53 protein-coding genes and 2 pseudogenes (1 of these 55 running past the window's edge) are annotated in these 57,671 nt (G+C 46.3%); 35 read left to right on the top strand and 20 right to left on the bottom strand.

The window, feature by feature from the left end:
- The 3 genes in view from X919_RS0110440 to X919_RS0110430 are tightly spaced (at most 60 nt apart) and all read right to left on the bottom strand, a layout consistent with a single transcriptional unit that may run on beyond the window.
- On the bottom strand, nucleotides 1–119 hold the 5' end (the start) of the coding sequence (locus X919_RS0110440; RefSeq protein WP_028900060.1) for a hypothetical protein. It extends 955 nt beyond the left edge of the window; 119 of the gene's 1,074 nt are visible here — the first part of the coding sequence; it begins with the start codon at nucleotides 117–119; its stop codon lies off the left edge, out of view.
- 53 nt (nucleotides 120–172) lie between these two features.
- Nucleotides 173–2,533: an ATP-binding protein gene (locus X919_RS0110435; RefSeq protein WP_013264875.1), complete on the bottom strand. Its 2,361-nt coding sequence runs from the start codon at nucleotides 2,531–2,533 to the stop codon at nucleotides 173–175.
- Nucleotides 2,534–2,593: 60 nt separating this feature from the next.
- Nucleotides 2,594–3,658, bottom strand: a complete 1,065-nt coding sequence (locus X919_RS0110430; protein ID WP_253270129.1) for a helix-turn-helix transcriptional regulator — start codon at nucleotides 3,656–3,658, stop codon at nucleotides 2,594–2,596.
- 241 nt (nucleotides 3,659–3,899) lie between these two features.
- Here X919_RS0110430 and X919_RS0110425 point away from each other — a divergent pair, with 241 nt between their 5' ends.
- Nucleotides 3,900–5,201, top strand: a complete 1,302-nt coding sequence (locus X919_RS0110425) for an IS1380 family transposase (protein ID WP_028900059.1) — start codon at nucleotides 3,900–3,902, stop codon at nucleotides 5,199–5,201.
- 249 nt (nucleotides 5,202–5,450) lie between these two features.
- Here X919_RS0110425 and nhaA read toward each other — a convergent pair whose 3' ends face one another.
- The 3 genes and pseudogenes from nhaA to X919_RS0110415 form a co-directional block, all read right to left on the bottom strand.
- Nucleotides 5,451–6,776: a Na+/H+ antiporter NhaA gene (gene nhaA / locus X919_RS0110420; RefSeq protein WP_013264769.1), complete on the bottom strand. Its 1,326-nt coding sequence runs from the start codon at nucleotides 6,774–6,776 to the stop codon at nucleotides 5,451–5,453.
- A gap of 16 nt (nucleotides 6,777–6,792) precedes the next feature.
- Nucleotides 6,793–6,948, bottom strand: a complete 156-nt coding sequence (locus X919_RS17295; RefSeq protein WP_226893193.1) for a hypothetical protein — start codon at nucleotides 6,946–6,948, stop codon at nucleotides 6,793–6,795.
- 51 nt (nucleotides 6,949–6,999) lie between these two features.
- Nucleotides 7,000–7,469, bottom strand: a pseudogene (locus X919_RS0110415) (DUF389 domain-containing protein); the annotation flags it as partial.
- Between the two features lie 285 nt (nucleotides 7,470–7,754).
- On the opposite strand from X919_RS0110415, the pseudogene X919_RS17420 reads away from it, so the two are divergent.
- Nucleotides 7,755–8,185: pseudogene (locus X919_RS17420) on the top strand (IS1380 family transposase); the annotation flags it as partial.
- Nucleotides 8,186–8,452: 267 nt separating this feature from the next.
- On the opposite strand, the gene X919_RS0110405 reads toward X919_RS17420, so the two are convergent.
- Nucleotides 8,453–9,019: a hypothetical protein gene (locus tag X919_RS0110405; RefSeq protein ID WP_028900057.1), complete on the bottom strand. Its 567-nt coding sequence runs from the start codon at nucleotides 9,017–9,019 to the stop codon at nucleotides 8,453–8,455.
- A gap of 453 nt (nucleotides 9,020–9,472) precedes the next feature.
- Here X919_RS0110405 and X919_RS0110400 point away from each other — a divergent pair, with 453 nt between their 5' ends.
- The 17 genes from X919_RS0110400 (at nucleotide 9,473) to X919_RS0110320 (ending at nucleotide 25,162) form a co-directional block, all read left to right on the top strand.
- A complete protein-coding gene (locus tag X919_RS0110400; RefSeq protein WP_013264177.1) occupies nucleotides 9,473–10,162 on the top strand; it encodes a ParA family protein in 690 nt (229 codons plus the stop codon).
- The gene (locus tag X919_RS0110395) at nucleotides 10,159–10,566 is read left to right on the top strand and encodes a hypothetical protein (RefSeq protein WP_013264255.1); all 408 of its coding nucleotides are present in this window, start codon (nucleotides 10,159–10,161) and stop codon (nucleotides 10,564–10,566) included. The genes X919_RS0110400 and X919_RS0110395 overlap by 4 nt, the downstream gene beginning before the upstream one ends.
- The gene (locus tag X919_RS17415) at nucleotides 10,559–11,161 is read left to right on the top strand and encodes a helix-turn-helix domain-containing protein (RefSeq protein WP_028900056.1); all 603 of its coding nucleotides are present in this window, start codon (nucleotides 10,559–10,561) and stop codon (nucleotides 11,159–11,161) included. Before X919_RS0110395 ends, X919_RS17415 begins: the two co-directional genes overlap by 8 nt.
- A 12-nt stretch (nucleotides 11,162–11,173) precedes the next feature.
- Nucleotides 11,174–11,539, top strand: a complete 366-nt coding sequence (locus X919_RS0110385; RefSeq protein ID WP_028900055.1) for a hypothetical protein — start codon at nucleotides 11,174–11,176, stop codon at nucleotides 11,537–11,539.
- 119 nt (nucleotides 11,540–11,658) lie between these two features.
- Nucleotides 11,659–12,021, top strand: a complete 363-nt coding sequence (locus tag X919_RS0110380; protein WP_028900054.1) for a DUF4134 domain-containing protein — start codon at nucleotides 11,659–11,661, stop codon at nucleotides 12,019–12,021.
- A gap of 62 nt (nucleotides 12,022–12,083) precedes the next feature.
- Nucleotides 12,084–12,362, top strand: coding sequence for a DUF4133 domain-containing protein (locus X919_RS0110375; RefSeq protein WP_025791084.1), 279 nt, complete (start codon nucleotides 12,084–12,086; stop codon nucleotides 12,360–12,362).
- A gap of 5 nt (nucleotides 12,363–12,367) precedes the next feature.
- Nucleotides 12,368–15,253 carry a TraG family conjugative transposon ATPase gene (locus tag X919_RS0110370; protein ID WP_013265026.1) on the top strand — a complete coding sequence of 962 codons (2,886 nt, stop codon included), beginning with the start codon at nucleotides 12,368–12,370 and terminating at the stop codon, nucleotides 15,251–15,253.
- Nucleotides 15,235–15,963, top strand: coding sequence for a hypothetical protein (locus X919_RS0110365; protein ID WP_013264430.1), 729 nt, complete (start codon nucleotides 15,235–15,237; stop codon nucleotides 15,961–15,963). Before X919_RS0110370 ends, X919_RS0110365 begins: the two co-directional genes overlap by 19 nt.
- Nucleotides 15,964–15,977: 14 nt before the next feature.
- Nucleotides 15,978–16,673 carry a hypothetical protein gene (locus X919_RS0110360; RefSeq protein ID WP_028900053.1) on the top strand — a complete coding sequence of 232 codons (696 nt, stop codon included), beginning with the start codon at nucleotides 15,978–15,980 and terminating at the stop codon, nucleotides 16,671–16,673.
- Nucleotides 16,670–17,350, top strand: a complete 681-nt coding sequence (locus tag X919_RS0110355; RefSeq protein WP_028900052.1) for a DUF5045 domain-containing protein — start codon at nucleotides 16,670–16,672, stop codon at nucleotides 17,348–17,350. The genes X919_RS0110360 and X919_RS0110355 overlap by 4 nt, the downstream gene beginning before the upstream one ends.
- A 16-nt stretch (nucleotides 17,351–17,366) precedes the next feature.
- Nucleotides 17,367–18,725, top strand: coding sequence for a membrane protein (locus X919_RS0110350; RefSeq protein WP_028900051.1), 1,359 nt, complete (start codon nucleotides 17,367–17,369; stop codon nucleotides 18,723–18,725).
- Between the two features lie 16 nt (nucleotides 18,726–18,741).
- On the top strand, nucleotides 18,742–19,338 hold the full coding sequence (gene traK / locus X919_RS0110345; RefSeq protein ID WP_013264774.1) for a conjugative transposon protein TraK: 597 nt from the start codon (nucleotides 18,742–18,744) through the stop codon (nucleotides 19,336–19,338).
- Between the two features lie 4 nt (nucleotides 19,339–19,342).
- Complete coding sequence (locus X919_RS0110340) at nucleotides 19,343–19,822, top strand: hypothetical protein (RefSeq protein ID WP_013264290.1); 480 nt, start codon at nucleotides 19,343–19,345, stop codon at nucleotides 19,820–19,822.
- Nucleotide 19,823: 1 nt separating this feature from the next.
- Nucleotides 19,824–21,212 carry a conjugative transposon protein TraM gene (locus tag X919_RS0110335; RefSeq protein ID WP_028900050.1) on the top strand — a complete coding sequence of 463 codons (1,389 nt, stop codon included), beginning with the start codon at nucleotides 19,824–19,826 and terminating at the stop codon, nucleotides 21,210–21,212.
- A gap of 31 nt (nucleotides 21,213–21,243) precedes the next feature.
- A complete protein-coding gene (traN, locus tag X919_RS0110330) occupies nucleotides 21,244–22,167 on the top strand; it encodes a conjugative transposon protein TraN (protein ID WP_028900049.1) in 924 nt (307 codons plus the stop codon).
- 18 nt (nucleotides 22,168–22,185) lie between these two features.
- Nucleotides 22,186–24,519 (top strand): type IV secretory system conjugative DNA transfer family protein, encoded by a 2,334-nt coding sequence (locus X919_RS0110325; RefSeq protein WP_028900048.1) that lies wholly within the window; start codon nucleotides 22,186–22,188, stop codon nucleotides 24,517–24,519.
- A 1-nt stretch (nucleotide 24,520) separates the two neighbouring features.
- Nucleotides 24,521–25,162 (top strand): TraX family protein, encoded by a 642-nt coding sequence (locus X919_RS0110320; RefSeq protein ID WP_013264988.1) that lies wholly within the window; start codon nucleotides 24,521–24,523, stop codon nucleotides 25,160–25,162.
- Between the two features lie 7 nt (nucleotides 25,163–25,169).
- Here X919_RS0110320 and X919_RS0110315 read toward each other — a convergent pair whose 3' ends face one another.
- From X919_RS0110315 to X919_RS15235, 10 genes are all read right to left on the bottom strand, one after another.
- The gene (locus tag X919_RS0110315; protein WP_028900047.1) at nucleotides 25,170–26,576 is read right to left on the bottom strand and encodes a KAP family P-loop NTPase fold protein; all 1,407 of its coding nucleotides are present in this window, start codon (nucleotides 26,574–26,576) and stop codon (nucleotides 25,170–25,172) included.
- A complete protein-coding gene (locus X919_RS0110310) occupies nucleotides 26,566–27,594 on the bottom strand; it encodes a hypothetical protein (protein ID WP_028900046.1) in 1,029 nt (342 codons plus the stop codon). Before X919_RS0110310 ends, X919_RS0110315 begins: the two co-directional genes overlap by 11 nt.
- Before the next feature lie 51 nt (nucleotides 27,595–27,645).
- On the bottom strand, nucleotides 27,646–29,067 hold the full coding sequence (locus X919_RS0110305; protein WP_028900045.1) for a DUF2130 domain-containing protein: 1,422 nt from the start codon (nucleotides 29,065–29,067) through the stop codon (nucleotides 27,646–27,648).
- A gap of 73 nt (nucleotides 29,068–29,140) precedes the next feature.
- Complete coding sequence (locus X919_RS0110300; protein ID WP_028900044.1) at nucleotides 29,141–30,178, bottom strand: helix-turn-helix transcriptional regulator; 1,038 nt, start codon at nucleotides 30,176–30,178, stop codon at nucleotides 29,141–29,143.
- 70 nt (nucleotides 30,179–30,248) lie between these two features.
- Complete coding sequence (locus tag X919_RS0110295; protein WP_013264154.1) at nucleotides 30,249–30,713, bottom strand: hypothetical protein; 465 nt, start codon at nucleotides 30,711–30,713, stop codon at nucleotides 30,249–30,251.
- A gap of 31 nt (nucleotides 30,714–30,744) precedes the next feature.
- The gene (locus X919_RS15240) at nucleotides 30,745–34,377 is read right to left on the bottom strand and encodes a type I restriction endonuclease subunit R (RefSeq protein ID WP_051502506.1); all 3,633 of its coding nucleotides are present in this window, start codon (nucleotides 34,375–34,377) and stop codon (nucleotides 30,745–30,747) included.
- A 320-nt stretch (nucleotides 34,378–34,697) separates the two neighbouring features.
- The gene (locus X919_RS0110285) at nucleotides 34,698–35,984 is read right to left on the bottom strand and encodes a restriction endonuclease subunit S (protein WP_028900043.1); all 1,287 of its coding nucleotides are present in this window, start codon (nucleotides 35,982–35,984) and stop codon (nucleotides 34,698–34,700) included.
- 2 nt (nucleotides 35,985–35,986) lie between these two features.
- Nucleotides 35,987–37,018: a virulence protein RhuM/Fic/DOC family protein gene (gene rhuM, locus X919_RS0110280; RefSeq protein WP_013264723.1), complete on the bottom strand. Its 1,032-nt coding sequence runs from the start codon at nucleotides 37,016–37,018 to the stop codon at nucleotides 35,987–35,989.
- Between the two features lie 17 nt (nucleotides 37,019–37,035).
- On the bottom strand, nucleotides 37,036–39,093 hold the full coding sequence (locus X919_RS0110275) for a class I SAM-dependent DNA methyltransferase (RefSeq protein ID WP_028900042.1): 2,058 nt from the start codon (nucleotides 39,091–39,093) through the stop codon (nucleotides 37,036–37,038).
- 88 nt (nucleotides 39,094–39,181) lie between these two features.
- Nucleotides 39,182–39,379 carry a helix-turn-helix transcriptional regulator gene (locus tag X919_RS15235; RefSeq protein WP_013265011.1) on the bottom strand — a complete coding sequence of 66 codons (198 nt, stop codon included), beginning with the start codon at nucleotides 39,377–39,379 and terminating at the stop codon, nucleotides 39,182–39,184.
- A gap of 235 nt (nucleotides 39,380–39,614) precedes the next feature.
- Between X919_RS15235 and X919_RS0110265 the strand changes: the two genes are divergently transcribed.
- Nucleotides 39,615–40,301: a DUF4468 domain-containing protein gene (locus X919_RS0110265; protein WP_036917858.1), complete on the top strand. Its 687-nt coding sequence runs from the start codon at nucleotides 39,615–39,617 to the stop codon at nucleotides 40,299–40,301.
- Nucleotides 40,302–40,364: 63 nt separating this feature from the next.
- Here the strand turns inward: X919_RS0110265 and X919_RS0110260 are convergent, their stop codons facing one another.
- Both X919_RS0110260 and X919_RS0110255 read right to left on the bottom strand, forming a co-directional pair.
- Nucleotides 40,365–43,964, bottom strand: coding sequence for an ATP-dependent DNA helicase (locus X919_RS0110260; RefSeq protein WP_028900041.1), 3,600 nt, complete (start codon nucleotides 43,962–43,964; stop codon nucleotides 40,365–40,367).
- Nucleotides 43,965–44,003: 39 nt separating this feature from the next.
- Nucleotides 44,004–44,213, bottom strand: coding sequence for a helix-turn-helix transcriptional regulator (locus tag X919_RS0110255; RefSeq protein WP_028900040.1), 210 nt, complete (start codon nucleotides 44,211–44,213; stop codon nucleotides 44,004–44,006).
- Between the two features lie 159 nt (nucleotides 44,214–44,372).
- On the opposite strand from X919_RS0110255, the gene X919_RS15690 reads away from it, so the two are divergent.
- Both X919_RS15690 and X919_RS15685 read left to right on the top strand, forming a co-directional pair.
- Complete coding sequence (locus tag X919_RS15690) at nucleotides 44,373–44,945, top strand: hypothetical protein (protein WP_028900039.1); 573 nt, start codon at nucleotides 44,373–44,375, stop codon at nucleotides 44,943–44,945.
- Nucleotides 44,942–45,391: a hypothetical protein gene (locus tag X919_RS15685; RefSeq protein WP_028900038.1), complete on the top strand. Its 450-nt coding sequence runs from the start codon at nucleotides 44,942–44,944 to the stop codon at nucleotides 45,389–45,391. Before X919_RS15690 ends, X919_RS15685 begins: the two co-directional genes overlap by 4 nt.
- 3 nt (nucleotides 45,392–45,394) lie before the next feature.
- Here X919_RS15685 and X919_RS0110240 read toward each other — a convergent pair whose 3' ends face one another.
- A complete protein-coding gene (locus X919_RS0110240) occupies nucleotides 45,395–46,447 on the bottom strand; it encodes a peptidoglycan DD-metalloendopeptidase family protein (RefSeq protein WP_028900037.1) in 1,053 nt (350 codons plus the stop codon).
- Nucleotides 46,448–46,536: 89 nt separating this feature from the next.
- Here X919_RS0110240 and X919_RS0110235 point away from each other — a divergent pair, with 89 nt between their 5' ends.
- The 13 genes from X919_RS0110235 to X919_RS15225 form a co-directional block, all read left to right on the top strand.
- Nucleotides 46,537–47,304 (top strand): DUF4099 domain-containing protein, encoded by a 768-nt coding sequence (locus X919_RS0110235; RefSeq protein WP_028900036.1) that lies wholly within the window; start codon nucleotides 46,537–46,539, stop codon nucleotides 47,302–47,304.
- Nucleotides 47,305–47,463: 159 nt separating this feature from the next.
- Nucleotides 47,464–49,251, top strand: a complete 1,788-nt coding sequence (locus tag X919_RS0110230) for a MutS N-terminal domain-containing protein (protein WP_028900035.1) — start codon at nucleotides 47,464–47,466, stop codon at nucleotides 49,249–49,251.
- Between the two features lie 53 nt (nucleotides 49,252–49,304).
- Nucleotides 49,305–49,532, top strand: coding sequence for a hypothetical protein (locus X919_RS0110225; protein WP_028900034.1), 228 nt, complete (start codon nucleotides 49,305–49,307; stop codon nucleotides 49,530–49,532).
- Nucleotides 49,513–50,832 carry an ArdC family protein gene (locus tag X919_RS0110220; RefSeq protein WP_028900033.1) on the top strand — a complete coding sequence of 440 codons (1,320 nt, stop codon included), beginning with the start codon at nucleotides 49,513–49,515 and terminating at the stop codon, nucleotides 50,830–50,832. The genes X919_RS0110225 and X919_RS0110220 overlap by 20 nt, the downstream gene beginning before the upstream one ends.
- 23 nt (nucleotides 50,833–50,855) lie before the next feature.
- On the top strand, nucleotides 50,856–52,055 hold the full coding sequence (locus tag X919_RS0110215; RefSeq protein WP_013264375.1) for a toprim domain-containing protein: 1,200 nt from the start codon (nucleotides 50,856–50,858) through the stop codon (nucleotides 52,053–52,055).
- A complete protein-coding gene (locus X919_RS0110210) occupies nucleotides 52,052–52,774 on the top strand; it encodes a hypothetical protein (RefSeq protein WP_028900032.1) in 723 nt (240 codons plus the stop codon). Before X919_RS0110215 ends, X919_RS0110210 begins: the two co-directional genes overlap by 4 nt.
- Before the next feature lie 124 nt (nucleotides 52,775–52,898).
- Nucleotides 52,899–53,696 carry a topoisomerase C-terminal repeat-containing protein gene (locus X919_RS0110205; RefSeq protein ID WP_013264795.1) on the top strand — a complete coding sequence of 266 codons (798 nt, stop codon included), beginning with the start codon at nucleotides 52,899–52,901 and terminating at the stop codon, nucleotides 53,694–53,696.
- Between the two features lie 13 nt (nucleotides 53,697–53,709).
- Complete coding sequence (locus X919_RS0110200; RefSeq protein ID WP_028900031.1) at nucleotides 53,710–54,213, top strand: hypothetical protein; 504 nt, start codon at nucleotides 53,710–53,712, stop codon at nucleotides 54,211–54,213.
- 371 nt (nucleotides 54,214–54,584) lie between these two features.
- On the top strand, nucleotides 54,585–55,064 hold the full coding sequence (locus X919_RS0110195; protein ID WP_028900030.1) for a BTB/POZ domain-containing protein: 480 nt from the start codon (nucleotides 54,585–54,587) through the stop codon (nucleotides 55,062–55,064).
- A 4-nt stretch (nucleotides 55,065–55,068) separates the two neighbouring features.
- Nucleotides 55,069–55,290, top strand: a complete 222-nt coding sequence (locus X919_RS0110190) for a hypothetical protein (protein WP_013264447.1) — start codon at nucleotides 55,069–55,071, stop codon at nucleotides 55,288–55,290.
- Between the two features lie 53 nt (nucleotides 55,291–55,343).
- The gene (locus X919_RS0110185) at nucleotides 55,344–55,559 is read left to right on the top strand and encodes a hypothetical protein (RefSeq protein WP_013264015.1); all 216 of its coding nucleotides are present in this window, start codon (nucleotides 55,344–55,346) and stop codon (nucleotides 55,557–55,559) included.
- 1,083 nt (nucleotides 55,560–56,642) lie between these two features.
- Nucleotides 56,643–57,011 carry a hypothetical protein gene (locus tag X919_RS0110180; protein WP_013264841.1) on the top strand — a complete coding sequence of 123 codons (369 nt, stop codon included), beginning with the start codon at nucleotides 56,643–56,645 and terminating at the stop codon, nucleotides 57,009–57,011.
- A 468-nt stretch (nucleotides 57,012–57,479) separates the two neighbouring features.
- On the top strand, nucleotides 57,480–57,671 hold a 192-nt coding region (locus tag X919_RS15225; RefSeq protein WP_036917849.1), incomplete at its 3' end, for a hypothetical protein.

Below are 57,671 nucleotides of genomic sequence, written 5' to 3'. Positions count from 1 at the left end.
TCTTCCCAACAACTGAAAGGAACCAGTTGGATTCCATACTGAGCTGCTTCCAATGGGTAAGTTTGGGTGATTTGAGGATCATCTTCAACCCATAACACCTGTATAAATTTTCCGTTCATATCGATTTATTTTTGGGAGTCAGATGGAAAACCATCTGACCCGTGTTAAACATTTAGTATAGACTCGCAAGAGGCATTGTCAGTACATAAGTGACAGTAAACTTCTTCTCGGGAGAAGAAATGATGCGAACATCACCTCCAAACTTATGCATGATTTCTGCTATCTCGCCTCCGCCGATACCACTATGGCCATTCTGATTCAAAGCCGTTGAGTACCCATACTCCAACAACAAATCAGAATCGATATCAACCGGAAGTGGGGAACCATTGTTGGAAACCTTAATAAGCATATTAAGGCCATCTGTATTCCAACTTGTTCGAATGACAAAGTCATCCCTTTCTTTGTCCTTGAACCCATGTTCTCGTGCGTTGGCAACAATATTGTCTAAGACCTGTTGCAAAGCCTTACGAGGGAACCAAGCGGTATTCATTGACTCGCCCTTATGGAAGAGTAGTTTGCCGGTCTTCTTGTCGTGTATATCCTTAGAGAAGATGTTGGTCTCAAATGGTTCCCATAGATGCACAAACTTAAACCCAGGCTGTTTGTGAGTGTTCTCGTATGCCTCAATAAAGCCTTGAGGTTCTATGGGCTCACAGTCGCCCCAATCATTGCTATCGGTTAAGTGTTCCACGCGATAACTGATTGTTTCCAGCTCAGAGTGAAGAATACCCATTGCTTCTCCAACTGTCATTGGACTTATTGGGGATATCTGGTAGCTTGCCTTGATGTGATCATTGTGATCCCTCATGCAATACTCTAATGAGCGAAACAGACTATCAAAGGCCGAAATATTCTGTATCAAAGCATGTTTGCGGAGTCTGATAGCATGCTTAAAGCCCTGTTCCTGCTTTTTAGCATTGAGTTCCTGCAAGGCGTAGTCTTCTAAGATTACACTTTGTACAAACTGCTGCTGCTCTTGCAATGGCTGGAACTCAATGCGGATATAATTTATCCATTTTTTTGCCAGTCTTGCATTGATTCCCTTTCCGCAGACGAGTGCTACAATCTGGCTTTTTACAGATTCACGTAGCATATTAGCTGCAAGGTAACGCACATGCACTCCGCTAGAAGGAGTCAGGACATACAAGTTCTTAGGAACCAGGAAGTCTGCATCTTCTTCAGTGTAACCAACAGCGATATCCTGCTCAGATACAGCCATTATAACAGCAGGACCATGCACCCGGTAGTATCGTCTTAACCGTTCTTGCTTTACCACAGGCAACTCTGCAACCTTGAATTCTCCTTTTGTGAATACCGCAGAAAGGTGATTTACTGTTACGACCTTTTCTTTAGGATTGCACTCATCTGAGAGCACAAACTCATCCACAATATTAGCCACGTCTTCTATTGAAGAACCTTCTTGAGGAAAATGCAGATAGAAGGATGGAAGCAACATGTTTTCATCTAACATGTCATATCCATGGCGCTGCACGATTGGACAATTTTCCCGTTCAGGCATACCTGCCATTCGCACTTCCTTTACAAAGGTATCTACATCGACCACTCCTGAGCCGTCTTTTTTATGCAAGCCTCTGGCATCACACATTACGAATGAGTCCTGAGAGTTCTTGACAATATGAAGCAAGATATTACCCGATGGTAACATAATCGCCTCCTGAAGGAGTCTCTCTTTCTTGAGAGTTGTACGCATAACAGCAGAGACATCGTCCAAAATTGCATTTTTGGATAAACAGAGAAGAATCTCGCCACCTTCTTTAACGATGCGAGTGCATGAGTTAAAGAATCTATCAAAGTCAGCGTTCTCCGCAAAACTCCTCAATTCTGTATGTATGTCGACTAAAGCGACGTCATACGTACCATCAGCAATGTCATCATCATGCCATGACTCGCCGTCAGCAACATGGTATTGGTATTTAAGAATGGTATGCCCATGTGCAAGAGCCCGTATGGCGGCATCTTCATAGTCACCGCAAACCGTGAGTTCACATTTCTCAAGACCAATAAATTCTCGTCCGCCATCAGAGTGGGCTATGAATACTTTCTCCGGCTTGTTATTCAGCAGGTAAGGAACTAAGCAACTCCACTCTCGGGGGGCGTCAAAACCATCCATACCGAAAGAGTATACAGTACTAGAGTTGTTAAACGCATAATCCACAAACTCTGCGAAGTTCTCGACGAGATATTGCTCTTCTGATTCTTCGAGAAGACCTTTGACATAGTATGAAGTCTCTACAGAATACTTCTTCACAACATCAGCATCTGCATTTTCACCAGCACGGAGCAGATAGATGTGACCAAGCAATTGCTCGATAAAGTCAAGTCGGGCAAAATCGTCAGGGATATAGAAATCCGTAAAGGAACTCTGAGTTTTCTTTGCAGCCTCTGTGCTAGAAGCAAGGTTCTTGTACTTGGCTACGATAGCCTCTACCTGAAAGTACTTTTCTGTACGCATGTTTCTTCGTTTTTTGTTTGACTTTAATTTTCTGCTGCAAAGTTAGAGGTCAACTATGACCTATATGTTCGTAGATTTTATTGAATTATAAATAGTCTTCATTTTATGGATTCTTTCCGCTACTTTCTCCCTAATATTATTAGGTAATAATACTATTAGGTTCTCGCCAAAAGAACATAACTCTCTGATGAGTTCATAATTCTCTTTACATTGAATTGAGAAAAAACAGCCACCAGCAAGTGATGGATATAGTTCACGATATTCGTTTTCAGCTTTACCTTTGTAGTGTCTCTGAGAATCATGTAAAGGCTTGCTGGCTACAAAATCCTTCGATATATCACTTACCCAAAACAAAATTGTTTCTACAGAAATCTCATCATAGTTTGTAACTCCTATTATGTCATCAAAAAACTCATTGATATCACCTTCGTACTCTATATAGTTGTGAGACAATAGAGGGATAACCTTGTCTATTCTATCCAAACTAAAATTTAACAACTTGCTACCTGTTTCTGTCTGGCCTATTACGTACCAACGTCGGTTGTACTCTTTCAGCAAATAAGGGCACAAGTTCACGGACAATAGTTCATTGGTGCTTTCAAACTTATGGTATTGTAGTTCTATTACTTGCTTTTGTGAAATACTCGTAAAAAGTTCACCTATAAGGTTCGATTTTTCCAAAGGATTTTTCGTAAACGAGATAATCTTCCGATCACTGTTTCTCACGCCTAATCCAAGTCGTAATCCTTCGAGGGCATCAAGGTTAGGTAGCCCGTCAAATTGTCCAAGCAAAGATAATGCCTCACGAAGAAGATATTCTTCGTCGTCAGATAGGTCTTTCTTGAAAATTGAGAAGCCGGGAGTCTTGTATCTCAGACATTGCTTTGTATAAGATTTCTGCTTTTCTCTGTTGTAACCAGGAGCTGAGTATCGTTCTATTTCCACAAGGAATGGTCCTTCATACTCCAAATATTTTATATCCTTCTCAATGGTTCTGCGCACGACTCCATTAGTATCAGGATACATGTCAGACAATCGCTTGCTAACTTCTTCTGTTAAGTCATCAAGTGAATAGTTATGATACCGGCTGCTTAATAGTTCATCCAATATCTTATATCGTGTCATTGCATTCTTATTTGCTGGCATGGATGTTGTCTTTAAGATTTACGATGCAAAGTTATAAACTAAAAACGAACTCTTTGTTCGTATTATTGTGTTTTATAGCATCTTTTATCCTTAATTCCGCAGCATAAATTCTTGTGAGACCTCCAAGTGCCTGGGAAACAAAGTTCTCAAAACACTTGGATATGTCAGAAATCTCACCTATCTTGGTGCTGCAAACATAACAAGTAAGCAAAAATCTGACATGGCAAATGTAGCAATTAAAAACGAGAATATCACTTCTTTCGGTGGAATTTATCATGTTATGGACGTTTTCTCAAAGTTGGGCTTTGAAAAACTTACCGAATCTGTATTGGGCAAACGCGGAAGCAGCGGCAAAGCATTCTGTTATGGAAGTATTTTTGGCTCTCTCTTCTTCAGCTACCTTTGTGGAGGGGATTTCCTTGAGGACATCAATGCGCTTACAGGGCAGTTCAGGCAGAGACCTGGTACGCTGGTACCCGGTGCCGACACCGTGGGGCGAGGACTGAAGGAGCTTGTCGAAGAGAACATTATCTACAAGAGCGAGACATCAGGCAAGTCTTATAGTTTCAACACTGCAGAGAAGCTGAACACCTTACTTTTACGGATGATACGGAGAATGGGGCTTATAAAGGTGGGCAGTCATGTTGACTTAGACTTTGACCATCAGTTTATTCCAGCCCACAAGTTCGATGCAAAGTATTCTTACAAGCAGGATTTTGGCTATTTCCCTGGTTGGGTTTCCATTGGGGGAATCATAGTCGGAGGTGAGAATCGTGACGGAAACACCAATGTGAGATTCCATCAAGAAGACACGCTCCGTCGCATTATGGACCGTGTAACCTCAGAACTTGGTGTGGTAATAGAGCGTTTCCGTGCTGACTGCGGGTCATTCTCAAAGGAAATCATCCAAACCGTAGAGTCGCGCTGCAACACGTTCTATATACGTGCAGCCAGCTGCGGCAGTCGATGCGAGGACTTCCTCCAGCTGAAAGAATGGAAGAGCGTTGAAGTTGGCTATGAGAAATGCGATGTCACATCCATCAGTATGGACAACTTCATCGAAGGAAAGTCATACAGGCTTGTCGTACAGCGTAGTCCTTTGAAAGACAAGGAGGGCCGGGAGCAGACGGATATGTTCGGAGTAATATACACATACCGCTGTATCCTCACCAACAACCGGACATCTACCGAGAAAGACATCATTACATTTTATAATGAGCGTGGAGCAAGCGAAAAGAACTTTGACATACAGAACAATGACTTCGGATGGTCACATCTGCCCTTTTCCTTTATGGCTGAGAACATGGTTTTCATGATGGTTACCGCTATGCTGAAGAACTTCTATCTCTATCTCGTCGGTCATATCAGCGAGAAGGTCAAGCCATTGAAAAAGACAAGCAGGCTGAAAGCCTTTATCCTGCATTTTGTCAGCGTACCAGCAAAATGGGTGCGCACTGGAAGGCTGAACGTTCTGAACCTATATACAAATAAAACCTACTACTCTGAGGTCTTCATTGAATAAACAGTATTTCTTTGTGGTCATCAAACTTCCCCATTGGTTTGGGTGGGAGATTTTATGCTTAGAAAAGACCCAAGAAACACCGAAGCACCTCATATCAACATATAGAGCTCCAAAAAGACATCTCAACATATAGAATTTTCTCACAAGAAAAAATACTGCGGAATTAAGGAAATACAGCATAGGCAAGAATGTATTCTTGCCACATTGTAAAATCGAATAGACCTTATAGCCGAAGATTGCAGCAAGGAATTATCGTTTACTTATTTTGAGCAAGTAATATCCTGCTAAACCACCAATAATGGAAGCTGCGAAGATTCCGACCTTAGCTTGAACATGGCTTACAGGTTCGTCGAAGGCGAGTGAGGTGACAAACATCGACATGGTAAAACCAATCGAAGCAAGGAATCCCAAGCCGAAGATGCGGTGCCATGTCATTTTTTTTGAACGTTTGCCAAGCCCCAACTTGCTGAGTAACCAAACTGCCAAGACGATGCCAAGGGGCTTGCCCAATAGCAGTCCGAACATCACACCAAGAGCAACATGATTGGAGAACAGGCTCTGCAGATCCATATCGATAAAGGCTACACCTGCATTGGCGAGTGCAAAGATGGGCATGATGACAAAAGAAACAAATGGATGCATGCCATGTTCGAGGCGCTGAAGAGGTGGTACGGCATTGAAGGCTTCAGCTTTCACCTGGGAAATAATCTCCACTTGTTCTTCTTCTAATGTCCTTACATCATTGCTTTCTGCATTTTCAAACCGATGAAGCTGTCGGCGCAGACGCGCAATAAATGTCGATTCTGGTATCTGTGAATCAGCGGGGATTACAAATGCGGCAAGAACAGCTGCTATTGTAGCATGAACGCCTGACATGAGGAAGGCTACCCATACACCGCACACGCCAAGGATACCATAGAAAAAGGCATATTTGATGCCCATCTTGTTGCCAATGAACATGATACCAAGAAAAGTCAGACCCACGAGGATACTGGGGATGGAGATATTAGATGTGTAGAACAGGGCGATAACAATAACCGATCCAAGGTCATCGACAATGGCAAGCGTGGTGAGAAACACTTTAGCTGATAGCGGCACCTTATCACCAAGTAAATAAACAATGGCGAGAGCAAAGGCAATGTCTGTTGCCATGGGTATTCCCCAACCATGAGCAACAGATGTTCCGATATTAAAACTAAGATAGATAGCAGCAGGGAAAAGCATTCCCAAGATAGCAGCTCCCACAGGGAGTACCACCTTCTTTATTTCGCGTAACTCTCCTCCTATGAACTCTCGTTTCAACTCCAATCCCACGACGAAGAAGAATAGAGACATCAGCCCATCGTTAATCCAATGTTCCAAAGAGAAGTTGAAATAAGGTCTTCCGTCGAAAACAAACCCCAAGTGATGTTCAAAGAATTCAAAGTATTGCTCGCGCCAAGGCGAGTTGGCAAGCAACAGGGCTATGATAACGGCAATACCAAGAACTATTCCGCTCGACTTTTCCTGCCGCATGAACATCAAGGCAGGCATAACCAACTTCTTATTAATTTTCTGCTTATATATTTCTTTCATCTTTTCTTTTTTTATGTTAGCGAGTAGTAATGAGTCGCAGACTATCCGACTCAGTACGCGACTTGAGCCATCTGCTCAACCATTCACGGTCAGCAGTTGAGAAATTTGTCTTGCTTCCTACGATAGCCACAACGTAACGTTTCGTGGCAGAGGTGTCTGTCGGTACCTCCATTACCTTTGACAGACTGATGGAGGTAACGTTAGGATACAGGCTCCTTAATTCTTTGCCCTTGGTAGAGAGCGCGATAATGCCGGCAGCACCACACAAATGGCTATCAGCACATCATAGAGAGTTGGTGAAGTACGCGACAATAATTCCGACTGCGCTTCCTTCAGTGGGGTGATAAGGAAATAGAGTGTGGCAGTGATAACAGCTATAACGACCATGATAAGGTAGTTTCTGAAAGAGCGCTTTAGAAACTGAAGGTCGTTAATACCAATAGAGAGACCCATGCCGGTAATAGGTCCCATGAGTGGAGAGATAAGCATGGCACCGATAATCACCGCAGTAGAATTGACGTTGAGCCCCAACGATGCTATCAAGATGGCAAAGATAAGTATCCAAAGGTTGGAGCCTTTGAATGATATGCCGTCGGTTATTTGGCTAATGGTATCGCGCTCCTCATTTTTATCTGGAAGGGAGTTAAAGTGTTGCCTGATAACTCCCCACAAACTGTTATTTTGCCCTTCCATATTTTTTTGTTTTTGCAGTGTAATGTGACATTATTCAGAGTATAATTCTAACCTCCATACTAAAACTTTCATTCCTTAATTCCGCAGCATAAATTCTTGTGAGAACTCCAAGTGTCTGAGAAACAAAGTTCTCAAAACACTTCGATACGTCAGAAATTCCACCTATCTTGGTGCTGCAAACAAAAAATAGACAAAATCTGACATGGCAAAGGTAGCAATTAAAAACGAGAATATCACTTCTTTCGGTGGAATTTATCACATTATGGACATTTTCAAAGTTGGGCTTTGAAAGACAAAGATGACAAGCAACAGACAGATATCTTCGGAGTAATATACACATATCGCTGTATCCTCACCAATAACTGGATGTCTACCGAGAAAGACACCATTACATTTTATAATGAGCGTGGAGCAAGCGAAAAGAACTTCGACATACAGAACAATGACTTCGGATGGTCAGATGATCGCATCTGCCCTTTACCTTTATGGCTGAGAACATGGTTCTCATGATGGTTACCGTCATGCTGAAGAACTTCTATCTCTATCTCGTCCGTCATATCAGCGAAAAGGTCAAGCCATTGAAAAAGACAAGCAGGCTGAAAGCCTTTATCCTGCATTTTGTCAGCGTGCCAGCAAAATGGGTGAGAACGGGAAGGCAGAACGTTCTGAACCTATATACAAATAAAACCTACTACGCTGAAGTCTTCATGGAATAAACAGTATTTCTTTGTGGTTTTTCATACTTCCCCATTGGTTTGGGTGGGGGATTTCATGATTATGCAAGAACCAAGAACCCCAGAAAATCCCCATATCAATGGATAAATCCCAAAAATGTCACTTCAATATATAAAAGTACCTCACAAGGAAAAATACTGCGGAATTGAGGTAATAATCCTTTTTTCATACTTCTTTAATATTTCAATGGGATTAACTATAATCGTAAAAGTTTCGATGTGTCTTCCTTTTTTGAACAGGACTCGTTCCTACCATTCCACTTTCAAATCCTTAAACATAACGGATTCTTTATTCTCTCCATTGAGGACATCAAAGCGCAGCAGTTTGATTTCCTTCACCTTATCTATATCCACATCATTGAAGATGATACGACCGTTGGTTGGGGCATCTTTGAAAACCCTGACCATCACATCATTGCCTACGGTAAGATTCTCTGTCTTTTGCCGTTCTCCATATAAATCTACATAAGATGCTTCATACCCAGCAATAACCATATCCACCATATCGCTTGTAGTGGACATTTGGAAAATGGCCGTGATAGACTTTTCAGCCTTATTCCCCTTTAGTGAGATAAGCTTATAGGTTACACCATTGTCGCCTTGTGCCGTAGTGATGCCCTTGCCAAAGTCCATCGCCTTACGCAGATCGATATTCAGCTGCTCTACCTCACTCACACGCCTGGAAAGTCCGTTCAACTGTTGCTGCTGTGCCTCTATTTTCTGTTTTAACTCTATGACTTGACTTTCAAGGGGTTGCTGCGCCATTGCAGAAGCCGACAGCATCATACTAAATACAGCAACTAATAGTTTCTTCATAGACGGTATAGTTATGATGATTGTTTTATTTTCAACAACAAAGATACTCAATTCTTCGTACATTCTCTTTTGGCGACTCAAAAAACTATCAGATTCATAATCTTTTCTGACAAATCGGTCCATCGACCGTTAATCTATCTTAAACCTTAATTTTTATCTGCTTTTTGTACAATCCCCACATATCATATTCTCTAATCATACGTCTTATTACATTTACACAAAGGCACATTAACCATCTATCAATGAGGCTCTTCACGGCAACAAAGCCACTTGCAAGTATAAAACAAAAACACTATCTTTGTCCATGATTTCACGATTTAGCATCTTCCTCTTTTACCTAACTCGCAAGATGCCTATTTCTCGAAATAACGCTACTGGGGCCCAACTCCATTTGATAACCGGCCTACCAAAAAGGAGTTTGTTATTATCTCACAACTAATAACAACCTCGACAATGAGAGACAACATCATGATCACCTTTGCCAATCAGAAGGGCGGTGTCGGAAAGACAACGCTCTGCACCATGTTCGCCGATTATTTGGCTGCAAAGGGAGAGAACGTACTCGTTGTGGATTTCGACCGTCAGCAGACCATCTTTTCCAAACGGCAGGAAGACATCGGGAAATACGAGGGTGTGCGACTGCCTTATACCGTACAGCCCTTCGACATCAAAAACACCAACAACGTCAGGGAGTTCCTGACGAATCTACGCAACGGCTATAAAGGCTTCGTGCTGATGGACACTCCCGGCAACCTGTCGCAGCAGGGACTGGTACCCATCTTCGCCCTCAGCCATTACATCGTCTGCCCTTATCAGTTCGAGGCTACCTCCATCAGTTCCACCGCCACTTTCATCGGCTTCATCGCTAAACTCCAGCACATGCTGCCCGTCATGAAGAGCCGATTCATCTTCGTCGTGAACAAATGGGACAAGCGATATGGCCGCAAGGCGGAACTGGAACTGTGGGATAAGACGGAGGAGCGGCTGCGCCACTTCGGACTGGTTGCGCCGCGCATAGAGGTCAAGGCGGATATGCAACGGTACAATACCATTGAACTGATGGGGCCGCAAAACGACATCGTGTCACCCACCTTCGACTTTATGTATCAACAGATCTCAGAACCTAAAGAGCAGACAAAATGAAAACGAATACTTCTCATTCGCAGGTTGCACCTACCAATGACTTGCTCAACCTGCCCGACATAGATGGTGTGTTTAATGAGGTGAAAGGGCCATCTGTCCCTCCACTTTCACAAGCTATCCCTAAGGCAACTCATACTGACATTCACCAGACTGATAACAGTTGGAAACTCTTCCGGCAGTGTGCCCAGCAATACGGCTACCGTGTCAAGAAGAACGACCGCAAGAACTACGAGATAGACAACGAGGTGGTGGAGTTGCTGAAGCTCTGCAACATCAACAACATGTCCGTTACCGACATCATCAATGCCGCTCTCCGTGCCTTCATCGGCACCAACAGCGGCTACCTCAAAGAGTTTCTACGCAGTAACGATTATATTGTCAATAACCTTCAAGATCATGTATAGGCAAAGTATCATCTGGACCGCACCAATGGTGGATTTCCTTACTGACCACTACAAGGCGATGAGCAATGCCTCGTTAGCCAAGCGTCTGGGCATTTCTCTGAGCTGCTTACGCCGAAAGCTGCATGAGTTGGGCTTGCGTAAACACCCTGTCACCAAGGCGATGACGGTAGTAGAGACCGTCTGTCGGCTATACAGCAGCCATTCCCATAGTGAGATTGCCCGGCTTACCGGCATATCCACCCGGACGGTTTCACGAATCGTGAAGAAGTACCATCTTAGCAGGACTTTAGACGATGCCCGGCAGATACGGTCCCGCAGCAGAAGGAGCATCATCAAACGGGAGAAGGCTCGCGTGTTGTTCGGTCTGCCCCAGAAAACCAACATCAAAGTGGTAGGCAACAAGAAACGGGTGGTCCTGAAGAGCATCCTGAAGTCATATGGCTATCTTGTTATCCCAGGACGTAACACATTATATTATCATGAGAATCTGAAGCGCCGCCCGATTCGTGAGAGCAACAGCGAGAGGCTGGGCTTGCGGTTTCAGCCCATGAGTGCCTATCCTGCCGCATCAGTTCCATGCCCGTCATTCACTTAATGCCTATTGCGTATGAATTTTCAAGTATTCCTTGGTTTTATCGTGGCTTGCTACCTCTGCTATTACTTCTGCACGGTGGCCTACGACCTGCTGGAGAACAGCAAGCGGGCTGCCAGTGAGGACGACAAGGCGCAGGAGGAAGTCATCGACATCTCCGATGAGGTAAGGGAGTTTGCGCCCATCCTCATCACTCGCCCTATTGTCAAGAAGCAAAAGGCAGCTGCCATGAAACGGAAGCAGACGGCAGAGCTCCTGATGACTGGCGGCATTGAGGTAAACGACCTGCTGGTCAAGGTGGAAGACCTGTCGAAAGACGGTGAGAACAGTGAACTGGGTGGGCTGCTTGCCGACTGGAAGAAAAGTCCACCATCTTCATAGCGGATTTCTTCATGAATCATATATCGACCTTTATCTTTAATATTTCAGACGTAGCACTTTAACTTGCTTCACTTACGGCTTTAACATGGAATTGAATTTCAAATTTAATCCATTCGATTATGTCGCAATTAAGAGAACAAGCAGTAAGATGCGTAAAACGTGCTTGGAGCTTTGCGAAGCGTCAGTCTTTGAAATTAGCAGTGGGTGTATGTATGTTCACCCTGAGTACAGGAACAGCGTTGGCCAACAGCAGGGGGGCGGGCGGCTTCTCAAAGGCCACCACGGAGATCTCTTCGTATCAGACCCCTGTTTCCAACCTGATGAAGGCCATCGCAGCCGTCATCGTGCTTGTGGGTGCGTTCAATGTATATTTCAAGATGCAGAACGGCGACCAGGACGTGAAGAAGACCATCATGCTCACCATCGGTGGCTGTGTGGCTTTCATCGCCATGTCGGAGGCGCTTCCGCTCTTCTTCAAGTAACTAACCGGTGGGAGCCGGACCATCTGACCATGCGTCTGGCTCCTGCCAAATTTCAACATTCTATGGAAGATTTCTTTCCTATATACAAGGGCATACAGAAACCGTTGGAGTTCATGGGCATCAGAGGCCGATTCCTGACCTTTGCTGCCATAGCCATCGGCGTGTCCTTCCTCGGTTTTATCCTCTTCTCCATCATCTTGGGTAAGTTAGCCGGCTTCATTGCCATGATTGTCCTTGCCCTTGTTGGACTGGCCACCATTTACATCCGGCAGCGCAATGGCCTTCATGCCAAACGCCACGATAAGGGTATCTGCATCTATCACGGAATCTTCAAACAATAAAGGTTATGACACAGAAAAGAAAACCATTCGACAAGCTCTTTGCCCAGTTGCAGGACATCAGGGAGAAGGGCGGGAAACTGCTCAACACGGTGCTCTGGTCGCAGAAGGGCAATCCATCAGTATTTTTCGAGATAGAGAATCCCGTGCAGCAGTATTGTACCGATGCCGACCAGTATCGGCTCTTTCAGGACGTACTGGCCAATATCGTCAAGACGCTCGGCGAGGGCTATACCCTCCAGAAGCAGGATATTTTCTGCAAGCAGGAATATCACCATGAGCCGGAGGGAGAACAGGAGTTCCTCACCGAAAGTTACTTCAACTACTTCGAGGGACGGCCTTATACCGACATACGCACCTTTCTCATCATCACGCAGGAATGTGCGCACAATGCCTTCGTGAAATACGATGCCAAGCGATGGGAGGACTTCCATGTAAAGGTGGCCAAGGTAGCCGACATCCTGCAGGAGAAAGGTATTGCGCACCGTAAGCTGAGCAAGCCTGAGATTGTCGAGTACCTTCATCGCTTCATGGCGTTCCAGTTCAAGCAGGGACCATTCTCCATGACCAACTTCAAGTGCTCGGACGAGAACCTGAAGATTGGCGACCGCACGGTAAAGTCCTTCCCCTTGGTGGATATAGACGAAATCAACATGCCCAACTTCGTGCGTCCGTTCCTCTCTGTGAATATCAACGGTACTTACATTGCCACCGACCTCTTCTCCTTCCTGACGGAGATTCCTTATACCGATTGCGTCATCTACAATCAGGTCATCCAGATACCTGCCCAACGAAAACTCATGCGGAAGCTGCAAGGCAAGGCGAAACGTCATGGCTCCATGCCCGACCCGTCCAACCGCATCGCCAAGGAAGATATAGAACGATTACTGGACACGTTGGCCGTGGATAGCAAACTGATGGTCTATACCAACTTTAATATCCTCGTCAGCTGTCCACACGATAAGATAACCCCAGTTACCTCGTATATCGAGACGAAACTCTACGACTGCGCCATCATGCCTTCTCGGTCAGCGTATAACCAGTTGGAACTCTTCACATGCAGTTTCCCGGGCAACGGCTATGCCTTCAATCCCGACTACGATCTCTTCCTTACGTTGTCGGACGCCGCACTCTGCCTTTGCTTCAAGGAGCATCTGAAACACTCGGAGGAGACGCCACTCAAAACCTACTATACAGATCGGCAGGGACTACCCGTGGCGATAGACATTACCGGCAAGGAAGGTGCGCACAAATATACCGACAATGCCAATTTCTTTTGTATAGGACCTTCTGGCAGTGGCAAGAGCTTCCACATGAACAGTGTGGTGCGCCAGCTTCTGGAGCAAAACACGGATGTGGTGATGGTTGATACTGGTGACAGCTACGAGGGAATATGCAGCTACTTCGGTGGCACTTATATCACCTATTCCAAGGAGCATCCCATCTCCATGAATCCGTTCAAGATTACCAAAACGGAGTACCGACAGAACTTCGGGGAGAAGAAGAACTTCCTCAAATCCCTCATCTTCCTGATCTTCAAGGGTAGCGAGATGCCCTCCAAGATTGAGGATGCCATCATCAATCAGGTCATTGTAGAGTATTACGATGCCTACTTTCATCCTTTCCGTGGCTTTTCTTCCGAAGAAAAGGACAGACTGCGCCACCGACTTTTGCTGGAGGATAAGAAGAACGGCGAGTATGAGAAGTATGGTGAGAAGGTGGAGCATCGCTATTATCAGGACTTTGAGGAACATCAGAGCGACATTTCCACAAAGGACTATGCAGAGGGTAAGGACGACATCTTTTCAGAAGCAGAGGTGCGGCATCAGGTCAAGGCAAAGCGTCAGGTGGAGAAACTACATGCCTTGGTCAATGACAAAGCTGCGACCGAAGGCGAAAAGGTGGCGGCTAACCGTCAGCTTATGCGCATCATGGCGGAGGTGATCGAGGGCAGCTATCTTATGCGTATCGAACAGAAGATAGAGAAAATGGAACAGCGCAGACGGAAGATGACCGTCAGGAAATTGTCTTTCAATACTTTCTATGAATATGCCTTGGAACGTATTCCACAGCTGATGGCCGAGAAAAAGATAGCCTTCAACATTGACAACTTCGCTGCCATCCTCGAACAGTTCTACCGTGGCGGTGAACTGGAGAGTACACTGAACAACGATTTGGAGCAGTCGCTCTTCGATGAGCGGTTTATCGTCTTTGAGATAGACAAAATCAAGGACGACCCCGTGCTGTTTCCCATCGTTGTGCTCATCATCATGGATGTGTTCCTCCAGAAGATGCGTATCAAGAAAGGCCGAAAGGCACTCATCATCGAAGAGGCATGGAAGGCCATCGCCTCGCCTACGATGGCAGAGTATATCAAATATCTGTATAAGACGGTGCGCAAGTTCCACGGCATCGCCGGTGTGGTGACGCAGGAATTGAACGATGTGATTGACTCGCCCATTGTCAAAGAGGCGATTATCAACAACAGTGATGTGAAAATCCTGCTCGACCAGGCCAAGTTCAAGGACAGGTACGATGACATTGCGGCCATCCTCGGATTGACGGCCGTACAGCGACAGCAGATCTTCACCATCAATGCGCTCAACAACCACGAGGGACGCAACTACTTCAAGGAGGTATGGATATGCCGTGGGCAGGTGTCGGACGTGTATGGTGTGGAGGAGCCGCCTGAATGTTACTGGGCCTATACTACGGAACGGGCAGAAAAGGAAGCTCTCAAAATCTATACAAGGCACTTCGGTGGCAACATCCAACGTGCCATCACGGAGATCGAAAAAGACCGCAGACAGACTGGGATAAATAAATATCTCGACTTCGCGCGGCAGGTCAACAATCATCAAAACATTATGAGCTTATGGAAAAGTCAAAGTTAATCCTCGTTCTGACGATGCTCCTTGCCTCGCTGAATATCCGGGCTGGCTGGCGTGTGGTGATCGACAAGAGAACGATGGCAGCAGTAACGGCAAATGCAGTTTCACAGAAAATCATTGAGGACAAGCACAACGGTCGTCTGGATTCCATAAAGTCCAAGCAGGAGAAGCTGATGCAATACACCGCTACGATGGCAAGCATTAAGGAACTCTACCTACTCTCCATGCAGAACATTACAGGCTTTGGGGAGGAAAGCAAATACTATGGGGAAATAGTCTCGCTCACCGCTGGTATCTTCAAGGACGTGCCCATCGTGTTGAAACAGCTCGGCAAGTCGCCGGGCAAAAACTATGTAGTATGCATCAATGAGATGGCCAACCTCGTGTCCGAGACGGAAGGACTGGTACACGACTTTGTGGACATTGTGAACAATGGCAGAATCCGCAACCCACTCAAAGAAGGCAAAAACGGCGGCAAGGACGATGGGTATAACCTGCTTAACCGCTATGAACGGCTGACGATGGCTAACAAAATCTACAGCCGTCTGCTTGAAATCCACTACAAACTGGAGGTCATGGTGATGATGTGTCAGTTCGGTAACAGCTGGGGCGATGTGCTCATGGCCATCGACGTGGAGTCATGGGCTGCCTATATCACCGCTCGCAACTCGGTGGACGGGCTGATTGACAACTGGAACGGATTGGGTGTATAATGGAGGTCGAGCCTATGAAAAGAGCATATTATATAAATAGGTGTTGGATGTTGCTCTTATGCCTAACATTAGCAGCTCCTACTTTTGCCGATGTAATTCCCACACCGAGGGATCCGGCCACCATCGAAGCCCTCATCAGTCTGCACAAACTCATTAAGGGCGAGGAGGACAAGGCCTTGGCAAAGGTGACGACGAGTTTTGGCGAGCAGAGCATCATCACAAAAGGTGCCACGAAGTTCAATGATGTGAGGACGACCTTGGACAGCAAACTGAACAACGGCTATTCCTACGTCATCTTAGCCAGTGCGTTGGGTTCGACGGCCAACAGCATGTATCGTCTGATACAGGAGTATTCCCAGTTTACACGCTCCACCTTTCAATATACCTTCAAGAAACCGATGGTGGCATGGTACTATACCGAGGCGAACATGGCATGTGCAAGGGAAATCAAGAATATCAAAGCCCTTTATGCCTCGCTTGCCGCCAGCGGTATCAACGCAATGAAGGCCTCGGTGGACGAGAAGCTACATCTGGTCATGGAACTGAGAACATCCATCGAGAACATGAGGGGAATTATAGACGGTGCCAACGTATGGTGCAGCATCATTACCGTCGGCGGCTTCAGATACGATTACATCTGGGACATTCTCAACAGTGAGGTAACGGACAAGATAGCAGAGAGAGTAATCAATAAATGGAACAGCGTATGAGAAAGTATTTATTGATAATAGTGGGCTTGCTTTACCTATGTTTACCAGTATCGGCACAGCATCCAACCTACGACGACCAGAAGGAAAAGCAGTGGAAGTCAATGGAAAACGGGCCGTGGGATTTTTCTCCTGCATGGTATTATTACCTGCTGCATAAAAAGTATAGTGGTGGGGAGACCTACAGGAAATGGGGATTCCTTAAATCTGGTTGGAGGGTGCGGTTCAAGGAAAGTAAGTCCAAGGTGAAGCGGATCATGCCCACCCGTATCACCGCCGAGGAGACACAACGGCAGAAGATGAAGGAAGCCGAACAGGAACGTGTCAAGATGGAAGAACTCTACAAGGAGGAAGTGGCGCGTGCCGCTGACAGGAATGTCGATCTGGTTTATTCTTCGTTCAAGGCCGCCTTTGACCGTATGCAGCAATCCATTGCCGACGGACTGCTCTTCTGTATGCAGCGAAGCAAGGGCAAACTGAAATATCAGGTCGATGAACTGACACGGCAGAATGAAATGATTTGCCAGGACATCGTCTACATCCATCGGACAGGTGCAGGGTATGAACTTGAAAACGCCAAGCGGCAGAAAGCCTACCAGCAATACAAGAAACAGATGGAGGAGATGGTCAGCCGTGTGGCGCACCTTGTCGGCATGGCGCAGAACTATTACAAACGATAAAACATGGTTTAAGAATATGGTTACAGACATCTTATTGAATATCACAAGTCAGCTGCTCACGATGGGACTGCCTTCCATCGACGAGAGCCTTGACAAGCTGCTGGTGGCGATGGAAACCTTCCCGAAGTCGGCGGTGCTGGGCGACACCGTGGGCTATGCCCGTGTCATCGGCCTATGCCTTGCCCTTTGCGTGGGTTCCTACGAGTGCTGGATGATGATGCTTGGGCGCAGGGCGATGGACGTGATGAAACTCCTCCGTATCGTGGGACTGTCCATCTGCATCACTTACAGCTCGTGGATCTGTCAGGAGCTTGCCTGGCCGGGAAAGGCATTGGAGGCGGCAACCAAACAGATGGCGAGCAGCAAAAATAAGGAGGTGGCAGCCCTCGAACTGAAAGTGGCGCAGAAGCAGTCGGACTACCTCAAACGGCTCCGGCAGGTACAGGACAGCATCGAGACGGCGAAGCAGGTACAGGAAATTGGCGAGGATGCCCATTGGTGGGACAAGCTCATCTACAACATGGAGAATCTTGGCTCGACCATCAACAATTATGCGCAACGGGCTACCGTAGCCGCGGAGACAAAAGTGTCGGAATGGATCAACGACGTGATACGCTTTATCGGGGAACTGATCTTCCAAATGTCGTATTATGGCATTTTGGTGGCGCAACGTATCTTCATGACGATATTGGCGACCTTCGCGCCCATCATGTTTGCCCTGTCCATCGTACCGCCATGGAGCAGTGCGTGGTCGCAATGGATCAGCAAATACCTTTCCTTATCGCTTTGGGGATTTGTTACCTATATGTGCCTGTATTACATAGACTTCATTCTGATGTATAACCTTGGCGAGGACCTTACCGCCTATGGCAGGCTTCTACAAGGACAGGTGAACTCATGGGGACAGATAGGTGCGCTGGGCATTCAGGGCATCGGCTCCAACTGTATGTACGCTATGGGTATGCTCGTGGGTGCCTACATTATCCGCTTTGTTCCAGAGGTGGCATCATGGCTGATACCAGGTGGCGTGAGTTCGAGTGCGGGCAGTGCCGCCGGTGGTGTTGTGGCAGGTGCTGTGGGCGGAGCCATGGGCAGTGCCGCCTCTACTGGTATGGGCATCGCTTCGGTGGCTACGCCAGTAGCAGGTTCGGCGGTATCGGGTGCAGCACACCTCGGAGCGGCAGGTATGGCCGGGGCAGTAAGTGGCGCAAGTGGTTATTCCGATGGCGGTGCAGCTACTTTGGCCGGGGCGATGGGCGGTGCAGCTTCAGGTATGGCGAAAGAGGCCAAGCACATGTTCACCGAAAGCTCTGCTGGCAAGGCGGCATCGAAGATGGGCAGTTCCATGAAGGATTCATATAACAGAGGAAAATAAACTAAAACGACAGGATATGTTAATACAGAGTTTGGAACAGAAAACAAGACTCGCACTGACGACCGTACTGCTGACCATCATTGGCAGTACGGTGGTCTGTGCCTGCTGCATCTTCTACTGTGCCAAGTTGGTAACGGAAGAGCGTAATCAGATTTATGTCCTCGACGGCGACATCCCTTTCCTCGCTGAAAGGAGCAAGCAGGAGACGAACTTTGTGATGGAGGCGAAAGCACACATCCAACTCTTCCATCAGTATTTCTTCAACCTGCCGCCCGATGATGATTATATCAAGTGGACGCTGTCCAAGGCGATGTATATGGCGGACGGTACGGCACTGAAGCAGAAACAGGCAATGGAGGAAAACGGTTTCTACTCGGACATCGTGTCTTCCTCTGCCGTGTGCATGATTATCTGCGATTCCATCAAGTTGGATGAGCAGTCGAGGAAGTTCAAATATTATGGTACGCAGATTATCAAGCGCCGTTCGCGCGACATGAAACGCTCCCTCATCACGGTGGGCAGCATCGAGAATGTGCCCCGCACAAGGAATAATCCGCACGGGCTGCTGATTACCAACTGGAGAACGCTGGAGAATAAGGATTTAGACTACTAAGGGTATGAAGAAGAAAATGAAGCGTGCGAAAGCAGCAAAAGCAAGATGGGAACAGGGAGTCAAAGGTAAAATAGAAACCGTCGTAAGGAAATTCTCTCGTCAGTGGAAGATACAGGAGCGGATAGACGCTGCCAATACATGGGCTACAAATCATCCGAAGCGCACGGCGGCCATGACCATCGGTGCGTTGGTCTGTTCGCTCGGCCTTGGGATTCTTGTCTCCCTCTACACTCCACAACCCAGCAAGGATATTGTGGGAGAGATAGAGAATGTGCAGTCTATGTTCGCCGGACTACAGAGCATACAGAATGGCAAAAACGTGCAGGTGCGTGAAGTCGGGCAGCTGGCTCTCAGAGGACAACGGCTGAAATGGGAGTTGGATTCCCTTGTACACATCCCTGTAAAGACACATCGGGATTCTATGCTCATCATCTCTAAATACAGACAACTCGAAATGATAGTGGCAAACTTAAAACATCAATGATATGAATGAACTGATTAAGAAACTCTTACTCAAAGTAGGACTGAGAAAGGAGGATGACCCTTCAGACAATGCCCGGACGGAGGCTGATGCAGAAACGCAGGGTGAAAACGAGGCTAAGGGCGACGAAAGGGAAAAGACAAGTCCGAAAGAGCCGCCCGTAGTGAAGCCCTTATCACAGGGCAAGAGTTGGTGGCGCATCGACTTCAAACAGCCCAAGTACATCTTTCCTTTGGCCATTCTTCTGCCTATCTTGTTCTTAGGCTATGAGTTGATGGGGGTGTTCGGAGGTACGGACAATGCCAAGAAGGGTGTGGCCACGGACAGCATCAATGCCTCCCTGCCCACGGCGGCCAATGCTGATATGGGTGATAAGATGACTGAGATGAACAAACGCTATAACGAAGAGGATGCGGCATCGGCAGTGAACGGCATCGGTGAGGACCAGCCACAGCAGGACTCGCTCGGCAACGGCTATCAAGAGCATGAACTGGATGAGATAGACCGCCAGAATGCCATCAATGCCCAGCGGCAGAAGGATATGGAAGCCTTGCAGCAGCGGCTGGCTCAGTCACGGAAGCATATCAATGCCTATGAGGGTGGCAGTTACGGAGGTGCATCTGGCTATGGTTCGGGCGGCAGCTATGGGCGCGGTTCCAGACAGACAGAGATGGATGACTATGCCAGGGAGGTGGAGGCGATTCAGAAGAGAAGCCTTGCCCGGCAGAAAGCGTTGGAGAAGAGCATAGGTATCGGCGACGAGGATGAAAGTGCCAAAGTGTCAAAAGCGTCACATCCTTTTGGTGCGTCCAATCGTAAGTCCGAAGAGAAACCGGTCATTGTCAAGAAAGTGATGGAGGGTAATGCGGAGAAGTTCAACACCGTCAGTGCCGAGCCTACGACGGATGTTCCGTTGATCCGTGCCATGATAGACAAGACGACGAAGGCACACGAGGGTACACGCCTCCGCTTCAAGCTCCTCGACGATGTCACGCTCAAAGGGACAAAATTGAAGAAGGGCACCTACCTCTATGGTACGGTGACGGGATTCGGTCAGCAGCGTGTGATGGCGACCATCACCAGCATCCTGGTCAGGGATAAGTTCATCAAGGTGGGACTGTCGGTCTATGACAACGACGGCATGGAGGGCTTTTATGTCCCAGAGTCTGCCTTCCGTGACCTGATGAAGGATGCCAAGGCAAATGCCTTGCAGAGCAACATCAACTTTGACGGTGGGTATGGCGGTGGACTGAGTTCCGAAGCGGTGGCTCTGCAGGCCCTACAGAATATGTACCAGTCGGCAACATCAGCCGTGTCTGCCAATATCCGCAAGAATAAGGCCCGAATCAAGTACAATACCATCGTCTATCTGATCAATACCAATGCAGAGTAGCTTTCAATAATTCATCAAACATTTAGGAAATATGAAAAAAATTTTAGTTCTCATGGTTGCCCTCATGGGATTGTGTGGCAGCCTTCAGGCACAGAAGAAGTATAAGAACATCGAGGCAGACTCGGCTTCGGTGAGGTATATCCGCAACGCCAAGCCTACGGACAGCTACATCTTCGACGAAAACAGGCGCAAGGACGTGATCTTTGTCAACGAAGAGGTGACGACACACCTGCTGATGCCTGAGAATATCAAGCTCGTGGACATTTCTACGAACAAGATAGTAGGGAATCAGTGTACGGACAATATCGTGCGTATCAAACCCTCCGGGAGAATGTACGACAACGAGCTGGTGGGCACGATTACCGTGATTGGTGAACGGCATATCGTACAGCTCAACGTGGTTTATACTGCCGGACCTGCCAAAGCCAACTCCATCTACCGCATCAAAGCCGGGGACATGGGCAGGTATGAAAATCCCGACGTAACGATGCCGCGCAAGGAAATGGCGGCCTACGCCTGGGCCATCTTTACCAGCAAACCACGCAAGAACATCCATTCTAATGAGAACGGAATCAAGGCGAGGGTGAACAACATCTACAGTATCGGTGACTATTTCTTCATCGACTACTCGCTCTACAATGCTACCAAAATCAAGTATGACATCAGCGAGGTACGCATCAAGCTCACGGACAAGAAGGAGCTAAAGGCTACCAATTCGCAGACGATAGAGCTGACACCAGTGTACAGCCTGAGCAGTGTCAGGAGTTTTAAGAAGACATATCGCAACGTGCTGGTATTGGACAAGCTCACATTCCCTGAAGAGAAGGTGCTGAAGCTGGAGATTTCGGAGGAGCAGATTTCGGGCCGTGTCATCACGCTCGATATCAACTACAAGGATATGCTGCACGCTGACGGGGTCAGTGAGCAGATGGTATCGTATCTGCCAGTGTTTTAACCATCAAATTGTAAAGTCATGGCTGTAGAAGAGACAAGAGAACAGCAGCAGATGTACAACATCTTCAGGAGCTGCATCTATCTTTTCCTGATAGTGGAACTGATCATGAATCTGCCCATCACGGCGGACAACCGTGTCACAGGATTTATTTTGGAACTCATCGCACGCTTCAAAGTGTTCAACAATGTGGCATCGTGTAAGCTCGTCGAACTGATCTGCATCGGTGTGACATGTATCGGCACACGTCCGCAGAAGGCACTGAAGTTCAATGTCAAAACGATGGTGCTTTATCCTATCGGCATCGGCATCACATTCATCGCACTCTGCATGATGTTTCATAAGGGCATCTGGGGAGGAGTCTCTTTTGGTTTTCCGACCAACCGCATCCTTTATGCCATGACTTCCATCATCGGTACAATGCTCCTGCATCAGGGGCTGGACGGTATCTCGCGCTTCTACAACTATAAGTTAGGAGAGGACCGCTTCAACTTCGAGAATGAATCGTTCCAGCAGTCGGAGGAACTGAATGAGAATCCGTATTCGGTCAATATCCCGATGATTTACTATTTCAAGAGACGGATGCACAAGGGCTGGATTAACATTATCAATCCCTTCCGTGGAACCATCGTACTGGGTACACCCGGCTCTGGTAAGTCCTTCGGCATCATCGACCCGTTTATCCGTCAGCATGCGGCCAAGGGGTTAGCCATGATGGTGTACGACTATAAGTTTCCGACATTGGGAAAGACGCTGTTCTATCAGTACTGCAAGAACAAGAAACTCGGTAGGTTACCAGAGAACTGTGGTTTCCATATCGTGAACTTTACCGATGTGGAATATTCCAACCGCATCAATCCTATTCAGCGAAAGTATATCCCTGATTTGGCGGCGGCAGCAGAGACGGCAGCGACCTTGCTTGAATCGCTCAATAAAGGGGGCGACAAGAAGGGTGGCTCGGAGGCGTTTTTTCAGAACTCAGCCATTAACTTCCTCTCTGCCATCATCTATTTCTTCGTAAACTTTCACCCGACGGGATTCAAGGACGGCAAGAAGCTCACGAGGTATGTCAAATACAGGGGCAAGAAACTGAAATTGATTACGAAGAACTGGCATGACTACCGGGCTGTCGATAAGGACGGCAACACGATACTGGACTTTGTGGATGAGTTGAGCCACGATGTGTCTGTAGATGAGGACGGTATGTTCGTGGATTTGAATGACTTCACTTATATCAGCCGTAACGGGCAGAGGGTGCATATCACTTCGTCATGGTATGAGGATGAGCAGGGGCAGGTGGTGGAACCGGACACCATCACCGGCGAATACTCGGATATGCCGCACGTGCTGTCCTTCCTTGGCAAGCAGTACAGTGACGTATTCGACATCCTGATGCAGGACCAGAAGATTCTCTCGCTCATGGCTCCGTTCCAGTCGGCTTATACCAACAAGGCGATGGACCAGCTCGAAGGTATGGTGGGTACGCTCCGGGTCAATGCGGCACGCTTGGTCTCGCCAGAAGCCTACTGGATTTTTACGGGGGACGACTTCGACCTGAAGATTTCAGACCCTGCAAGTCCTTCATATCTCGTGATAGCCAACGACCCGGAGAAGGAGCAGATAGTGGGTGCACTGAATGCGTTGGTGCTGAACCGTCTCGTTACCCGTGTGAACAGCCGGGGGAATATCCCTGTTTCCATCATTGTGGACGAGCTGCCGACCTTATACTTTCATAAGATTGACCGTCTGATCGGTACGGCGCGTAGCAACAAGGTGGCGGTGACATTAGGCTTTCAGGAACTGCCACAGCTGGAGGCGGACTATGGCAAGAACGGTATGCAGAAGATTATCACCACTTGCGGAAATATCTTCATGGGTGCTGCCCGAAATAAGGAAACACTGGAATGGGCGCAGAATGACGTGTTCGGTAAGGCGAAGCAGACTTCCAAATCCATCACCATCAACGACCAGAAGGTTTCCACATCTATCTCGGAACGGTTGGACTATCTTGTTCCAGCGGCGAAGATAGCGGACATGGCAACTGGTTGGCTGGCAGGTCAGTCGGCTCGTGACTTCACGCCTACCGAGGGTAGTATGATACAAGGCTTTGACATCGAAAAGTCGGAGGAGTTCAAGACATCCAAGTATTTCTGCAAGACGCACTTTGACATGGCACAAATCAAGCAGGAGGAAAGTCAGTATGCCGACTTGCCGAAAATCTATCAGTTTGCCTCTAACCGTGAGAAGGAAATCATGCTCGGTCGTAACTTCAAGCGGGTCAATGACGAGGTGGACGCGATGATTGCCGAGCTTCTTGGCAAGGACAGGAAGAAGAAACAGGAAAATAAACAGTAGTATGGTACCTTATCAGTGGAAAGGATTGTCGGGCAGTGCCCTGAAGGTAATAGCGTTAGTGTCCATGACGATGGATCACATCGCTTATTACCTCATGGAACATGGTAGTTTGATGTATGACTTGATGCGGACGATGGGAAGAATGGCGTTCCCCATCTTCGCCTTTCTGTTGGTGGAAGGATATGTCCATACTCGTTCCACGGGGAAGTATGCGCTCAACCTCTTGGCTTTTGCACTCATATCCGAAGCTCCGTGGTGGTTGCTGAATCATGACAACACCCACAATGTGTTCTTTACCCTATTGTTAGGACTGGTGGCAATAGACTTGATAACCCGAATTGGCAACAAGCCTTTGCTCTGGTGTGTCATTATGGCTTCCATTTGTGCTAATGCTACTTGGCTGCATGTCGATTATGAATATTCTGGCATTCTCTTGATATGCGCGTTCCACTTCTTCCAGCCGGACAAGGTGACGAAATGCCTTTTAGCTACCCTGTTCATGTACCAGTATGGTGTAGTCGGGCTTTGGCTGGGGCAGGCCGTCATCCTGTGTTACAATGGAGAGCGAGGATTTATAAAAGGGCAGTATGCGAAATATTTATGCTACGCATACTATCCGTTACATCTTTGTCTCCTCATATAAAAATCTTCTAATCTATCTGTAAATCCTCTGTCAAATCTATAAAGTTGGTAACATAAGATAATTTCGGTGAACTATACCTTTTTACAGACTTTGCATACCGAGTAATATCTTCTACTCCAATATGTTCAGAGGTAAAGTACACTGTCAACTTATTAGTATCAGCTTCATCAACTTTCCATAGTTTAGATTCTCCACTATAGCTGTCGATTGCCATATAATAAACCAGCAAATCACAGAAAGGGAAGAGAATAATTGGGAAATCATATCCTGAGTATTTTTTCCGTTCAAAAAGCGAATTAGGTAATATTCTATCTAACTCGCTAACTAATTCTTGACATGAAAGCTGATGATTGACAATAGCTTCATATAATCCAAAATGATAACTTCTAATATACAAAAGCAGCAATATCAATCCTGGCAGTTCTTCTCTATTCGTGTTGAGTGAGCTATATACTAATCGAACAGACACGAACAATTTCTGCATCTGTCTCAGGGTAAGCCTTTTACTACCAGCAAGCGATCTAACAAACTCATCGAAGAATGAATATGCAGAACTTGGCATATCAGAATTATTACCAAAGAAGAAGCCTTTGAAATTAAGATCATCACACAGATACTTAATGTAGTAATCATAGTTGGGTTCTGGTAAGAAGTATTCTATATCTATAAAGCGACGTAAGTACTCTTCTGCGTCAATTCGGTCACTTCCAAAATACCCTCTAATAAAATTACTTAACTGTTGCTTATCCACAGAAAGAATAAATATAATATTAGGAATAGAGAAAAGATGCTTTACTCGTTCCAGTACTTTTACAGCATGATGTGGGTTACATCTATCTAATTCATCTACAAAAAAGATTAATGGTTGTTCTGTTAATTGGTCTACCAAACCCTTTAATTGTGCTCGAAAAGAAGTAAGACTCTTCCTTTCTTCATAGTATTTATCTATTTGCTCTTTAAGAGCAGATGCACCTTCCTCAAGCATATCGGATATACAATCAGCTGCATCACTTCCTATATGTTTTTCCACAATATGCTTCACTATTTTGGGTGTTGCTGCCAAAGTTATTTTGCCAGCATTAGCTATTACAGATGCAAACAAATCTTTGAATTTTTCTTCTTGGCTTAATTCGCCAACTTCTGCGATCATTGCAACTAAAGGATCTTCAACAAAATCTGATTCCCAAGCATTATAATAGATGGTCTTATACCCCTTGTTCTTCAGCATTTGTTCCCACATCTTTACAAATGTGGTTTTGCCAGTCCCCCATGCGCCATTAAGACTTATTACACAGCCCTCGTGGTCATGAGCAATAATGTTTGTCAATATATTGACATACTTTTTTCTTCCTAACTTGTCCTCCTGAAAAGGAGAATCTACTCCAATTTCAACGTCTTTAAATCTATACTGCATTATCTGTTTTTTTTATTTTTCTATACCTCAGCCCAGAATGATTTCCTTTTTGCCATAGTCGATAGTTTGGCAGCAACTCAAACTTTGCCAAATGTCCATTGATAGGCCTGCTACCAAAAAACAAATCGACATCATCTTTCAAGCTCATACGCAGTTTTATGAGGAATTTTATGTCAACCCCAAACTCAGACTTAGACCCGTCCCTTTGTGGTGCAAGAATATTTTTTGTCTGTGTTGATATTGAAACATCATTTGGCATTTGCTCATCCATCCCTAATTCCGCTTCATCAGTCAAACGGGATCCATCACGATTCCAAAATGAGCCTCCATCATCTGAACAGAACAATATGATTTTCTTAATAGTTGGCTTTACGAAGCTCTTGTCAAACCAAGCATCATAGTCCTTTTGGGCTGTATACCACTCTAATTTGGTAGACTTAACATTATTGTAAAGTTCGAGGGAGGTGGAAACTTCCCCGTGCGGCATCGACCAATTCTCAATAAGATATTCTTCATCGTATTGTCCATTGTTATGAAAAGCAAAGAAGTTTAGGAGTGCCAAATAGATGCTTTTTATTAAATTAACGGGTGAACAAATAGCAGAGACCGTTTGTTCTTTATCTTCTAAAGTCGAACAATACACAACAAACAATCCTCTTTGGTCTTCTACGCTACCAAATTCAGGAAGTTCAACTAACTCATAGTGCATAAAGATATGGGTACCTTCGCTGTCTATATGCAACGTATGCTCATAGTATGGATTTCCATTACCCAAATCTATGATTGCCTCCAGCCATTGTACTATATCCTGTAGCGGATCGTATAAATCGCTTAAAGGTATCATCAGCTGCTTTTGACCATTGATTCTAAAAACCATTTCCAGCCATCCATATCGTAAATTCAAAAAATCGACGTTTATCACATCAGGTTTCTTTGGAATCGATTTGGAATATTTGTCATAGATAAGACTTCGTTCATGGAACCAGTCTTGTATCTTTAGCCATCCGTCGTAAATCATATTCTTATTGGTATTGGGTATCCTCAAATAAACGAGGATACCTATTTCTATTTACACCTCTTGACTTTCAGACTCAAGTCTTCTTGCTTCTTCAAACTTTTCCTTCATTGTAGGATTGTTGTAGGTAAGCTTCTTAATAGTCAGCTCGTCAGCCTTCTTATTCGCTAAACGAAGGTTGTCTTCAGAACCAACTAAGGCTTCACGCACCTTCTGTAGATGCTTGATAGACTCGTCAATCTGGGCGATGGCTGTATTGAACTTCTTGCTGGCCAATTCATAGTTACGACTGAAGCCGCTGCGAAACTCGTTGAGTTTGTTCTCGAAGTTCGTCACATCTACCGACTGATTACGAGCGATGGCCAGCTGCCGCTTATAATCCACGGCGTTTCTCGAAGCCTTGGCCAATAGCGAGATGATGGGCATAAAGAACTGCGGGCGCACGACGAACATCTTGGGATAGCGGTGGCTCACATCTACAATACCATTATTATATAGGTCGCTCTCTGGCTCCAGCATACTCACGAGTACAGCGTACTCACATCCCTTGGTGTTGCGGTCCTTGTCGAGCTTAGCAAAAAAGTCCTCGTTCTTATGCTTCGTGGCGGTCATGTCGGCCTCATTCTTCATCTCAAACATAATCGAGATATACTCCGTGCCGCCGTCATAGTCGCGGAAGATGAAGTCGCCCTTGCTGCCACTGCTGGCATCATTGTCCTTCTCGAAGTAGGCGTTGGGATATAACCCGAGCGAACGGACATTATCAAACTCGTTGTGGCAATGTATCTCCAGGTCCTCGCCAATCATCTTGGTCGACTGGCGAATCTTAAAGTCCTTGTATCGCTCTATCTCCTCGTCTTTATCCTTCAGGCTACGCTCGTAATACTCCTTCAGATTCTTCTCGTTGAGCGTGGCCTTCGCCTCGTTCTCCGTGAGCTTGGCTTCTAGTTCGGTGATACGCTGCTGCTTCTGCTGCATTGCCTCCTGCTGTACGGTCTTCTCTTGTATCACGGCCAGTTCCTGGTCCTTGGCCTTCTGCTGTAGCGACGCCTCCAGTTCGAGTATGCGCTTGTCTTTCTCTGCCACCTTGTTGTCAATCTCCATCTGCTTGCTGTTCTGCAAGCTGGCGATCTGCTCCTTCAAGCGGGTAATCTCAGTATCTTTGTCTGCCATCTGCTCATTCATTTCGAGTTGCTTAGCCTGAGCGATACTATTCAGTCGCTCGTTGAGCTTGGCTATTTCCGTATCTTTACCGGCAATGACTGTATCCTTGGCCGACAGCTTATCCTTGTACCCTTGCTCGGTTTTTAAGATAACTGTAGCTTGCTCTGCCTCCTGCTGCTTATGAAGTTCAGCAAGTCTTTGACTTATCTCTGCATCAAAAGCATCATTCTTAACTTGATTAAGGATAGCTGCATAATCAGCTTCGTCAACGGTGAAAATAGCACCGCACTTTGGACATTTAATCTCGCTCATAAACAAACTTATTAAAAATTACAATGCAAAGGTAATTACTAACTGTGCAGACATTCTGCGTTATTGCGGATTTTTATTCGTCAGCGTACATTTTAGATAGGGTATCAGCCTCTTTCTTCATCTTTTCACGTAGTGAGGCTGGCTTTATCACCTCTATTTGGCTTCCGAAAGAACGCAACAATGCCCGCAGTTCATAGTTGTCTTTCACCTTCAAAGTTACAATCCGTCTTCCATCCTCGGTTCGTTCACCTCTGGCTACCTGTGACTCATGGAGAGGTTTGGTGTAGATATAGTTGAATGCCTTATCGTTGGCATAGAGCACCACATCCTCAACCGGAACATCTTCGACCGACACACCAATGACATCCTCAAAGAACTCATCGAAGTTGAAATCATCGTCCAGCGGTTCAAACATTTTACGGCCCAATTCCTTGATGCCGTCAATCCTGTCAATGGCATAGTTGGTCAGTCCGTCATAGTTACCTTGCTTGCCGATAAGAAACCACCTGTTATTATATTGCTTCAGATGATAAGGACTTACGACTTGCTCTTTAGCATCCTTACCAAAAGGATGATAACAAATCTCCAGAGCCTGCCTATTGACAATGGCATCGAAAATCTGCTTGTAATAGTCCTTGTCCATTCCTTTTAGGTAGGGGTTGTGCTGAAAGCTGACCACCGAACGTACATCCTTCCCTAATTGGCTGGTGGAATAGAGCTTCTTGTCAATATCCATTAGCCAGTCAAAATGTGGCACACCCTCAAAGCGTTTGAGCAGCATCAGGGCATCAGATACGATGTTCTGTTCCTCTTGATTGAAAGGTCGCTCGCTGATAGAATCATTGCGATGGTGGTAACGATAGTACATCTTATGACCGTCGCGTATGGCATCAATCGTCATTCTGTAGCCTTCCTCGCTCTGCATAAACTTCAAGTCCTCCTGTACCTGACGTTTCCTGACACCATCACCTTTCTTTCCTTCGCCATTGTAAAGGTAAAGCGCATCATTGCAAGCATCCACCAAGTCGTCAATATAGTAACGGCGACTCCAGTTGCTTAGACATCTGTCCAGTGCTTGGTATCTTATCTGTGCATTCTTATTTGTTGCCATACTCTTACTATTATAGTCGAAACAAAGGTAAAGTGGAACCATGCAGCCTTTCTGCATGGTTGGGAAAAACTTATTTCCTTTTCACTTCAACTATTCTGCCGAGATGGAACACCGCCTCCCAGAAGCAGAACTCACCATTGGAATCAGCTGCTACATTCTCCCCGTCATCGTGGAAACGAGCGGGCTTACCGTCTTTGTCAGTAAGAGGCTCGAAGGTGATGTCTGTCACTTCCACCAATGCGGTGTCGCGCTCCTTGGCATAGCCCACGGCAAGATTCAGGTATTTCAGCTCATCCTTGGGATAGTAAGGGTAAACACCGTTGTTCCACACGCAGATGTCGCCCACCAATGGGTCGTCATCACTTATCTTCTCATCATCGAAATAGGGAAAGCCATCCTCGGTACAAGCCAAATACTTCTTATAGGTGGTATCCTTGATTTCACGATATTCTTCTTTCTTCGTACCAGCTATTATCTGGTCGAAGAAAACCTGCTTGATGGTCAGGTACAAGGTATTCTCTTTTGTCGGTTCCATGATTCTTCTATTTTATTCAGACACATATCTATTACTCTTCGCCCGGTTCAGGCTCTGCGGCTACAGAATATCCAAGATGGTCCTCTTCGAACGCTTCGTAACCTTGGGGATGGGAATCAGGATCCTGCTTGATAGTAGGGGTTCCTGCACCCTCCTGCATCTCCAAATCGGTTATTGAGTTTCCTGTCACAAACAAGTACATGGCCACAAGCACCTTGATGGCGGCGTTCACCTCTTCGTCAGTTGTGATGGGCGCACGATGTGCTTCATCATTACGCCACTGACGCACCATGTCCAGATAGCCACTGAAACGCTTGCCCTCCTCTGTGGCGGCATGCCTCAGATTCCAGAGACATTTGAAACCATGGATGGCATTTGCCAATGTTGAATGGTCAGTATCTCCTGTTGACGACGGCACTTCCTCGCCATGGCAGAGGTAATAAAGTTTTTTCAGATAGCTCTCATACTTAGAAAGCAGGCTGTTGAAATAGGTCTGCTTGTCAAAGTTCTGCAGATGATCATTGCAATAGATATTGTTCAGCGCATTCTTGATAATGCCGTCTGCACCGTCGAGCGAAGGCAGGCTGCTGCGGTTGAGCACTGCGAAGAACACATCCACAAACTCATCGAACGAGCGTACATGGCTGCACACATCCACAAACTCCTCGCCGAGGCTGACCATCAGCGCCTCTTTCAGTGTATTTTCATCGTAGGCAAGTTCGCTGGCCTTCCGGCTTCTCATGGCCAGTGCATCCACAAACTTGCGGATAAGCATCATCGAGAACGACTGGTTCTTCTCCAGTTCCTCCTGGAAGTTATAGTATTTCTCTATCTGGTCGGCCACCTTCTCGTCAAACTTCTCCTTGACAAGTGCTATCAGGGCATCGTAGGAATTGCCTGCACTGAAGGCATCTGTTACATCCGGATCTTGCAGAATGTCTATCCAGATCTGCTTCAATATCTTGTCATTCTCATTGAGCAGGTCTTGGAACGGACTGTTGGCAATGTCAAGGATTTCAGCTATCGTCTTCTTCTCGTCCTCCTGCTTTTGTCCCACTTCACCTATGCGGCTCGATGCCATCTGCTGATCCTCGTCCTCCAGCTCCAGCTGCCCGTCAAAATTCAGCTGAATGCGCAGCTTGTCAAGGTCAATCCTGTCGAGAACCTCCATAGGGAGGGTTTCTTTGGTGTAGGGCAGATATTTGTAGAACACACGGCAGAACACGTAGAACTTCTCCAGGTCGGGATCGACGAAGTCCATTAGCTGCGCCATGAAACCATACTGACGCACATAGCGGTTCACAACATATTTGCGATACCGGTCCTTCTCCTCGTCGGTCATCGGTTCCACACGCTCGGTAACGATGGTCTTCAGTAGCGACGGCACGCCCACTGCCGTCTCCTTGCGCTGGAGCATCTTCACCACGCGATTCACGTCGTCATCGCTGAATATGCGCCAGCGATTCACGTCATCCATCATGGTGTACATACGCTGCGTGTCCACCTCGCCCAGGAGGTCGATGTCGGTGTAGTAACGCTGGAAGGCTGCCTTTACGTCTTCCGGATTGTTGCGGAAGTCGATGACCATGGTGTCGTCCTTGCCCGGACAGCAGCGGTTCAGGCGGCTCAGCGTCTGGATGCACTGTATACCGCCGAGTGAGCGGTCCACAAACATGGTGTGGAGCAGCGGCTGATCGAAGCCTGTCTGAAACTTGTTGGCCACAATCAGTATCTTATAGTCGCTCCCCTTGAACTTGATGCGGATGCCGTCGTCATGCACGCCTTCATCATTCATACTGGCCTCGGTACACTTGTGCCCATGACTGTCTTCCACTTCACCCGAAAAGGCCACCAAGGTCTTGATCACGCCATGATAGTTCTGCTCTATTACCTTGTCGATGATGCGCTTATAGTCGGCGGCGGCTCGGCGCGAGTCGCACACTACCATAGCCTTGGCTTCACCGCCAATCTTGCCGATGGTATGCTTCATAAAATGATCTACCATCATCGTGGCCTTGCGCAGCATGATGTAGGAGTTTTTGTTCAGCTCGCCATAGATCAGGGCGAGCGACTTCTTTTCCTCAAAGCGTTTCTTTTTCTCCTCGGGGTCGGTGGTCGTTTCGATGAGCTCAAACATGGTCTGGTACGACTTGTAGTTTTGCAGCACATCGAGGATAAACTTCTCGTCGATGGCCTGTTTCATCGAGTAGAGGTCGTGCTCCTTATGGTTCTCGTCGCCATAGAGTACAAAGGTCTTGTCCTTCGGGGTGGCGGTGAAGGCGAAGTAGCTCATGTGGTGCATGGAGCGGCGCATAATCTGCTGATAGGCCATGAAAGCATCCATCTCGTCTTCAAACTCATCGGGGTTGAAGTCGGGAATGTTTTTCAGGTCCTCGTCAGTACTCAGGGCGTTCACCAGGTCTTTGGCACTCTCGTTGCCCACGGCGGTATGGGCCTCATCAATGATGACGGCATATTGGCGGTGCTTCTCGCGCTTCAGGGTTTTCAGCGCAAAGGCAAACTTCTGCACGGTACTGATGATGATACGGTGGCCCTCGTCGATAGCGGTGGCGAGGTTCTTGCTACCATGGCGCACGTCTTTCACGGTGCCCACCACGTCCTCGAAGTTCACCACGTCCTCGGCCATGTTGCGGTTGAGCACAATGCGGTCGGTCACCATGATGATACTGTCGAACACGCAGCTGTGGTCCTCATTGGTCATGTTGGCGAGCTGGTGGGCCAGCCACGCCATGGTCTTGGTCTTGCCCGAGCCTGCCGAATGCCACACCAAGTAGTTGTGCCCGGCACCTTCCTCGCTCACCTTTCGGCGTAGCTTCCGCACGGCTCGTAGCTGATGGAAACGAGGAAAGATCACCACGGGCTTGCCGTCTTCATCGTTGTATCGCTTGATAAAGTTCTCCAGTAGGTCCAGTATGCTGTCGGCTTGTAGGATGTGCTGCCACATATAGGCCACGGGATATTCGTCTTCGATGGGCGGGTTCACGCTGTCTTGGTTGAAAGGCAGAAACTTCGTTTCGGCACCTTTCAGCCGCGTGGTCATGAACACATAGTTGTTATCCATCACGAAGTGTACCAGGCAATGCCGCAACATTCGGTTCTCGGGATTGCGGTCGTACCGGTACTGGTAGATGCCGTTGGCATAGTTCTGCCCCGTACCCTCGTTCTTCAGCTCGAAGGTGAAGAGCGGCAGACCGTTGAGCAGGATGCACATATCAAGTTCGTTGCCCTTGTCGCTGCAGGCTGTGCTATAGCGCATCTGGCGCACGATGCTGAAAGTGTTGGACCGATAGAGCCGATAAGCCTCACTGTCCTCCCCGGCGAGAACAGGTTTGAATTGGGCAAACTTGATGTCTTTCCCCCTTATCTTAAATCCCTTGCGGAAGATTTTGAGCATGCTCTCGCCACGGTTCAACTGGCTGTTCAGCTGCTTCACCACCTCATCGGTCTCCTGCCCGGGGAAGGCATGTTCGAGCATCGCCCATACAGCGGGTTGCTGGCGGAGAAACCGTTCCAGCATCTCTCGGTCGCAGAGGTGTTCGATGTCAAAGTCGCGGCTGGTGCGCTGATTATAGAGGTCGCTGCCAGCCAACTGCTGAGCAATATGCTCCTCAAAAGTTGTCTCGTTAAGATTGCTTGTTGCCATATCTGTTGTTTTTCTTTATTCTATTTTTAGGTTTCTGGCCGTTGTTTGCGCTGTGAATTATCTTTACTGTTTTCAGATACTATCATTTCGCATTGTGAAAGCATAGCTTTCGCATCGTCAAAGAGGCTCTTTCGCATGGCGAAAGGATAAGTTTTGCACAGCGAAAGAAGCTCTTTCGTTTTTGCATCCCTACTATTCTTACTGTCAATTGGTTGCAGATTTCCATTTTCTCGTTCCTCATTTTTATTGCGAAAAATTTGTCTTTACAATAGCCTTACTTATGCAAAGGTACATCATAACTATGCAACCATTCAGCGTCATTAAGAAGAAAATCCTCTCACATCAATTTTTCCTGTAACGGCATCGGTGATGAGGGCTTGCTTATACTCCTGCAAAAGTGCTATCTGCTTGCGACGCTTATCTATCCGTACATCGATTTTGGCGGTTTCGGTGTCGAGGTAGGAGGCGATGGTGCGTTGCTCATCTATAGATGGAATAGGAACAACAAAATTTTGAATCATGTGTAATCTGACAGATGGAACAGTAGACTGAGCACTTCCCATATTCATTCTTTGTGGGAACATTATTCGCATAAATTGGTACAGGTAATTAGAGTCGACAACCTTATTAAATTGGTTAAAAATGTAAACTCTCTGATGGACAGCATACTTGCCATCAACATGATGAAAGACTCTACCTGCACCAGCGCCATCGCCAGCCATTAAAATAGCATCTCCTTCACAAGTGAATTTAGAACTCCTTTCGACTTGCGGGGAACGTACATAAAAAGGATATTCTCCATCTGGCTCTGCATCTTGAGTATCACTATCGCCGGTACTGATTCTACAAAGCAATCGAAACCTTAATAAATTCCAATTCTCAGGCACTTCCCCAATCCACTCAATCCCGCTATCTTTCATCTTTGCCTCGGGATTAAGCCCTTTGGTGACGGCGCGGCTGATGATGGCCGACTTCATTTCTTCCAAAAGTGCTATCTGCTGTTCACGCTTGGCGATAATATCATCTATCGGTTTCGTCTTGGCATCAAGGAAGGATGCTATTGATTGCTGCTCGGAAAGAGGTGGCAAAAACATTACCTGGCCAAGATATTCAGGAACTTTTAAATTCTGAATACCTGTTGTTTGATTGAAGAACAAAAGATTCACCTTCTGTACATAAATCGAATAGAAGAAATAATAAAGCAATCTGGTGTTCAGAACGTTTTCATTGCAACGTACACAATGTATGAAGTTTGAACATGTTGCTTTATGATCAAGATTAGCTATTACAGCTCTGCCAACAGGATTGACGTCTCCGCCGCCTGATTTTTCAATAAGGATATCATTTGGTAGAATTTCTCTTTCTTTGAAGGTCTTTTCGTCGATATTACGAATAGTTATCTTTTCCTCGGAAAGTCCACCATTTTTATAATCGAAATCCGCTACACGATAGCACACGACATCATTATCATCTCCTTTTTCGTCGTCTCCCCATACACCAGAGAAACTCGATTTGAGACCGAACTTAATACGTGAATAGTTCCAGTGGCTCGGAACTTTCCCCAGCCACTGCACCGCACTATCTTTATATTTCCCGTACCTCTTCATACCTATATGTTCTTTTTGTTGATCAGGTTCACCACCACCTTTACCATGGTATCCTTTTCTTCCGTCCGGCTTTCCGCAATCATCAGCGTGAGTGCCACGAGGGTATTGTCGCCGATGCGCTTGGAGCCATCGGGGTTGTAGAGGATGTCGTTGTTGTTCATAAACCAAAGGAAGAGTGTGGCGGCAATGCGCTTATTGCCATCGCTGAACGAGTGGTTCTTGGTAACGAGATAGAGTAGCATGGCGGCTTTCTCCTCTACGGACGGATAAAGTTCCACACCACCGAAAGTCTGATAAATCTGTCCGATGGAGCTCTTGAACGAGTCGTCCTTCTCGTTGGCAAACCACTGGCTGGCGCCAAACTTTTCCTTCAGACTCTGTATGGCCTCCATCGCATTGTCGTAGGTGGCATGAAACCGCTCCTGCTCGTTGGTGTCGCTCACCTCCAGCCGCTGGTAGTCGTAATCGTCGAGGGTGTCGAGTGCCTGGGTATAGTCGGTTACCACACTGATGAGTGCCTCGCGCTCGTCGGCATTGTCAGCAGCCTTCTCGGTCTCGTCGAACACCTTGGCATCGAGTGACTTGATGGTGCGCCCCATCACCTCCACCACATGCCGTAGGTCGTCGTACCGCTGCCGGGCAAGGTCGTTCTTGATGGCATAGCCCTTGACGAGGTATTCCTTTAGTACGGTATTGGCCCATTGGCGAAACTGCGTACCTCTCTTACTCTTTACACGATAACCCACAGAAATAATCACGTCAAGGTTGTAGAACATCACGTCATGCTCTTGTGTCTTTCCTGTCATTGCACCGTGTTGAGTGGTTATTCGGAATTTCCGAACTACCTCTTCTTTCTCCAATTCACCCTCTTTGAACACATTGTTGATATGCTCATTGATGGTTGACTTTGACTTGTCAAACAATAGGGCAATCTGGTCTTGGTTGAGCCACACCGTCTCGTTCTCCAGTCGCACGTCGATGGCGGTCTGCCCGTCCTGCGTCTGATATATCTTTATCTCGCCTTTACTATCCATCACTTAATACTTAACACTTACAACTTAACATTTTCCAACTCCTCATCGGCCTCTTCATCAAGCCGTTTGATGTCGGCAAGGATAGCGTCGAGGTCGCGCATGGGACGATACACGTAGAACAGCTTGGTGAAGGGGAACTCGCATCCTATCTTATCTTTACTGCGGTCCATCCACGCATCGGGAGTGAAGGGCAGCACCTCACGTTCAAAGTACTGGTCGATGTCCTGCTTAAAGGGAATGTTCTCGGTGTCGTTGAGATTGCCGTCCTCCAGAAAGCCACTGTCAGCCTTGTAGGGATTGTTGAGCACTTCGGGAGCATCTTCGCTCATCGAGCCCCATGCCTTGCGGATGTTCTTGATTTCTGCTGCAGATGGTTTGCACTTCTTGCTTTTCAGAAATGCGAAAAACTCGGTGTCGCTGCGCCTCTTGTCGATTCCATCAATGGCGGCAACGTTCTTATAGATAAGGTTCTTCTTGTCATCGGGCTTGAAACCCTCTTCCGCCTTCATTTGCTCATACTTGGAGGTGATACCTTCAAACCAATAGCGCATAGGGCGGCGCACTGCTACCTTGGTATAGAGAAAGTCGTCGTAATCCAGCTTCTTGGCTGTCTCCAAATGCTCCACCTCACCCGTGTTTTCGTTGAGGATGTCGCAGCTCACGCTCTGATATTCTCTGTAGATATCAAGAATATTCTTTGCCCCCTCCTCGCTGATGTCATAACGTTTCTTGCCGAGGTTGGTCTGCAGCAACTTGGCATACTCGTGCTTGTGCGATGCGTCGATGAAGAGCACCTTTCCTTGCTTTTCCACAGGCCGTTTGTTGTCGAGTATCCACAGATAGGTAGAGATGCCCGTGCCATAAAACAGGTCGCCGGGAAGCGACACGATGCAGTCGAGCAGGTTGCGGTCGAGCAGCATTTTGCGGATATTACTCCAGCCCGAACCAGCATCACCGTTGAAGAGCGGCGAGCCGTTGAGCACGATGCCGATGCGCGAGCCGTTCTCCTGGTCCATCTTGGCAACCATGTGCATGAGGAAGAGCAGCGAGCCGTCACTGGTGGTGGGCAGACCTGCCTCGAAACGTCGGCCAGGGGCGTTGTCGTTCTGCACACATTTCTTCACATATTCATCTTTGCCCCAATCTACTCCGAAGGGTGGGTTGGCAAGCATGAAGTTGAATGTGCGGCCATAGAGACGGTCTTCGCTGAAGGTGTTGCCCTTGAAAAGCTGCTGACTGATGTTGTGGTCGTCGCCCTTCATCAGCAGGTCGGCTTTGCAGATGGCGTAGGTCTTGTCGTTAAGCTCCTGTCCGAAGAGCTGCACCTTCAAGTCGGGGTTGTGGGCCAGCCGCTGGAGATACGCCTTGCCCTCGGTAAGCATACCACCCGTGCCACAGCAGGGGTCGTAGATGGAGAAGATACGCCCGGGAATGTAAAGCTCGTCCTCGTGTCCGCTGATGGTGAGCGCCACGAGCAACTGCACGATGTCGCGTGGGGTGTAGAACTGTCCCGCCTTGGTATTGCTCGATTCCTTAGAGCGGCGAATCACATTCTCAAAGACAGTCCCCATCATGGCGTTGCTCATCTTGTCAGGGTGCAGGTCGGCACGCTGCACAAACATCTGGCACACAGAGAAGAGTTTGTTGCTCTCAGCCAACCGACGGTAGATGTCGCTCAGGTCAAGGTGGTCGCCGGCGTCCTGCTTGTGTACGAAGTTGGCAAGGATGTCGCGCACGTTGTCGGTGAAGGAGTTGAGATAATAGTCGAACGAGGTGGCAATCTGTGCCGGGGCAGCCAGCATTTTTTCCATCGAGAGACCGGACACATTAAAAAAGGTCAGGTTGTTCCGACGGAGAATGCTGTCGAGCTTAATTTTCTTCATCTTCTCGGGCGCATCAGTAGGGATCTTGCTCAGTTCCTCCATGATGGCATCGCGCTTTTCGTCGAGCACACAGTCCAGTCGGCGCAGCAGGGTGAAGGGCAAAATCACATCCTCCACCTCGGCATCATCGTACAGTCCTCTTATTATTTCTTTAATGTCCCATATCACGGACGCTAATTCTTGTTCGGTCATATCGTATCTTTTCTATTGGCAAGGCAAAAATGCTTCAATGCCGTCTGTCAGCTTTGCTTGATATTTTTTTATGAGAAGTCTATTGAGGCTATTTAATCAATAGTTCCTGCACCTCCACATCGATGAGTTTGGCTATCTGGAGCAAAGTTTCGATGTTGGGCTGGGTCGTGTTGGTACACCACTTGGAAACGGTAGTGGGGTTAATGCCCAACTGTTCGGCAAGCCACTTGTTGGTGCGCTTATGCTCAACAAGCACGACCTTGATTCGATTGATGTCTTTTGCCATGTCGCTTAGGAATTAAAATGCTTACGGCACAAATATAATGAAATTTTCCGAGAGAAGCCTCTGCATATTATAGATAATGTGGAATTTTCCTTCATTTTGTTGTTTTGACCGCCAAACAACCTCCTCTCTCATCGTGAAAGACTACTTTTTGTGGAATGATGCAGAATGGTTGCGCTGTTGAGTGTTTACTTTGCAAGCAGAAACAAATATAGTTCTCATTTAATACTAATCGGTTATGAAGAAACCACTGTTAATGATTGCCTTTGTTATGGCAACCGTGTGTGCGAATGCGCAGATTATGCGTGTAGATGAGTTGGAGAAGTACGTCAAGGAGAAGTATGGCGACAAGTGGACAGAAGCTGCCACCAACATCTCGAAGAGCATTGAACTCGACAAGAACAACGCAATGACCTTCGTGCAAGTTATCTCGTGTGACGGGCAGTCAGCGGAGCAGCTGTACGTGAACCTTAACTACTGGTTTACCGCAACCTTCAACGATGCCAACTCTGTGATCAAGTTGAACGACAAGGAGAGTGGTGTCATCATCGCGTCGGGCTATATGGCCGACATCGCCGGTCATGCAGGAGGAACGAACTCTTACAATGTGAGTATCAAGCCTGTGATTAGAGCGGATATCAAGGAAGGTAAGATCAGGGTAACTTACTCCATCGACCACTATGACGTGACGGTGCTTGCCGGAGGTGGAATCATGGGGGCACTTGCAGGCTCTATCCCTACAAGGGTTGAGGAGAAATGGGTACTTGACAAGTGTTATCCGTTCACGGAGAAAGATGTCCATCATGCCAAGAAAACATCAAGCAAAGCGCTCGTGATGTCTTACGCTTACTCGAATGTATTGCTCGACAAGATTGAAGAAGCTGCCAAGCATGGGCTTGTGGGCAACGAAAATGACAACTGGTAAAAAAGTTCCTGCAGCTGATAACTGTAGGAACTATATGTTTTTTTTATGAGCTAACCTCTCAACTTAAATCAGGTCTTTTAGTTCATCTATTACTTCTTTTATTTCGTTTGAATGAATACTTCCATCTTCATGGTCCCTCGTAGTAAATAAGTTTTCTCCTTTTACAAATCCTATAGACTCATAGAATTTACATTTTCTTTCCCAAGATTCTCTATAACCAGGGTTGTCAAGCATTCCTAGATGCTCCCAGATTATCGTATCACCAGATGCATCTTCGAACGTAAAATCAGGAATACATCTTCTTCCATTTTCTTGCAGTAATTTCTCATATTCAAATTTTATTCCTTGTTCATAAAGCATATTAGCAATAATAACTTCAGACTTACTCCTTACAATAAGTCCACTTTCGGTTGTATGAATAAGGCCTTCAACATACGGAATCTTATCAATATTGTCTCGAACAGAAAAATTAAATAAATTGGAATTTCTTCTTGCCAAGACTGACTGTTGAGGTTTAGTATATTCCATTAACCATGAGATACTATCTTGTACCAATAATATTAATTTCTTTTTGGCTCTTGTTAGTGCTGTATAAATAAGCTCACGCGAAAGAATCCTTCCTCCTTTTGGCAAAACAACTAAAACACAGTCAAAATCACTTCCTTGCGACTTGTGAATAGAAATAGCATAAGCTAATTCAATTACAGAATCCTTCTCGTCTGTTTTCGATGGAAAGTACGTAAATGTCTCATTAGGTATTCCTGCGAAAACGACGGATGCCCTTTTATCATTATTATTAGCATAGGAAACAAAACCAATTTGCCCATTTGACAATTGCTTTTCTTCTTTAGAAGGATAACTATTTCTTTTTTCATTAAGAAGTTGAATTACCTTATCACCATAAAAGATGAAATTTGGCGCTATCTCAACTGAAAGTTTTCTGTTAGTATTTCCAACCCATTCTTGAAAATTAGTATTCAACTGATAAGTTCCCCATACTGGGTTTATAACAGGTGATAAAACTTGGAATCTTTCGACACAATCAGGATTAGTCTTGGCAAAGTTCAAATCTGTAATCCCAATAGAATCCTTGATTCTGTCCTTCAAGTCTAATTCTGGATTTGGTAACTCTTTAACCAGAACTTCCTGTAGTTTGTCTTTCAAATCATTTTCGTTATTCCAAGTATAGACGGATAAATCCTTATCTAATTTTTTATCGATTATTTTTTCAAATATTTGATCTGCATCCTTTGCCGGCTTTTCCCCGGAGAACCAAGAAGCTAATGATAATATATCGGAGTCTCCTGTTCTAATAGTTCTAACAACAGTTTTGAGGTGAGTTATGGCTTTTTCATTATTATTATCAAGAAAGTTACATAAATCAGCAAAAGTACGTCCCGGCCCAATAGGCGGTAATTGAGATGGATCGCCAATAAATATGATTCGTTGTACATACTTTAGATCCAAAGCATTGAGTAGAACGTAGAAGTCATTGCATGTAAGCATGGAGCATTCATCTACAATAATATTTTTTGCTTTTGCATACTTCTTATTTTCTAAGTTGGCAGGAACAAAAGCCTCCATCTTTGACCAATTAAAGAAACCTCTTCTAGATAGGAATTGCGCTAATGTATAGGCTTGAATGTTTTCTGCCATTTTTCCTAACCGAACCCTTGCTTTTCCCGTAGGAGCTAAAAGTAGTACGCCTTCTTCTTTTATCTGCTTGGAGCTTAAAAAGGCTTGTACTACAGTAGTTTTACCAGTGCCGGCAGGACCGGTCAGAACAGACAATCTTTTGTCACTGAACATTTTTAAGGCTCTTATCTGGTCTTCTACTGCGGAACGACTTCGCTCATTTTTAGCATCATAGCCTTCTATCGAGTTGATAACTAGCGAATCCCAATCTTCATTTAAGGGAACTTTTACAGACTTTGAAGCTCTTGCTTTAAACTTTTTCCTCAAAAATTCCTCTGCGTTACTATAATATTTGAGTTGTATTGCTCCATATTTGTCTTCTGGAGTTATATATGTCAATATAGTCTGCATAAAGTCCCTGTTTGTCAGTAGGTAGTTTACCGGCAGTTGTAAGCTATCACTGGACAACGTGTTCTTTATTGATCTTTCAAGTTCATTGACAGACAACAAGGTGTCGCCATTTTGTAAAGCAGCCTTTAATTGATAAACTACCAAAGAACGGATTCTTCTTTTATCAATCATTGTTTCTACAAGAGAAGGATTTTTAGGAGTCCACTGCCCCTGAAGGTTAGGGTCTGAAATGACTCCAAGATCAATCATCTCTGTGGTGACGACATTCTCCTCGCCTAAACTACAATCTTCACTTATGATATATGGATTCTCAAGTAGTTCTGTATATTTTTCTGGGTGCCCGTACCATTTCTCTATAATATCCGATGTAATTTCAAAACGAGACAAGAGTGATAATACATTACGTGATTCTTCAGAAATGCTTTTCCACGTGTCTTTATACAAAGGCAACTCACATTCGTATACAATATCTTTCAGAGATATCTTTCCTGACATTAATTGATCAAATGCTAACCAAGGATTATCTTTTGATTTGCAAAAACCATTATTACGAAGATCCTGTTCTATTATATAGGCATAATTTACTCCTATCGCACGTAAAGATTCAGCAAAAGAAGGGAATGGACCGATTAGATCCTTTACTTTTGATATCTGCTCATCTATCCATAAAATCTGCTTTTTCCAATTCCCCCCTACGAGCTTATGTTCTATAACTTTTTCTAAACATTTTCTAGCAGCATCTAAAATAATGAGCATGCTATGGCTGCTTATATAATTACACCCATAGGAAAGTTCATTGAAAATCCGTTGGCTATTGCCAAGTTTATCTAATGATAGTTTTATTTCACTGACTACTTCTTCCTTCTTCTTGCCTGTGATTTTATTTATATAGTCATCGTCCAAATCTAAATATTCATGATATGGAAGAAGGAAACCCTCAGATTTGTCTAAATTTTGACGTATTCCATGCTCAAATATTAGATCCCAAAAAGGATATGTATATTCAGCCTTTGAATCGTAACTCTTTATCTCATGAACCCTTTTAACGTTTCCCATTCCTACAATCAATCTAGAACAGTCCTCATCAACGGGGTTCCCATTTTTGCAATAAAAAACAGCTATAGAGGAATCTGGGATAATATTTGATGAAAATTTTTTAAGAATGGCGTATTGACGTTCTCTGCCAAACACCCAACTTGTAGGGAAAGTCGTCTCTTCATCTTTTGGCAAATTTGGGTACCTCTTGTCTAATTCTTCTTGGCTGTCCTTATTTAAATACTTGAAAGGAATTCCAAAGACACTATAGGGATTCAATGAAATCTCTGTTGGCAACAATTTGCTCTGTGGGTTATTTTTATTCCAAGCATAAACATGAGTAAATGTTCGATTAAAAGACTTCTCACTCATAAAGCCCCCATTTTCAGTCATACATGCTGGCATATCTTGGCTTGAAAGTTCAAAGAAGGTTTTGCCCGAAAGACTTTGTTCTTTTTCAATATCCTTTTTTTCTGATATATTATGGAGCATCATGCAAAATGGGTTGTTTTTTGGACAGTTACAAACCGAGCCATTCCATTTTTTATCATGCCATGGTACTCTGATAGAAATATGTTTCATCTGTTTTCTAAAAAATATCGACTATGTTGATAATTCAAATTAATTGTTAGTCATTGTCTTAACCAAGAGCTCTCGAATATCAATTTTAAGCAATTTTGCTATTTGATGGAGTGTCGGTAGATCTGGCTGTGAACTATTAGTACACCACTTCGATACAGTTGCAGGATCTTTTCCTAATTGTTCTGCCAACCATTTACCAGTTTGACCAACATCAGCAAGTGCGCCTTTAATTCTATTAATCTTTTCCATTTGTCAAAAATTGATGTTAGACGCAAATTTATAAAAATTCTGTCATATTGTTAGATGATTGTGCCATTAATTCATGGTTGACTGTATTTTTCATTGATTTATACGATATAGCTAATAGATTTTTCGTATTTTTGCCTTATAAACATGATAAAGTAGCTTATGAAAGGTGCAATAATAGCTGATTTATCGGCAAGGACGTGGGAACATCATACGGATAAGTTCTACTCTAATCTCATTAGTGAAGAAGCGAATTTATCAGTGTGCAGTCAGCTGTTATTGTCTTTTATCAATGCCCCTTCATCTATACTCGATGAAAAGTCAGAATATGAGAGATTATCAGGAACAGGTTATTTACTTGTTCTATCTGTGTTGGTGGGTTGGAAGGATTTTTTCAACGATTTTTCGTATGAGCCTCTAATGGATAGTTTTTCAAAGAGAGATCAGTATCTGATAACTGTTATTGGAGATATTATCTCAAGGTTACGTCATGGTGCTTCTAAAGCACAGGCAATAGAAGGAGTGTACAGGATATTGTTAATTGGGTTGATTCCTTATCTTCTAATGATTTTGGTGGGTACATATTCCATGCTCGGCAATGTTTCAAGAAGAGTTGGGACTATACTTCTGCCCTTCACAATGGCTATGTATGATTACTATGGTAATAAACATTTGCTTGCTTTTTTAACCGGTGCTTTAGCAGAAGCGCCATGTACGGGTGTGAATATGGAATGATTAAACAGAAATATTCGGAAAATTGGTTCTTTCCTATTCAGATACCAAAGGCTATTTTATCTACATACCGCACAGAGTTTGAGAAGTTCAGAGAGATTGACGAACGGAGATTATCCTTTCCCAAGAACAGTGCGCTCACAAATGTAGAACTGCATCATTGGGAAGACATGAAGATTCGGATGTCGTTGCTGAACTTTTCTGTCTCCCTAAAAGATAAAATTATGAAATCTCACTATACCGATTGGGATAATCGATATGGAATCTATTTGGATGACGGATGGTTCTATGTGTACCGAAGTCATATATTACTTAATCGTTTTCAATTGTATAGTGAGGATGGAAAGAATTATAATATCCATCACTTACAGAAATCTGAAGCAGAACAAGCTGGAGAAATATCTTTCGAGGAAGCTATTTATTCTGAGCGTTTTCACTTCCTCGATTAGTATTTATAGGCTCTTTTCAAGGCTCATCACCTTTGAGATATAACTGCCATCTTCCGCATACCCAATCCTATTCAGGAAGTCGTAGTAGTTACCACCTTTATATTTGTACTGCACATAGTCTTTGTAGGCTTTTACACTCTCTTCCCATGAGTTGAAGGTGTAGTAGCTACCGTTACTGGGACGGCGAAGCCCGAAGAGGTTGTTGTTCTCTAAGCATACTCTGGACGTGAAATAGCCTGTTTCAAGCAGGGCTTGTGCGGCTACTATCTGTGGGAATTTCACATCATACTGTCGGAGGACGGCCATCAGGTTCTCGATGTTCAACTCTTTGTCGGGTTTTGTCCCGAATCTGACGTATGTCATCTTATCCTGTAGCTGCGTGATGTAACCGTTAAGATAATCCACGAAGACATTGGGATCGACACTCTTCCCACCTTTCCTGATTCTGATATGGAGATGCGGGCCGGTGCTTTTGCCTGTGTTACCTGATATTCCCACGATGGTTCCTGCCGAAACGGCATCGCCAACTCTTACGGTTATCTGGTCAAGATGGCCATAAAGACATTCAAAGATGCCATGTTCCAAAACGACATAGTTGCCATAGCCTCTGTTCCCGAAATGTACCTCCTTGATGATACCGGGCAGCATCGCATAGACTCGTGCATGGTTGCATTGCAGGTCTATGCCGTCATGGAAAGCCGCACATCTACTTACAGGGTCTTTGCGATAGCCGAAAGCTGAGTTGAGTTTCAGGAAGTCGAGCGGAAGGCAGACATTCATGCGCTGGCTGATCAGATTGAAAAGCAAGGAGTCCTTCACATTGACAAACAGTGGTACGTCCTTCTCAATGGTGATTTCCAAGCCACGACCTGTTTGGAAGGTCACATCAGGTTGTTTTGCGCCTACGCTGTCCTTCTTTTGCTTTGTAATTACTTGTATTCCAACCTTTACCTGTTTGCGAACTACCTCCGGACGGAGAGTATAAAACTGCGCTGCCATCTTCATGCTGATAATCATGGTGGCAAAAACCAATAGAAATAATCTGTATCGTCTCATCTTATCATCTTGCTTTTTGATAATTTTGTTCGGTGAGAAGTGAATGTGCAAGACTTCTCACGACAAATTTACCGATAAACATTCAACGTATGGAAGATGTGATGACTTTTCAAGCTCAGGGAGCTGTCTTAGAGAAACTGATGCAGTTGGGTATCGACAGGGAAAAACTGGAGTTGATGCCTGATGGTCTGCAAGTTCCGCTGCTTCGTGGAGAGATAACGCCTGTTTTCGTGGCCAACATGGGAACATCAAATGGCAAGGTGATACAGTTACCGCTCAAAGCCCAGCTGATGCTTGATGAACGCGAACAGGTAATTCTGATGACCTATCCGCTTCGCAAGGAGATTGCCAACGAACTGAACCTCAGCCAGAATGAACTTCTGCGTGTGCAGTCAGGCAAAGTGATCCGTAAGGAGGTGGACGTGGAGGGAGAAAGGAAAGTAAGATTTATCCAGTTGGACAAGGAAACCAACTCGCTCATGCACCGTGACGTGGCAAGCGTGCCTATCGAAGTGGAGCTGCAAACACGGGATAAGGTGAAAGACATTGACTTGGGGGCCAACCAGAAGGAGACACTTCAGGAAGGGAAGCCCATCGAGCTTTCCATTGGCGACACCAAGGTAACGGTGGGCGTTGACTTGCGAGAGCCACAGGGCTTCAAGGTTGTCGATGGCGACATGAAAGAGTGGGAACGGCTCCAGCAGATGCGCTACGATGATGCCCGCAAGGATTTTATGGGTTATGTGATGACCGACGAAAACCGCTGGGAATACCAGAAAGTGGTGGAACGCCAGGCCATGGTCAACAACCCATCAGAGTCTATCGAAAAGAAGCAGCGTACAGGCTTGATCCGATAGCACAAGGCCAAAACCAACCTCCCCAAACAAGGGATTCTTTAATATTCTGCTCCCGGCTTGTCACTTTCATAAGAGCCAGCGAGTGCTTTAACATTCTTCTTTGTTGGCGAGTTCTTCTGTTGTAGAACCGTAGCGTTAAAGCATATCACGACAAGCAAGGTGGGTAGAAAGAAATACAAAAATCTTGATTACGACTACATCGTCAGCTCCGTGGCTGGCTATGCCAAGGTTGCTCCCATTGCCCGAAAGGTAAAGGCTGGGGACGATATGGCCATTGCCAAGGCAGCAGCGATGATGACGGCTGCCGTCAGGAATGTCATGCCTAAGGACAAGCAGGTGGTACTGGTACCCATTCCCAACCGCACGGGCAGGGCGGGTTACACCAAAACGCTTGCCGAGAAAATCAGCGAGGCACTGCATCTACCTGTCATCGACGCATTAGCAAGCAATACCCACGAGCCGCTTTATCTGGTGAAGAAAGCCAATGGCTCGATCGATGAAGTGCCGCTCTACTTCTATCGCATCCGAAGGGTGCCCAGAGACAAGATACCCATTCTCATTGATAATGTACTCGACACCGGGCATACGGCAATGTCAGCCTATGAAGCGATAGGCAGACAGGACACGCTGATGGCGGTACTTGGTGATACGCATAAATTCACACCCAACCAGTGGAAGTCTGATATTTACCCTTTAATTGATAACAATATGGCAAGCAAGAAAAAAGAAGAGGTGCCGCAGCAAGCTACCCCGAAGGAAGAGCCGAAGGCTCAGACTGAGAAAAAAGCTGCAAAGAAAACCGCGAAGCTCCCGAAGTCAAAGACGCTGGCAGAGCTGTACGAGAACATGAAGGAGAAGCATCCTGATGCCGTCCTGCTCTTCAGGACGGGAGATTTCTACACGGCCCTGAACGCTGATGCCTCCAAGGTGGCTGACACCTTGTCCATCAAGCCAACAAAACCGGCAAAGGCAGAGGACGGCCCTCTGCAAGTCACATTCCCTCATCATGCTTTGGACACAAACCTGCCAAAACTCATCCGTGCCGGTCTTCGAGTGGCCATCGTGGACAGTCTGGAGAAGAAACAAAGCGTAGAGAAATCCACATCGGTAAAAACGGAAACAAAAGCACAGGAAACAAAAGTGCAGGAAAAGAAAGAGGAAGGAAAGAACGTGGACAAGTCGGCTTCCGCCAAACAGGAGCATCAGCCGCGTGAGCCGCAGATGGTAACGGTCAATGGCGACAAAGTTTCCCATGCCCATGCCTTCCAGTCCAAGGTGAACCCTGCCGACTGGTTTTATGTGGCTCAACTCAACGGCAAGCAGCTCAACCCTATGAAGATGGATGCTGTCGATATTGCTGCTTACCAGAAACGGGAGGCGAAGGTGGAGGACATGATGCAGAAGTATTATCCTACCAAGTTGGCTCCCAAGGTGTCGGTGGAGGAATACAAGGCTGCCAACATTCTTTCCGATGGTAGGGTCATCGACAAGATGACGGTGTATAAGGAGAAGGACGAGCAGCGTGCCGACTACGGCAAGTACAAGCTCTACGCACAGGTGGGCGACCAGCGTATGTCGGTGCCGATGACCAAGGCGGACCAGAGTGCATTCTTCGACCGTGTGACGACACCGGCTGCCCTTGTGGAGAAGAACTTCGGCGAACGGCTGCATCTGGCATCGGCATACTCGGTTTATCAGCTTCCTGCCAACATCAAGGTGGAGGACATCCGGGTGGCGAAGGACAACATAGACGGCAAATGGAAAATCTCGGCTGCCGTGGGCGAAAATGGGCGCACGGACAAGAAAGCAATTTCCTTTGACGACGGCTTTTCTCTCTTCCAAGCCAAGACCGCCACTCGTGAGCAGCTGGCAGCCAAGTATCTCTCGGATGACATCAAGATGCTATCGGGGCAGAAGCAGGCTATCAGCAATGGACTGAAGATGTAGTCTTTGGAAGTTTTTTTTTAGAATGACACACAGATAACATAAAATCAAAGAAAATGGCATATAGTTTTGAAGAGCTGGTCCAGCTCAAACAGGACAGACGAATCGGGTGGTTGCAGTTCACGCTCGAAGGCGAGCATGCGGACGGCTTCATGCAGTGGTGCAAAGAGCACAACACCCATCCCAGTGAAGATACCGCGGAGTTCTATATGGAGTCGGTGGAACTGAGTATGCAGGACAAGCAAATCTTGGCGGAGGACGACTATAACTACAGCTGGAACTGATACAAAGACGCTCGGTCAGAAAGCCGTGGACAGGTTCACGGAGATGATGATTGGGCGCATGGAACAGATGAAGTCCGTTGGTTGGCACAAGGGGTGGATTGGCGGTGCCACCGCTCCCAGTGCCATGCCTCAGAATGTGTCCGGGCGTGGATATTCGGGAAGTAACTCTTTCTTCCTCCAACTGGACACGGCTCTCCGTGGCTACTCAATGCCCGTGTATCTCACCTTCAAGCAAACCAATGACTTGGGAGCGTATGTCAAGAAGGGCGAGTCGGCCATGCCGGTGCTCTACTGGGACATCATGGCAAGGGACAAGGACGGACGCAAAATCACCAAAGACACCTACCGCAAGATGAGCCTTGCGGAGCGGATGCAGGTGCAGACCATTCCATTCCTAAAGGCCTACAATGTGTTCAATGTTGATCAGACCAATCTGGCTGAGGTGAAGCCTGATAAGGTGGAAGCACTCAAAAAGCTATTTGCACCGCCTGAACTGCGTGATGCAGAGGGGATGTTTACAAGCAAGGCACTCGACCGTATGTTTGAGAAACAGGAGTGGATTTGTCCTATCCAATATGACAAGCAGGTACCCGGTGCATACTTTTCTCCCTCCAAGGACATCATCGTCATTCCAAGGAAAGAACAGTTCAATATCGGCAAGACACCGGAGGAAGTGTACAAGGACGGTATGGAATACTACTCCACGGCCTTGCACGAGATGGCTCACTCCACGGGTACGGAACCTCGGCTGAACAGGGGCAGCCATGAGAAGTTCGGAGACGCAATGTATGCCAAGGAGGAACTGGTAGCTGAGCTGACGGCGGCGATGGTGGGCAACTCAATGGGCTTTGACAAGCGCATACTGGACAACAATGCGGCCTACCTCGATGGCTGGATCTCTACCCTCAAAGAGAATCCTAAGTTCATCGTGTCGGTGATTGCTGACGTGAACAAGGCTGCCAACATGGTACTGGAAGAGGTGGACAAGCAGAAGATGGCGTTGGGCGAAGAGCCTTTGCTCGACAAGAATAGGAACCTTTCTGCCGATACCGCCAAGGACAAGATTGTCTTTGAGAACGCTTCGATCATCAAGCAGAATGACGGCGACTATGCGGTGCGTGCCTCGTTCCAAGGCAAGGATTTGGGCATCAAACCAATTGACCGAAATGTGGGCATCCTCTATTTTTCTCTCTCGGAGGAAGCGGAGAAGGCCCGTCTGCTCTCCCATACGCTGGAAAAAAGCTATGGCGATATAATCCTCTCACAAGGACAGCGACGCTCGCATGGTATGAAAATCTAACCTCTTTATACTTGTAGATAGTTATGAAACAGACCGTAAACTTCAAAGACCTGAAAGCCAAGGTCGGCGTGGATGACATTGCCTATTACCTGGGGTATCGCCTCGACCGCTCGGCGGGTGTGGGCAGATATATCGAAATGGTGCTGCCTGACACCACGGGGCATAAGGACAAGCTCATCATCAAGAATCCGAAGGAGAAGGCTTCACAGACCTATTTTCGTCGTAACGGGGCGAAGGGCGGCGATGTGGTGTCGTTGATTCGTGAGAATCTTAACAGCTTCCACGAGTCCGGCAGGAACGAGTGGGAAATCATCGGTAAGGTGATGGCACGCTTTGCCAACGAGCCAATTCCCGACTATGGTGATAGCCAGTATCTCACAAAAGCCGGATATAGCGACAACCGTGTGTTCGATCCGAAACGCTACGAAGTGAAGGAGATAGGCCGTGATTTGTCTGAGGTGATGGCATTCTTTGCCCAACGTGGCATCAAAGAGGAGACGGTGGGTGTCTTCGCTCCATTCATCAAGCAGATAAGGGACAGCTGCCATACCACCTACAAGCAGTTCAACATCGGTTTCTCTTATACGGAGGCTGGCAAGGACAAGGTGGTAGGCTATGAAATCCGTGGCTTCGGCTCATTCAAAAGTAAAGCAGCTGGTACCAACTCGACAACAGGCGCATGGATTGCTGACCTGTCAAGAGGTGGTAATCCAGCGGACATCCGAAATGTGTATTTTGCAGAGAGTGCCTACGACATCATGGCGTTCTATCAGCTGAATCACCTTCGCTTGGATGCTGCTCATTCGGTATTCGTGTCGCTGGGCGGTACATTCTCTGACGGACAAGTCAAAGGCATCATGTCGCATTACCCTGAAGCCAAGGCGATGGACTGTTTCGACAATGACCTTGCTGGGCGCATCTATGGCATCCGTATGGCTGCCCTGTTGGAGGGTATTCGCATGAATATACATAAGGAAGATAGCGAGGTAAAGATTACCATTGGTGATAGGAGCTTTGCCATTCCTAACGACCAGTTGTCGATCCGTGAGCTTCGCAAGCACATCCATATCCGCTATAACGTGGGTGAATGGAAGACTGCCGCAAACTACAAAGACTGGAACGACCAGTTGATGGGTAAACAGTTGGAAGTTGTGGCGGTAAAAAACAAGTTTGCAAGGGACCGAAATCTGGCCGACCGCCGAGAGAAAGGAGTAGGCTTATGAAACGAATTCTTGTGACAATGATGGTTGGAGGCTTGGCCTTCTGCCCAATGCTGGCACAGCAGACGGATCCGACGCTGACGGGCGCCGTGGTAGCGCAGAGCGAGATGCTGAAAAAGATTTTCAAAGACCGCGAGAAGACGCAGAAGAAAATCATTGCAGCGGAAACGGCGGTCACGGTAGCCATGGACAGGATGCACAAGGTAGAGGACAAGATGCTGGAGTATCTTTCCAATGCACAGGGTGCGATGCAGAACCTCTATCAGATTAAGCGGGCAGCGGAATTGACGACGGTAGAAATACCCCGAAACATGAGCCTATTACGCCAGTCGCTGCCCGGTCGTCTGAAAGGAACGGCCATTGCGTTGTTGGTGTCTGATGAGCTGACGGACGCTGCCACGCAGATGGCTTCGCTCTATCCGTTCATGAAGCAGCTGGTGACAAGCGGCACATACAACGTGAGTGGCTATGATGCCACGGGCAAGCCCATCAATGAGAAGCATAAGGTAAACTTGCTCTCTTCGGCGGAACGGTATTACATTGCCAATGAGGTGGTAACGAAACTGGAGACCATCAATACTGACCTTTGGTTGCTGGCATGGCAGGTAAGGACGTACTCGTGGAATGACCTTTGGTTCGGGCTTGATCCAGAAGGCTGGGCCACGATGATGTCGGGGAAGGCGATTGTGGATGGACTGGTCTATGAGTGGAAATACATCTGACAGGCCTGAATATGGGCAATTTTCTGTACTTTTGCACTCGCTACACTTTGTTATTTCGAGGAGGAGCGGTGCAAACGGAGGGTTGCCAAAGATAGAGTAACATATAACGTAAAGAAATAACAAAATGAGTGATACTGACAATTTACAGACCTGCCCCGTGTGTGGCAGGGGCACAATGGTACATAACGAACAGGAGTGGAAGTGCAGTGAGCAGTCCTGCGGGTTCGTTATCCCTAATCGTGTGTTTAATCTGGAAATGACAGAGGAACTGGTTGCGCAGCTTGTCAAGCATGGCCATACCAATCCGTTGCAGTTACAGAACAGGGACGGCCAGCATTTCAAGGCGGCTCTCGTCATCCGTAATGGAAAGGTAGAGGTCTCGTCGGGTGTGCATTACATCGACGGCGTATGTCCTCTCTGCGGAGGCAGGATTCGCAAGACCTCGAAAGGCTACCGGTGTGAGAACTCCATCGGAGAGCATCCGTCATGCGATTTCATGATTCCGGGCATCATCTGCAACCGCAGGATCACGGAGCAGGATGCCGTGGCGTTCTTGAATGGCAAGCATATCGCTTTGGAGGGCTTTGCCTCGAATGAGTGGAAGATGTTTGCCTCGTCGCTGTCGATAGCCGAGGGCAAGGTGAAGCTGGAATCGCGCATCGCAAAGTGTCCGCATTGCGGGGGAGACCTGCATGTAGGGCTGAAGGCATACAACTGTGCCAATTACCGCAATACCGAACATCCCTGCAAGTTCTCCATCTGGCGTAACATCAGCGGTCATGCCGTGTCGGTGGAGGAGGTGAAGCAGATATGTGAGCAGGGCGTGACGAGGGACAGCATTGAGTTCTACAAGGAAGACGGTACGGTGTACTACAAGCGTCTGCAGCTAACGCCTGAAAAGGACAGAATAATCATGATTTAATTAGTTATTGATGATGAAAAGACAAAGTATTATATATTTAGTGGTGGCATTGTTATGCCTCACTGGTTGTACGAATAAACGTCATGCGTTGAAGCAGTTGGTAGTGGAGAATCTGAAACAGTCGGTGGAATATCCTAAGCAGTTACAGGTGATGGCTATATCAGAACCAGACTCGGCGTTTGGATTCAGCTACTTCTCGCAAAAGGAGAAGGCAGGCATCGTCCGTATCATGAAATCGGTAACGGACAGCATCATGAGGCGAACTGACAATATGCAGTCGCTGGACATCAACGACTTCTACGTGATGGATCTCGCTGAAAGGCAGATGCGTGCCAACTCGGACATCAGGCAAATGCTTAGCCAGGCAACTGACAGGAAGGAATGGACGGGCTGGAAAGTGAAGATCGACTATCAGGCGGTAACACATCATGGCATGAAGTACAATGCTGAGCGGTGGTTCTTCATTAGCATGGACGGCAAGGCGGTAGTAAGGACGTTTGAGTTACCGCTACCATAAAGATATTGGCATTTTTGGTTGAATTGGGTTAATTCTCTTTTGTTTAGGTGGAGATTGTCGTGAGACAGTCTCCATTTTTTGTGTATCATTTCCATGTTTGCAGTTGCCTCCTTGCTACATGTGCTCATTTTCTTTGCAAAGTTACGGCATAGGAAAGAACGGCAAGTACCGCTACGGCTATGCGCAGGAAAATAGACGGCAGCCTTCCCAACAATCATAGATTGGGGTATTCCGTCGATTTTCTGTGCATTACTTGCCTTATCTTTCCCGCTTATACCGTCCTGTTTTGCTCGAAAATTAAGTACCTGCAAGAAGTCTGAAGACTTCACAAAAGGGAAAAGATTAAGTTTAACCTCATAAAATTATAAGTTATGCACGCATGGATTTTTCAATTATCGGAAGAACGCATCGAGGGCTATCTTTGTGAAGATACCTTGTTGCAGGGTGATGGCAGCGATTACGACTACTGTGCCACCATATCGGAGGAAGAGCGGAAGAGAGCCGTTTGCTCGCTCGTAGATGACATACTGCCATTGGGTATGTTTCACCTCAAAGATGAAACGACGTTGGTGTATCAAGGTGGTTTTGAGCAGTGGAAACGTGAGTGGGTGGAGCGTATTCAGATAAGGGCTGCAAAGGTGAACATGGAAAACGTGATGAACTTTTGCGGTGAGGTGTACCGGCTGGAAAACGAATTACAGAACCCACTCGATACCGCAGCACACTTCTACCTTTGCAATGACGACTATCAGACCTTTGCGGAGAAGTCGGTGGAGTTGATGCGCATGGTGGAGCATCTGACGGAAGGCGACGAGCTTTATATCGGTGGTATCATTGATTTTCATTTTTAAGCGTATGGAGAATATCAGTATTTTTTCGATAGAGGGCGTTGATGCAAGGGAGATTTGCAATGCGCAGTTGGGCGATGCCCTGTTTGCACCTTGTAGTGTGTGCGACAAGTGGAGGGGCGACTATCCATCGGTGGACAATCTGTTTTACGGATATGTGGAGGACGATATTTTCTATAACTACTCCGATGACGAGTTTGAGACCCACGTCAATACGATGTTTGACTAAGTAGAACCAGGAGTGTGCCGAGCTATCGGCATACTCCACAAAAGCAAGTTACAATGAAGAAAACGTATAGTGTAACGGCTCGATACATCTTCGAGGGTACTTTCAAGGTAGAAGCTGAAAGCAGGGAGGAAGCCAAGGATAAAATACTAAAGCATTGTGGCATGGTCATGGACAGTGGCATACAAACCACGCTGCCAGACAATGAGATAGACTGGAATTTCTGTAACCACCCTTATAAGCAGGTGGCCAGAATAAGCAGGGAGAAGTAAGGTACGGCTGGGCATATCAGGCTGGTATGCCCGGCTTTCAAAGTCGGGCAGCGGTCACAGTTCGCTGCCTGCTTGGGAGGGAATTGCCCATCGGAAGGATGAATAACAGAGATAAAAAGTCTTGTTTTTGACGCAGAAAACAAGACAATTCGTTGGGAGTACTTTATTTCCCTGAAAGCCGTATCTCGCTATCACGCCATAAATGATCGTGATGGCTCCACACCGCTTTCATCGCTCCGCCGGAACGTAGAGCGACAAGGGAGAGCGGTTAGGTTGTTTTGTGCTGAATGGAGTGCATGGGCAATGGGGGCAGGAAGGATAGGCTACCGCTGTTTCACTTGTCAAGGACTTATCGCCCATGACCACTTCACGGCTCCGCCTATCTTACTTCCTGCTCCATGCCTATGCACACCATATCGCACGCTCTATCCAGTGTAACGCCAGTTTATTGTCGGTGTAACTCACTTTTTCGTTGCACTGACGATAAACTGACTATCTTTACAGGTTTTACCTAACTGCTTTGTGCCCATTTCCCTGAAGGCCGTATCTCCATTCATTGCGCATAGAGCAGCAATCATTGCGATACCGCTTCCATCATTCTTCAGGGACGAAGAATGACAAGGGAGAGAGGTTAGGTCATTCCGTGCGCAGCAAGGCCAGTGATGAGTTGAAGACACCACATTCTATTTCAGACTTGCAGCAAGAAGGTCCGCATCATTGCATGCAGTTCTTCCATTCTATTTTCGGCTCTCTTCAACTCATTACCTGCCATTGCGCACTCGTTTTGCTGTGAGAAATAAACCTTCTTCGGTGGTCATCCATTTCCTTCGCGAAGTTCGCTATTGGCACCTTCTGGTCAAGTACCAGTGCCTTATTTTTCAGGTTTTTAATGGCCGTTCTTAGTTTGGTTGTGGTAAGCTAATAAAAACTTGAAAAATTCCTTGCCGTTGAATGTGTCGTCCAATAGCGACTTATTTGCTCGAAAATCGTTTCCCCGAAGAAGTCGTTAGACTTCACAGGAGGGAAAAGAATCGAAATCAAGGTAACGGGGTGGCTCACCACTGCTCCACAATAGCTTTTTATATGGCAAATCGTTTGATGACGGCAGAACTCGCCGAACAGCTGAAGGACTTCCCCCTTTATTCTCAGGATGGGAAGCAAAAGGACGCTACTTGTGTCTGTGTATTCGAGATTGGACTCATCCGCTGGTATGTACTGGAGGGACAGCCAGAAGGCGATGACTTCACTTTATTCAGTATCGTCGTCGGCATGGCTGAAACGGAGTATGGCTACGCCTCTGTGAAGGAGATGGAAGGCATCACGGTGGATGGCTCACGGTATGGTCTGGGCACGTTGCGCATTAGGCAGGTGCTGAACTTTAAGCCATGCCCACTTGCCGAGATACAGGATAGGCGGCTACAGGACTTTCTGTCAAGGCTATATGAAGAGTAGTAACAAAAGACTTTGCAAACGAGAGCAAAGGGAGCTTACTTCAACTTTGCCGAGTGCAGCTAAGTGAAAAGGCGGAGCTTCCGCCTTTTTATTTTTCATAGGGCATATATTTTTTGGCTGTCTTTTCTGTCTTATTTGTCATAAACACATAAAGTGTTGATATTCAGTAATATAATATTCTTTATTATTGGACAAGACTTAATCTAATTTGACTAAATTAGAAAGATTCTCCACTTCAGCCCTTTTCTAAGACAAGCGATGACAAGTCAAGACAAAACAAGCAGCATATAACCCATTGATAATCAATGACAAGACATATAAGACAATTAAGACAAGCATTTTCGGAGGCCGAAAAGATACCCATTGAACGCTAATTAAGCTTTTCATCGATATTTTTCAAACATAAGGGTGTTTACTTTCATGTATTTTTCACTATATTTGCAATATTAAAACTAAAACAGGTGAATTATGGGAAGAAAGTTAAACTATATCCATCTACTATTCTTTAGCACTATTATTGTAATCCTGCTGATGTCGGCTGGTTGTGAAAGAAAAGCAACTATGGTTTCAAGAGCGAACGGAAGAGGTCATTCCATCATTGATGGAAAATCGGATTCTTTTGTGGATGCCAAGTCTAAAATGACCATCGAACTTGATACC

It is taken from the genome of Prevotella sp. HJM029 (assembly GCF_000599605.1).
Taxonomy (GTDB): Bacteria; Bacteroidota; Bacteroidia; order Bacteroidales; family Bacteroidaceae; genus Prevotella.
The sequence above is the reverse complement of the archived record's forward strand: the minus strand, read 5'-3'. Positions and strand labels throughout refer to the sequence as shown.

Excerpts from the sequence above, each read along its gene's own strand:
- X919_RS0110305 (WP_028900045.1), bottom strand. The coding sequence starts at position 29,067 with ATGAGCGAGATTAAATGTCCAAAGTGCGGTGCTATTTTCACCGTTGAC.
- X919_RS0110310 (WP_028900046.1), bottom strand. The coding sequence starts at position 27,594 with ATGATTTACGACGGATGGCTAAAGATACAAGACTGGTTCCATGAACGA.
- X919_RS0110360 (WP_028900053.1), top strand. The coding sequence starts at position 15,978 with ATGAAAAGAGCATATTATATAAATAGGTGTTGGATGTTGCTCTTATGC.
- X919_RS15685 (WP_028900038.1), top strand. The coding sequence starts at position 44,942 with ATGATTAAACAGAAATATTCGGAAAATTGGTTCTTTCCTATTCAGATA.
- X919_RS0110325 (WP_028900048.1), top strand. The coding sequence starts at position 22,186 with ATGGCTGTAGAAGAGACAAGAGAACAGCAGCAGATGTACAACATCTTC.
- X919_RS0110300 (WP_028900044.1), bottom strand. The coding sequence starts at position 30,178 with ATGGCAACAAATAAGAATGCACAGATAAGATACCAAGCACTGGACAGA.
- X919_RS0110375 (WP_025791084.1), top strand. The coding sequence starts at position 12,084 with ATGGAAGATTTCTTTCCTATATACAAGGGCATACAGAAACCGTTGGAG.
- X919_RS0110195 (WP_028900030.1), top strand. The coding sequence starts at position 54,585 with ATGCACGCATGGATTTTTCAATTATCGGAAGAACGCATCGAGGGCTAT.
- X919_RS0110320 (WP_013264988.1), top strand. The coding sequence starts at position 24,521 with ATGGTACCTTATCAGTGGAAAGGATTGTCGGGCAGTGCCCTGAAGGTA.
- X919_RS0110255 (WP_028900040.1), bottom strand. The coding sequence starts at position 44,213 with ATGGAAAAGATTAATAGAATTAAAGGCGCACTTGCTGATGTTGGTCAA.
- X919_RS0110285 (WP_028900043.1), bottom strand. The coding sequence starts at position 35,984 with ATGAAGAGGTACGGGAAATATAAAGATAGTGCGGTGCAGTGGCTGGGG.
- X919_RS0110350 (WP_028900051.1), top strand. The coding sequence starts at position 17,367 with ATGGTTACAGACATCTTATTGAATATCACAAGTCAGCTGCTCACGATG.
- X919_RS0110425 (WP_028900059.1), top strand. The coding sequence starts at position 3,900 with ATGGCAAATGTAGCAATTAAAAACGAGAATATCACTTCTTTCGGTGGA.
- X919_RS15240 (WP_051502506.1), bottom strand. The coding sequence starts at position 34,377 with ATGGCAACAAGCAATCTTAACGAGACAACTTTTGAGGAGCATATTGCT.
- X919_RS0110275 (WP_028900042.1), bottom strand. The coding sequence starts at position 39,093 with ATGACCGAACAAGAATTAGCGTCCGTGATATGGGACATTAAAGAAATA.
- X919_RS0110340 (WP_013264290.1), top strand. The coding sequence starts at position 19,343 with ATGAAGAAGAAAATGAAGCGTGCGAAAGCAGCAAAAGCAAGATGGGAA.
- X919_RS0110405 (WP_028900057.1), bottom strand. The coding sequence starts at position 9,019 with ATGAAGAAACTATTAGTTGCTGTATTTAGTATGATGCTGTCGGCTTCT.
- X919_RS0110355 (WP_028900052.1), top strand. The coding sequence starts at position 16,670 with ATGAGAAAGTATTTATTGATAATAGTGGGCTTGCTTTACCTATGTTTA.
- X919_RS15690 (WP_028900039.1), top strand. The coding sequence starts at position 44,373 with ATGAAAGGTGCAATAATAGCTGATTTATCGGCAAGGACGTGGGAACAT.
- X919_RS0110430 (WP_253270129.1), bottom strand. The coding sequence starts at position 3,658 with ATGACACGATATAAGATATTGGATGAACTATTAAGCAGCCGGTATCAT.
- X919_RS0110210 (WP_028900032.1), top strand. The coding sequence starts at position 52,052 with ATGAAACGAATTCTTGTGACAATGATGGTTGGAGGCTTGGCCTTCTGC.
- rhuM (WP_013264723.1), bottom strand. The coding sequence starts at position 37,018 with ATGGATAGTAAAGGCGAGATAAAGATATATCAGACGCAGGACGGGCAG.
- X919_RS0110335 (WP_028900050.1), top strand. The coding sequence starts at position 19,824 with ATGAATGAACTGATTAAGAAACTCTTACTCAAAGTAGGACTGAGAAAG.
- X919_RS17295 (WP_226893193.1), bottom strand. The coding sequence starts at position 6,948 with ATGGAGGTACCGACAGACACCTCTGCCACGAAACGTTACGTTGTGGCT.
- X919_RS0110200 (WP_028900031.1), top strand. The coding sequence starts at position 53,710 with ATGAAAAGACAAAGTATTATATATTTAGTGGTGGCATTGTTATGCCTC.
- X919_RS0110225 (WP_028900034.1), top strand. The coding sequence starts at position 49,305 with ATGGCATATAGTTTTGAAGAGCTGGTCCAGCTCAAACAGGACAGACGA.
- X919_RS0110400 (WP_013264177.1), top strand. The coding sequence starts at position 9,473 with ATGAGAGACAACATCATGATCACCTTTGCCAATCAGAAGGGCGGTGTC.
- X919_RS0110295 (WP_013264154.1), bottom strand. The coding sequence starts at position 30,713 with ATGGAACCGACAAAAGAGAATACCTTGTACCTGACCATCAAGCAGGTT.
- traN (WP_028900049.1), top strand. The coding sequence starts at position 21,244 with ATGAAAAAAATTTTAGTTCTCATGGTTGCCCTCATGGGATTGTGTGGC.
- X919_RS0110235 (WP_028900036.1), top strand. The coding sequence starts at position 46,537 with ATGGAAGATGTGATGACTTTTCAAGCTCAGGGAGCTGTCTTAGAGAAA.
- X919_RS0110395 (WP_013264255.1), top strand. The coding sequence starts at position 10,159 with ATGAAAACGAATACTTCTCATTCGCAGGTTGCACCTACCAATGACTTG.
- X919_RS15235 (WP_013265011.1), bottom strand. The coding sequence starts at position 39,379 with ATGGCAAAAGACATCAATCGAATCAAGGTCGTGCTTGTTGAGCATAAG.
- X919_RS0110385 (WP_028900055.1), top strand. The coding sequence starts at position 11,174 with ATGAATTTTCAAGTATTCCTTGGTTTTATCGTGGCTTGCTACCTCTGC.
- X919_RS0110265 (WP_036917858.1), top strand. The coding sequence starts at position 39,615 with ATGAAGAAACCACTGTTAATGATTGCCTTTGTTATGGCAACCGTGTGT.
- X919_RS0110180 (WP_013264841.1), top strand. The coding sequence starts at position 56,643 with ATGGCAAATCGTTTGATGACGGCAGAACTCGCCGAACAGCTGAAGGAC.
- X919_RS0110240 (WP_028900037.1), bottom strand. The coding sequence starts at position 46,447 with ATGAGACGATACAGATTATTTCTATTGGTTTTTGCCACCATGATTATC.
- X919_RS0110370 (WP_013265026.1), top strand. The coding sequence starts at position 12,368 with ATGACACAGAAAAGAAAACCATTCGACAAGCTCTTTGCCCAGTTGCAG.
- traK (WP_013264774.1), top strand. The coding sequence starts at position 18,742 with ATGTTAATACAGAGTTTGGAACAGAAAACAAGACTCGCACTGACGACC.
- X919_RS0110260 (WP_028900041.1), bottom strand. The coding sequence starts at position 43,964 with ATGAAACATATTTCTATCAGAGTACCATGGCATGATAAAAAATGGAAT.
- X919_RS0110315 (WP_028900047.1), bottom strand. The coding sequence starts at position 26,576 with ATGCAGTATAGATTTAAAGACGTTGAAATTGGAGTAGATTCTCCTTTT.
- X919_RS0110215 (WP_013264375.1), top strand. The coding sequence starts at position 50,856 with ATGAAACAGACCGTAAACTTCAAAGACCTGAAAGCCAAGGTCGGCGTG.
- nhaA (WP_013264769.1), bottom strand. The coding sequence starts at position 6,776 with ATGAAAGAAATATATAAGCAGAAAATTAATAAGAAGTTGGTTATGCCT.
- X919_RS0110205 (WP_013264795.1), top strand. The coding sequence starts at position 52,899 with ATGAGTGATACTGACAATTTACAGACCTGCCCCGTGTGTGGCAGGGGC.
- X919_RS17415 (WP_028900056.1), top strand. The coding sequence starts at position 10,559 with ATGTATAGGCAAAGTATCATCTGGACCGCACCAATGGTGGATTTCCTT.
- X919_RS0110185 (WP_013264015.1), top strand. The coding sequence starts at position 55,344 with ATGAAGAAAACGTATAGTGTAACGGCTCGATACATCTTCGAGGGTACT.
- X919_RS0110190 (WP_013264447.1), top strand. The coding sequence starts at position 55,069 with ATGGAGAATATCAGTATTTTTTCGATAGAGGGCGTTGATGCAAGGGAG.
- X919_RS0110365 (WP_013264430.1), top strand. The coding sequence starts at position 15,235 with ATGGAAAAGTCAAAGTTAATCCTCGTTCTGACGATGCTCCTTGCCTCG.
- X919_RS0110380 (WP_028900054.1), top strand. The coding sequence starts at position 11,659 with ATGTCGCAATTAAGAGAACAAGCAGTAAGATGCGTAAAACGTGCTTGG.
- X919_RS0110435 (WP_013264875.1), bottom strand. The coding sequence starts at position 2,533 with ATGCGTACAGAAAAGTACTTTCAGGTAGAGGCTATCGTAGCCAAGTAC.